This is a genomic window from Olleya sp. UBA1516 (assembly GCF_002323495.1).
Taxonomy (GTDB): domain Bacteria; phylum Bacteroidota; class Bacteroidia; order Flavobacteriales; family Flavobacteriaceae; genus Olleya.
The window spans coordinates 1,027-58,697 of record NZ_DCQO01000020.1 but is presented as its reverse complement, the minus strand read 5'-3'; the positions used below and the strand labels follow the sequence as shown (position 1 = coordinate 58,697).

The 57,671-nt window shown below is 31.2% G+C and carries 54 protein-coding genes and 1 other RNA gene (1 of these 55 running past the window's edge); 33 read left to right on the top strand and 22 right to left on the bottom strand.

Annotated features, from left to right (window positions below):
* Window positions 1-515, bottom strand: the 5' end (the start) of a protein-coding gene (locus tag B2989_RS12610; RefSeq protein ID WP_292948989.1) for a T9SS type A sorting domain-containing protein. It extends 1,282 nt beyond the left edge of the window; only the first 515 of its 1,797 coding nucleotides appear in the window; the start codon lies at window positions 513-515; its stop codon lies beyond the left edge, outside the window.
* A gap of 209 nt (window positions 516-724) precedes the next feature.
* On the opposite strand from B2989_RS12610, the gene B2989_RS12605 reads away from it, so the two are divergent.
* Both B2989_RS12605 and B2989_RS12600 read left to right on the top strand, forming a co-directional pair.
* Window positions 725-934, top strand: coding sequence for a hypothetical protein (locus tag B2989_RS12605; protein ID WP_292948986.1), 210 nt, complete (start codon window positions 725-727; stop codon window positions 932-934).
* The gene (locus B2989_RS12600) at window positions 934-1,494 is read left to right on the top strand and encodes a Smr/MutS family protein (protein WP_292948983.1); all 561 of its coding nucleotides are present in this window, start codon (window positions 934-936) and stop codon (window positions 1,492-1,494) included. Before B2989_RS12605 ends, B2989_RS12600 begins: the two co-directional genes overlap by 1 nt.
* On the opposite strand, the gene B2989_RS12595 is transcribed toward B2989_RS12600, so the two are convergent.
* Window positions 1,491-2,447 (bottom strand): hypothetical protein, encoded by a 957-nt coding sequence (locus tag B2989_RS12595; protein WP_292948980.1) that lies wholly within the window; start codon window positions 2,445-2,447, stop codon window positions 1,491-1,493. The two genes, B2989_RS12600 and B2989_RS12595, sit on opposite strands and share 4 nt — an antisense overlap.
* A gap of 112 nt (window positions 2,448-2,559) precedes the next feature.
* Between B2989_RS12595 and B2989_RS12590 the strand changes: the two genes are divergently transcribed.
* A complete protein-coding gene (locus B2989_RS12590) occupies window positions 2,560-3,699 on the top strand; it encodes a cysteine desulfurase family protein (RefSeq protein WP_292948977.1) in 1,140 nt (379 codons plus the stop codon).
* Window positions 3,700-3,737: 38 nt separating this feature from the next.
* Window positions 3,738-4,529: an alpha/beta fold hydrolase gene (locus tag B2989_RS12585; protein ID WP_292948974.1), complete on the top strand. Its 792-nt coding sequence runs from the start codon at window positions 3,738-3,740 to the stop codon at window positions 4,527-4,529.
* Between the two features lie 51 nt (window positions 4,530-4,580).
* Here B2989_RS12585 and B2989_RS12580 read toward each other — a convergent pair whose 3' ends face one another.
* From B2989_RS12580 to B2989_RS12560, 5 genes are all read right to left on the bottom strand, one after another.
* Window positions 4,581-4,967 (bottom strand): DUF2306 domain-containing protein, encoded by a 387-nt coding sequence (locus B2989_RS12580; protein WP_292948971.1) that lies wholly within the window; start codon window positions 4,965-4,967, stop codon window positions 4,581-4,583.
* Between the two features lie 98 nt (window positions 4,968-5,065).
* On the bottom strand, window positions 5,066-6,751 hold the full coding sequence (locus B2989_RS12575; RefSeq protein WP_292948968.1) for a hypothetical protein: 1,686 nt from the start codon (window positions 6,749-6,751) through the stop codon (window positions 5,066-5,068).
* An 11-nt stretch (window positions 6,752-6,762) separates the two neighbouring features.
* Window positions 6,763-7,662, bottom strand: a complete 900-nt coding sequence (locus B2989_RS12570) for a hypothetical protein (RefSeq protein ID WP_292948965.1) — start codon at window positions 7,660-7,662, stop codon at window positions 6,763-6,765.
* A 1-nt stretch (window position 7,663) separates the two neighbouring features.
* On the bottom strand, window positions 7,664-10,129 hold the full coding sequence (locus B2989_RS12565; RefSeq protein ID WP_292948962.1) for a TonB-dependent receptor: 2,466 nt from the start codon (window positions 10,127-10,129) through the stop codon (window positions 7,664-7,666).
* Window positions 10,130-10,140: 11 nt separating this feature from the next.
* The gene (locus tag B2989_RS12560) at window positions 10,141-11,829 is read right to left on the bottom strand and encodes a M23 family metallopeptidase (RefSeq protein WP_292948959.1); all 1,689 of its coding nucleotides are present in this window, start codon (window positions 11,827-11,829) and stop codon (window positions 10,141-10,143) included.
* A gap of 175 nt (window positions 11,830-12,004) precedes the next feature.
* Here B2989_RS12560 and B2989_RS12555 point away from each other — a divergent pair, with 175 nt between their 5' ends.
* The 4 genes from B2989_RS12555 (at window position 12,005) to rny (ending at window position 14,413) form a co-directional block, all read left to right on the top strand.
* Window positions 12,005-12,295, top strand: coding sequence for a hypothetical protein (locus B2989_RS12555; protein WP_145001515.1), 291 nt, complete (start codon window positions 12,005-12,007; stop codon window positions 12,293-12,295).
* A gap of 15 nt (window positions 12,296-12,310) precedes the next feature.
* Window positions 12,311-12,604, top strand: a complete 294-nt coding sequence (locus tag B2989_RS12550; protein WP_145001516.1) for a cell division protein ZapA — start codon at window positions 12,311-12,313, stop codon at window positions 12,602-12,604.
* Window positions 12,605-12,663: 59 nt separating this feature from the next.
* A non-coding RNA gene (gene ssrS, locus B2989_RS12545) (6S RNA) lies at window positions 12,664-12,790 on the top strand.
* A gap of 51 nt (window positions 12,791-12,841) precedes the next feature.
* On the top strand, window positions 12,842-14,413 hold the full coding sequence (gene rny, locus B2989_RS12540; protein ID WP_145001517.1) for a ribonuclease Y: 1,572 nt from the start codon (window positions 12,842-12,844) through the stop codon (window positions 14,411-14,413).
* Between the two features lie 30 nt (window positions 14,414-14,443).
* Here rny and B2989_RS12535 read toward each other — a convergent pair whose 3' ends face one another.
* From B2989_RS12535 to xerA, 3 genes are all read right to left on the bottom strand, one after another.
* The gene (locus tag B2989_RS12535; RefSeq protein WP_292948952.1) at window positions 14,444-15,583 is read right to left on the bottom strand and encodes a sensor histidine kinase; all 1,140 of its coding nucleotides are present in this window, start codon (window positions 15,581-15,583) and stop codon (window positions 14,444-14,446) included.
* A 165-nt stretch (window positions 15,584-15,748) separates the two neighbouring features.
* Window positions 15,749-16,882, bottom strand: coding sequence for a sensor histidine kinase (locus tag B2989_RS12530; RefSeq protein WP_292948948.1), 1,134 nt, complete (start codon window positions 16,880-16,882; stop codon window positions 15,749-15,751).
* 114 nt (window positions 16,883-16,996) lie between these two features.
* Window positions 16,997-17,893, bottom strand: coding sequence for a site-specific tyrosine recombinase/integron integrase (gene xerA / locus B2989_RS12525; RefSeq protein ID WP_292949498.1), 897 nt, complete (start codon window positions 17,891-17,893; stop codon window positions 16,997-16,999).
* 187 nt (window positions 17,894-18,080) lie between these two features.
* On the opposite strand from xerA, the gene B2989_RS12520 reads away from it, so the two are divergent.
* The 4 genes from B2989_RS12520 to B2989_RS12505 all read left to right on the top strand — a co-directional run bounded on the left by B2989_RS12520 (window position 18,081) and on the right by B2989_RS12505 (window position 21,081).
* The gene (locus B2989_RS12520; RefSeq protein WP_292948945.1) at window positions 18,081-18,701 is read left to right on the top strand and encodes a porin family protein; all 621 of its coding nucleotides are present in this window, start codon (window positions 18,081-18,083) and stop codon (window positions 18,699-18,701) included.
* A 453-nt stretch (window positions 18,702-19,154) separates the two neighbouring features.
* On the top strand, window positions 19,155-19,745 hold the full coding sequence (locus B2989_RS12515; protein WP_145001522.1) for an outer membrane beta-barrel protein: 591 nt from the start codon (window positions 19,155-19,157) through the stop codon (window positions 19,743-19,745).
* A gap of 80 nt (window positions 19,746-19,825) precedes the next feature.
* On the top strand, window positions 19,826-20,242 hold the full coding sequence (gene aroQ, locus B2989_RS12510; RefSeq protein WP_292948940.1) for a type II 3-dehydroquinate dehydratase: 417 nt from the start codon (window positions 19,826-19,828) through the stop codon (window positions 20,240-20,242).
* 200 nt (window positions 20,243-20,442) lie between these two features.
* On the top strand, window positions 20,443-21,081 hold the full coding sequence (locus B2989_RS12505) for a porin family protein (RefSeq protein WP_292948937.1): 639 nt from the start codon (window positions 20,443-20,445) through the stop codon (window positions 21,079-21,081).
* A gap of 90 nt (window positions 21,082-21,171) precedes the next feature.
* Here the strand turns inward: B2989_RS12505 and lpdA are convergent, their stop codons facing one another.
* Window positions 21,172-22,548, bottom strand: coding sequence for a dihydrolipoyl dehydrogenase (gene lpdA, locus B2989_RS12500; protein WP_145001524.1), 1,377 nt, complete (start codon window positions 22,546-22,548; stop codon window positions 21,172-21,174).
* 118 nt (window positions 22,549-22,666) lie between these two features.
* Between lpdA and B2989_RS12495 the strand changes: the two genes are divergently transcribed.
* Window positions 22,667-23,956 carry an NAD(P)/FAD-dependent oxidoreductase gene (locus tag B2989_RS12495; protein ID WP_292948932.1) on the top strand — a complete coding sequence of 430 codons (1,290 nt, stop codon included), beginning with the start codon at window positions 22,667-22,669 and terminating at the stop codon, window positions 23,954-23,956.
* On the opposite strand, the gene B2989_RS12490 is transcribed toward B2989_RS12495, so the two are convergent.
* From B2989_RS12490 to msrB (B2989_RS12480), 3 genes are read right to left on the bottom strand one after another with little or no spacing between them, the layout of a single operon-like run.
* Window positions 23,946-24,473, bottom strand: a complete 528-nt coding sequence (locus B2989_RS12490; RefSeq protein ID WP_292948930.1) for a DUF1572 family protein — start codon at window positions 24,471-24,473, stop codon at window positions 23,946-23,948. The two genes, B2989_RS12495 and B2989_RS12490, sit on opposite strands and share 11 nt — an antisense overlap.
* Window positions 24,466-24,861, bottom strand: coding sequence for a peptide-methionine (R)-S-oxide reductase MsrB (gene msrB / locus B2989_RS12485; protein WP_292948928.1), 396 nt, complete (start codon window positions 24,859-24,861; stop codon window positions 24,466-24,468). Before msrB (B2989_RS12485) ends, B2989_RS12490 begins: the two co-directional genes overlap by 8 nt.
* Entirely contained in the window at window positions 24,854-25,339 is a 486-nt protein-coding gene (gene msrB / locus B2989_RS12480; RefSeq protein WP_292948926.1) for a peptide-methionine (R)-S-oxide reductase MsrB, read from the bottom strand. The genes msrB (B2989_RS12485) and msrB (B2989_RS12480) overlap by 8 nt, the downstream gene beginning before the upstream one ends.
* Before the next feature lie 135 nt (window positions 25,340-25,474).
* Here msrB (B2989_RS12480) and B2989_RS12475 point away from each other — a divergent pair, with 135 nt between their 5' ends.
* The 7 genes from B2989_RS12475 (at window position 25,475) to B2989_RS12445 (ending at window position 35,873) form a co-directional block, all read left to right on the top strand.
* A complete protein-coding gene (locus B2989_RS12475; protein ID WP_292948924.1) occupies window positions 25,475-26,884 on the top strand; it encodes a glycogen synthase in 1,410 nt (469 codons plus the stop codon).
* Window positions 26,885-26,886: 2 nt separating this feature from the next.
* Window positions 26,887-28,152 (top strand): glucose-1-phosphate adenylyltransferase, encoded by a 1,266-nt coding sequence (locus B2989_RS12470; RefSeq protein ID WP_292948922.1) that lies wholly within the window; start codon window positions 26,887-26,889, stop codon window positions 28,150-28,152.
* Window positions 28,153-28,155: 3 nt separating this feature from the next.
* Complete coding sequence (gene glgB, locus B2989_RS12465) at window positions 28,156-30,066, top strand: 1,4-alpha-glucan branching protein GlgB (protein ID WP_292948920.1); 1,911 nt, start codon at window positions 28,156-28,158, stop codon at window positions 30,064-30,066.
* A 185-nt stretch (window positions 30,067-30,251) separates the two neighbouring features.
* Window positions 30,252-32,657 (top strand): glycoside hydrolase family 31 protein, encoded by a 2,406-nt coding sequence (locus B2989_RS12460; RefSeq protein ID WP_292948917.1) that lies wholly within the window; start codon window positions 30,252-30,254, stop codon window positions 32,655-32,657.
* A gap of 129 nt (window positions 32,658-32,786) precedes the next feature.
* Window positions 32,787-33,620: a M48 family metallopeptidase gene (locus B2989_RS12455; protein ID WP_292948915.1), complete on the top strand. Its 834-nt coding sequence runs from the start codon at window positions 32,787-32,789 to the stop codon at window positions 33,618-33,620.
* An 85-nt stretch (window positions 33,621-33,705) separates the two neighbouring features.
* Window positions 33,706-35,010 carry an MFS transporter gene (locus tag B2989_RS12450; protein WP_145001534.1) on the top strand — a complete coding sequence of 435 codons (1,305 nt, stop codon included), beginning with the start codon at window positions 33,706-33,708 and terminating at the stop codon, window positions 35,008-35,010.
* Between the two features lie 32 nt (window positions 35,011-35,042).
* On the top strand, window positions 35,043-35,873 hold the full coding sequence (locus B2989_RS12445; RefSeq protein ID WP_292948913.1) for a hypothetical protein: 831 nt from the start codon (window positions 35,043-35,045) through the stop codon (window positions 35,871-35,873).
* A gap of 73 nt (window positions 35,874-35,946) precedes the next feature.
* On the opposite strand, the gene B2989_RS12440 is transcribed toward B2989_RS12445, so the two are convergent.
* From B2989_RS12440 to B2989_RS12425, 4 genes are read right to left on the bottom strand one after another with little or no spacing between them, the layout of a single operon-like run.
* The gene (locus B2989_RS12440) at window positions 35,947-36,681 is read right to left on the bottom strand and encodes a head GIN domain-containing protein (protein ID WP_145001536.1); all 735 of its coding nucleotides are present in this window, start codon (window positions 36,679-36,681) and stop codon (window positions 35,947-35,949) included.
* Between the two features lie 22 nt (window positions 36,682-36,703).
* Complete coding sequence (locus tag B2989_RS12435) at window positions 36,704-37,786, bottom strand: hypothetical protein (protein ID WP_292948911.1); 1,083 nt, start codon at window positions 37,784-37,786, stop codon at window positions 36,704-36,706.
* Window positions 37,770-38,315 (bottom strand): hypothetical protein, encoded by a 546-nt coding sequence (locus B2989_RS12430; RefSeq protein ID WP_292948909.1) that lies wholly within the window; start codon window positions 38,313-38,315, stop codon window positions 37,770-37,772. Before B2989_RS12430 ends, B2989_RS12435 begins: the two co-directional genes overlap by 17 nt.
* A gap of 5 nt (window positions 38,316-38,320) precedes the next feature.
* Window positions 38,321-38,875: an RNA polymerase sigma factor gene (locus tag B2989_RS12425; RefSeq protein WP_145001539.1), complete on the bottom strand. Its 555-nt coding sequence runs from the start codon at window positions 38,873-38,875 to the stop codon at window positions 38,321-38,323.
* Window positions 38,876-39,168: 293 nt separating this feature from the next.
* On the opposite strand from B2989_RS12425, the gene lon reads away from it, so the two are divergent.
* The 5 genes from lon to cmk all read left to right on the top strand — a co-directional run bounded on the left by lon (window position 39,169) and on the right by cmk (window position 45,026).
* The gene (lon, locus tag B2989_RS12420) at window positions 39,169-41,616 is read left to right on the top strand and encodes an endopeptidase La (RefSeq protein WP_292948906.1); all 2,448 of its coding nucleotides are present in this window, start codon (window positions 39,169-39,171) and stop codon (window positions 41,614-41,616) included.
* Complete coding sequence (locus tag B2989_RS12415) at window positions 41,600-42,121, top strand: LysM peptidoglycan-binding domain-containing protein (protein WP_292948904.1); 522 nt, start codon at window positions 41,600-41,602, stop codon at window positions 42,119-42,121. Before lon ends, B2989_RS12415 begins: the two co-directional genes overlap by 17 nt.
* Before the next feature lie 44 nt (window positions 42,122-42,165).
* Complete coding sequence (locus tag B2989_RS12410) at window positions 42,166-43,143, top strand: LysM peptidoglycan-binding domain-containing protein (RefSeq protein WP_292948902.1); 978 nt, start codon at window positions 42,166-42,168, stop codon at window positions 43,141-43,143.
* 55 nt (window positions 43,144-43,198) lie between these two features.
* On the top strand, window positions 43,199-44,221 hold the full coding sequence (gene porQ / locus B2989_RS12405; protein WP_145001543.1) for a type IX secretion system protein PorQ: 1,023 nt from the start codon (window positions 43,199-43,201) through the stop codon (window positions 44,219-44,221).
* A 106-nt stretch (window positions 44,222-44,327) separates the two neighbouring features.
* Window positions 44,328-45,026 (top strand): (d)CMP kinase, encoded by a 699-nt coding sequence (gene cmk / locus B2989_RS12400; protein ID WP_292948899.1) that lies wholly within the window; start codon window positions 44,328-44,330, stop codon window positions 45,024-45,026.
* Window positions 45,027-45,099: 73 nt separating this feature from the next.
* Here cmk and B2989_RS12395 read toward each other — a convergent pair whose 3' ends face one another.
* On the bottom strand, window positions 45,100-45,480 hold the full coding sequence (locus B2989_RS12395; RefSeq protein ID WP_145001545.1) for a LysM peptidoglycan-binding domain-containing protein: 381 nt from the start codon (window positions 45,478-45,480) through the stop codon (window positions 45,100-45,102).
* 384 nt (window positions 45,481-45,864) lie between these two features.
* Here B2989_RS12395 and rpsA point away from each other — a divergent pair, with 384 nt between their 5' ends.
* From rpsA to B2989_RS12355, 8 genes are all read left to right on the top strand, one after another.
* The gene (rpsA, locus tag B2989_RS12390; protein WP_145001546.1) at window positions 45,865-47,697 is read left to right on the top strand and encodes a 30S ribosomal protein S1; all 1,833 of its coding nucleotides are present in this window, start codon (window positions 45,865-45,867) and stop codon (window positions 47,695-47,697) included.
* 421 nt (window positions 47,698-48,118) lie between these two features.
* The gene (locus B2989_RS12385) at window positions 48,119-48,850 is read left to right on the top strand and encodes a T9SS type A sorting domain-containing protein (RefSeq protein ID WP_292948893.1); all 732 of its coding nucleotides are present in this window, start codon (window positions 48,119-48,121) and stop codon (window positions 48,848-48,850) included.
* Between the two features lie 129 nt (window positions 48,851-48,979).
* Complete coding sequence (pyrR, locus tag B2989_RS12380) at window positions 48,980-49,519, top strand: bifunctional pyr operon transcriptional regulator/uracil phosphoribosyltransferase PyrR (protein WP_292948890.1); 540 nt, start codon at window positions 48,980-48,982, stop codon at window positions 49,517-49,519.
* Window positions 49,520-49,523: 4 nt separating this feature from the next.
* A complete protein-coding gene (locus tag B2989_RS12375; protein WP_292948887.1) occupies window positions 49,524-50,453 on the top strand; it encodes an aspartate carbamoyltransferase catalytic subunit in 930 nt (309 codons plus the stop codon).
* Between the two features lie 2 nt (window positions 50,454-50,455).
* Window positions 50,456-50,788, top strand: coding sequence for a ribonuclease Z (locus tag B2989_RS12370; protein ID WP_145001550.1), 333 nt, complete (start codon window positions 50,456-50,458; stop codon window positions 50,786-50,788).
* A 57-nt stretch (window positions 50,789-50,845) separates the two neighbouring features.
* Complete coding sequence (locus tag B2989_RS12365; RefSeq protein WP_292948883.1) at window positions 50,846-51,751, top strand: ribonuclease Z; 906 nt, start codon at window positions 50,846-50,848, stop codon at window positions 51,749-51,751.
* A 140-nt stretch (window positions 51,752-51,891) separates the two neighbouring features.
* A complete protein-coding gene (pdxH, locus tag B2989_RS12360; RefSeq protein ID WP_292948880.1) occupies window positions 51,892-52,539 on the top strand; it encodes a pyridoxamine 5'-phosphate oxidase in 648 nt (215 codons plus the stop codon).
* Between the two features lie 160 nt (window positions 52,540-52,699).
* Window positions 52,700-53,191 carry a CAP domain-containing protein gene (locus B2989_RS12355; protein ID WP_292948877.1) on the top strand — a complete coding sequence of 164 codons (492 nt, stop codon included), beginning with the start codon at window positions 52,700-52,702 and terminating at the stop codon, window positions 53,189-53,191.
* A gap of 464 nt (window positions 53,192-53,655) precedes the next feature.
* Here the strand turns inward: B2989_RS12355 and B2989_RS12350 are convergent, their stop codons facing one another.
* From B2989_RS12350 to B2989_RS12340, 3 genes are all read right to left on the bottom strand, one after another.
* The gene (locus B2989_RS12350) at window positions 53,656-55,596 is read right to left on the bottom strand and encodes an OmpA family protein (protein ID WP_292948873.1); all 1,941 of its coding nucleotides are present in this window, start codon (window positions 55,594-55,596) and stop codon (window positions 53,656-53,658) included.
* Window positions 55,597-55,603: 7 nt separating this feature from the next.
* Window positions 55,604-56,551, bottom strand: coding sequence for a PorP/SprF family type IX secretion system membrane protein (locus B2989_RS12345; protein WP_292948870.1), 948 nt, complete (start codon window positions 56,549-56,551; stop codon window positions 55,604-55,606).
* A 9-nt stretch (window positions 56,552-56,560) separates the two neighbouring features.
* Window positions 56,561-57,671: gliding motility-associated C-terminal domain-containing protein (locus B2989_RS12340; RefSeq protein WP_292948867.1), on the bottom strand; the 1,111-nt coding region annotated here is incomplete at its 5' end.

Below are 57,671 nucleotides of genomic sequence, written 5' to 3'. Positions count from 1 at the left end.
CCATATCCAGCATTTACAGTTCCTGATTGACCTACAAAATCCCAATCGCTATAGGCAGCTCCTGGATTATATTTCCAAAGCCAATAACTTTCTATATTTAAAGGACTACTTGTACCATTATAACCAGAGGTGTTGTAACCTGCTAAGTTACTGTTGGTTAAATCTACAATGTCAAAAATGTTTTGATTGGGTATAAAAGGAGTGTTTCCAGTGCTATTTGTAGCAACATTTCCGACAGGAGAGGACCAATAATTATAAGCGTAATTATTTACAGTACCTTCTTGATAAACACTAAGTCTACCTAAGCCAGAATTACCAGTATTACCAGCACCTTGTATTATTTGTGCTTCATTACGTAAATATAGGTTGGAGTTTACTTCTTTTAAATTAATATCATCTTCGACATAAATTACTACGTCATTTCCAAAAATGTACGAATCGTTTCTAACCGTAAGCTGCGCAAAGGATTGTTGGCCGAATAAAGTTAGTATTAATAGGTAGAAAGTAGGTTTCATATTCTATTTTTTGACAAAGCTAAAGATTTAAGTTAAACTATTGTTATATTATAGATTAATTTAACATTGTTATTTGTTCATTATCAGGTTTTTAAAGGTGTAGTTTTTTTCTGTCTTTTTTAATAAATCAGTTAGTTTTTAGACTGTTTTTTTATATCAAGAAATAAATAAAAGTTTAAATTTGCGACATATAACTTGAATACTAAACTATGTTTAAATCGCCTAAAATATATTACTTTTTAATTGTAATTGGTGCTGTAGTAGCGATATATGCTAATGCCAACGAGGAACAAAATATTCTGGTGTTAATTGTTGGAATTATTGTTTTGATGTTTGGTCTTTTTAAAGTTCAAGCTACCATACCTAGTAAAAGGGAAAAAGAATCGTTTGTTGAAACGGAACCAAGTGACGAAAAATAATGAAATTTAAAATAGGAGATACAGTAGATGTTTTGGATGATGTTTTATCTGGAATTGTAACCTTAATTAAAGGAGATGTTATTACTATTGAAACCAATGAAGGTTTTGATTTAGATTTTAATGCATCAGAGTTAGTGAAAATTAAATCATCTACGTTGAGAGATAATATTTTTGACTCGGCTTCCATTAACGAAGTTTTATCTGAAAAAACTGAGAAAAAGCGTCACTCTACCACAAAAGTTAAAGCTAAAGAGCGTTATCAACCTACCATGGAAGTAGATTTGCATTTGCACCATTTAGTGGATAATGAAAGAGGCATGACTAGCTACGATAAACTGTCAATACAGTTAGATACTGCAAGACAACAATTAGAATTTGCAATAAGAAAACGCATCCAAAAAATCGTTTTTATTCATGGCGTTGGAGAAGGTGTTTTAAAAATGGAATTAGAAACCCTATTTAGCAGATACGATAACGTAAAGTACTACGAAGCCGATTATAAAAAGTATGGTTTAGGTGCGACAGAAGTATATATCTTACAAAACCCAAATACAAATTAAATAAATGGTGGTGTTAAGGTTCTTGTAGTTGATAAAGATGAGTCCTCTAAAGTTCCAAAAACAGTTTCTTCATATAATATTGTAGGAAACTCAACCCCTTCTAAAATTAAAGTTATAGTAAATGTTTGTGTTATAGTATGACTTCTAAATGATGTTGGTGCATTATCGTTGGTGTAATCAGGATTTAAATAATCTGCAACTGTGCTACTACCTGAAACATCATTAGTTGGATTATTATCAAAAGAATTAATTTCTTCATTTCTAGTCGGTACACCATCACCATCATCATCATTATCTAAATAGTTAGGGATGCTATCTCCATTAGGTAAATCTAAATCTGTATTTGTAGCACTTAAATTTAATTCGGCTAACGTCATACCTTCAACATAATTAACCCCTTCGCTAATTGTTAAGACGTTGTCTCCATCATCATCTGCATCTAAAAAGTTAGGTAAACCGTCACCATCTGTATCATCATCATAAAGGTTTCCGTTACCATTTAAATCTTCTAATGCTGCAGGAATACCATCATTATCATCCTCTAATAATTCCATTGTAAAATGGGCACTACCACTACTAGCTGTAAACTCTTCAGTTATTTGTATCCCACTTGGAGGCACATCGTTACAAAAAAAGTTGGAGGGATTGCTAGTATAACTTCTAAATTTAAACAAATTAGCAATACTAAAATCAGTAGTTTGTTCAGCTACTAAATTAAGTAACAAAGCATTGTCTGGATCGGCTTCGGTTTCAATTAAATCTGCAATTGTAAAACCAGGTTCTGTAAGTTGTATGGATAAGGTTTCGTTAGGATCCGTTTTTACTTTGTAAAGTACTAAATCACCACAAGTTTGAAAGGTGTCTCCAAATTCTAACTCAGTAGTTATAATATCTCCATCATCACATGATAAAAAGCTTAAAAACAAGGTAAATAAAACAGAAATTTTACGCATTATAATTTAATTTTGAAAGACAAAAATAATAGAATTGTCAAACTTATAACGCTGCTTAAGGCAATTAATTTTATTTAAACTATTTTTGTGCCCATTAATAGCAAAATTCTCAATGAAACCAGTATATTTTGATAGTGCTGCCACAACGCAGTTAAGACCAGAAATAATAGAAAAAATGACGCAAGTCATGCAACAATGTTATGGTAATGCTTCCTCGACACATAGTTTTGGACGTTCTGCCAAAGCAATGATTGAGCAAGCTAGAAAGACGGTTGCTAAATATTTAAATGTGTCTGCATCAGAGATTGTTTTTACATCAGGAGGTACAGAAGCAGATAATTTAGCCTTATTAAGTGCTGTTAGAGATTTAGGTGTTAAAAAAATTGTTACTTCTAGGATTGAGCATCACGCAGTGTTGTATACAGTACAACAATTGGAAAAAGAATATGGTATTAGCGTTGATTATGTAGATTTAGATAATCATGGTCATGTGGATTATAAGCATCTAGAAAGTTTATTACAATCATCCCATAAGACTTTAGTTAGTCTTATGCACGTTAATAACGAGGTTGGTAATATACTAGATATGGATAAAGTTAGTAAATTATGTAAAGCTAATAATGCCATGTTCCATAGTGATACTGTACAATCTGTTGGTCATTACAAGTTAGATTTACAAGAGTTAGCAATAGATTTTATGGCAGTTAGTGGACATAAGTTTCATGGACCAAAAGGTGTTGGTTTTGCATTTGTAAGAAAAAACTCTGGATTAAAACCTTTAATTTTTGGAGGAGAGCAGGAACGTGGTTATCGTGCAGGTACAGAAGCTGTACACAATATTGTTGGTTTAGAAGAAGCTTTAAAATTGTCTTATGAGAATTTAGAAGAAGAAAGAGCCTATATTACTGACCTAAAAAAATACTTTATTGAAAAGTTAGTTTTAAACTTTTCTGGAGTATCATTTAACGGAAGTAGTGCGGATTTTGATAAAAGCACTTATACTGTTTTAAACGTTTGTTTACCAATAGCTCCAGAAAAAGGACCAATATTATTGTTTCAACTAGATTTAAAAGGTATTGCCTGTTCTAAAGGTAGTGCCTGTCAAAGTGGAAGTGCAAAAGGTAGTCATGTATTATCACAGATTTTATGTGATGAGGACATGCAAAAACCTTCAATAAGATTCTCTTTTAGTAAATACAATACAAAAGAAGAAATAGATTATGTTATTGAGGTGTTAAAAGAATTTATTTAAGAATAATTATATTGTATTTTTACAATTCAAAAAAATAATTGCTAAACTACTCAACATATTTACATTCTCATTCTAATGAATGGGTCACTTTTGTTCATGGAGCAGGAGGAAGCAGCTCTATATGGTATAAGCAAATACGAGATTTTAAAGCCGAATTTAATGTGCTTATTCTGGATTTACGAGGTCATGGTAATAGTAAGCCTAAGTTAAAAGATGCATTTAATACTAAATATACTTTTGATTCTATTACTAGTGATATTGTTGAAGTTATAGATTTTTTAAAAATTGAAAGCTCGCATTTTGTTGGTATATCTTTAGGGACAATATTGATTAGAAACATAGCCGAAAAGCATCCTGCTAGAGTTAAAAGTATGATTATGGGTGGTGCCATAATGAAACTTGATTTTAGATCTCAAATACTTATTAAAGTAGGTGTTATCTTTAAAAGTGTAGTGCCATATATGTACTTATATAGACTGTTTGCTTTTATTATTATGCCAAGAAAAAATCATAAAAAGTCAAGATTACTTTTTGTTAACGAAGCAAAAAAACTATACCAAAAGGAATTTGTCAGGTGGTTTAAATTAACCTCTGAGTTAAATCCATTATTACGCTTTTTTAGAGCAAAGGATATTAAAATACCAACGCTTTATGTTATGGGAGCAGAGGATCATTTGTTTTTACCTTCAATAAAAAATATTGTAAGTAAACACTCGACGTCTATTTTGTATGTTGTGGAAAAATGTGGTCATGTGGTAAATGTCGAGCAACCTTTACTATTTAATAAAACAAGTTTAGATTTTATCAAAAATAGGGTAGAAGCTATTTAATTGTTTGCAAGCTTCATTTGTAACAAGCATTGTTAATACTTCTTCTTAATTTTATCCAAATAATAAGCTATGCATATAGCGACCAGGCATAAACGTAAACGTTCCAGCAATAAGTATTGCACCTACATATAGTCCTATCATTTTAAATTTATGACGTTTAACATTTCCTTTTTTAATGGCTATATAAGCTGTTGGAACAGTGTAAATTGTTAAAAAACTAAACAGGTGTATCCATCCAAAATGGTTTAAAAATCTTGAACCAACAAAAGCAGGCATAAACAAAGTTATAATAGCTGTAAATAGCATTAGTAGCATGTAGATTCTGCCTATTATTTTATGAGTGTTAGTTCCTTTTTTTAAAATAAAACTAACTGTTCCTAAAACAAAAGCTGGAAGTATAGTTGAAAGATGAAGATACATTAGGGTAGTGTAAGACATGGTTTTTGGTTTTGTATATCTCAAATGTACTACCAATACTATTTGTAGAATAATAGTACTTACTCAATTGTAACTTTTTAAGGCTAGACTGTAATTTGTTATTTAAAACTAATACTATCAAGCATTAACAAAGCATCTGCTTTGTGTTTTTTAAAGCTATTATTTAATGCGGAGTATTTGTAATGATAATAATTTTCGTTGTTTTTAAAAAACACTTCAATGACTTGATGTGTTTCAGTTTTATACTCATGGAAATAAGTAATTCCTAAATGGTTATTTGTTTCTTTTAAGGTCGAGTTATAAATATTTACTTCACGCTTATAGTCTTTAATTTGCTTATCGACAAAAGCCTTAAAGGAAATGGGTTTTGTATTTAAGTTATATTGAAAAACAGACACAATGGTTTTAAAATGATTGTCATTTGGTTGTATTGGAGTATAACCAACATAACCATGGTGAAACACCTCGAACCAATCTTTTGGTTTAGTAATCGTAAAGTTTTGATTAGCTTTAAATATATCAATTATGGATAGGTTTGATGCGTCAGTTGTTTGATTACTAGTTTGACCAGAAACTTCTTTGGCTAATTTAAAAACCATATCTGGACTGTATTCACCATAGTTAACTATATATCTACCGTCAGATTTAATGATGACAAAACTACCATAAGGAATTTGGTATTTAAAAAACAGGTTTTTAAAAACAGAAGCGTCGTCTTTAATCCAATTTATATTTTTTTTATTGCGGTATTTAATGTTTTTATCATCTTTATAGACCCAAAATTGATTGCAATCGATAATTGTATTAAGTTGTTTTTGATAATAAGGTTTATATATATAAGCTCTGCTTTCGCTACTTAAATCTTTATTTGGAGCATCACCAGAGTTATAATTTATAACAATATAATCTTTAAAGGTATTTTGGGTTTTTGAGATTTTGTTAATATAGTTTTTAACCGAGTCTAGTTGGTGTTTTTTTAATATACCATAACGTCTTGTAGGATGTATCATCTTATAAAAAATGCTATCGCTTTCAAAATTTAATTCAAAATTTCTGTTTCCTTTATTTGAATTATATAATAGACTATCAAATTTTGATGGTTCTATTTTTTGTTTAAAGTCATAAGTGTAATGTTCTACTTTTTTAATGTCTTTTTTTATTTCTTCAGCGATTTGATAAACCATATCTTTATTATGCTCTCCATGTAATGATATAAAAGTTCCATCCGATTTGATAATCACAAAACTTCCGTAGGGAATTTGGTAATAAAAAAACAAGTTTTTAATAACACCTAAATCATCTTTTATCCAGAGTTTTTTATCTTCATAATATTTAATATCTTTTTTTTCCTTATAAATAGAAAACTGATTACAATTTAAAAGTTTTTTGATTTTTTTGATATACCCTTTATCTACGACATAACTTTTAGTGTCAGAATTAAACGATTCATAAGGCTCGTTTCCAGAAAAGTAGTTAATAACAATATAATCTTTAAAGACGTTTTTTTTATTAGTTAGATAGTTTAAATACCCTTTTAAGGAATCTAAAACTATGGGATCTAATACATCAAATTGTTTTCTGGGATGTAGCATTTTAACAATACTAGTATCATTTTTAGTTGTGTAAGAAAGATTTTGTAATGTATTATATTTAAATCGTGAATTTTCAAATTCGTCTTTAGTTATTTCTTTTTCTAAATTAAATGTATAGTAATGTGTGTTTTTATCCTGAGCTAAACTGTAACTAGAGACTAGTATTGATAAAAGTAGTAATACGGTTTTCATGGTATCTATTTTTAATTTCTTTTTAAAACGGTTTCACTCTGTTCTTTTAAAATAAAAGTATCACCATTAAATTTAAATAGGCATTTACATTCTTTTTCTAAGTTAAGATTCTCATCCAAAACCGCAATGTTTTCCTCGTTATTTTGTTCGCAAAAACATTCAGGACCACTTAAATCATCTGTTTGATAATGTACAGTTATGGTTTGATTGTTATTGTCATAATCTAGTATAGTATCGTACGATCTAGAATCTGTTGTGTATTCAAAATCTACTGTAAATACATCGTTTTCAAGATGCAAAAGGGTTATGTAATTATAAAAACACATGCCACATGTTTTGACACTTCCTTGTAACAAATATTTTACCTGAGTGTTAGTGGTTAGTGTCTGTATGTTATCATAGCCATCAGGTTTAAATAGAGCGCTATCACCTTCATCTGTGTAAGTATCGTAAACTTTTTGGTATTCGGTGTTTTGTTTATAATAAATAACAGATATTCTGGATTGATAAGAGCCTCCAGATTTGGCATAAAATACTAGGTTGTGAAGCTTGTTATCTTCACTTTTTAGGTAACTAATATTGTTATATAATTTGTCTGTTAAATCAAAATCTTCAGTGGATTTCAAAATAAAAATAACGTTAATTAAGGTTAATATTTTATGCTGAATAGTTTCAATAGCAGCATAGGGTTGCAAGGAATCGTTTATAGCATCATCTGTGTTTTCAAAGGACTTAATATCAGTTTTGGATAGTTTTAAATCTTTAAATGAATACAAATCGCCATGAGGCGAAAGGGTTTCATAAATTTTTAATTGTTCGTTTAATTGGTCAATTGTTTGTTGTGCTAATTTGTTTTGAGAAATACAAAAGGAGCTACAAAGCCAAATGATTAAAACGAAGCAACTTTTCATTTTAAAAACGCATCGTGGTTCTTACATTAAAAACACGTGGTGTTAAATAGTTTGGTATAGCGTATTGACGTTTGCTATACACATCCCTTACCCAAGTATTAGTGATGGAATTTTGAACATTAAAGACATTAAAAATTTCAAATCCAAACGACAAATCTTTAAATGGTTTTTTCCAACCACTATCAAATTGCTTGTCTTTATCTACTAGCACAAACTGAAAACCAATATCTGCACGTTTGTAGTCTGGTAATCTATTTTGAAACACATAAGGATCTGCATAACTTGGCGATCCACCTGGTAATCCTGTATTATAAACTAAGTTTAAATACATTTTCATGCTAGGTATATTTGGTACATAGTCCTGAAACAATGCAGCAAATTTAAGACGCTGATCGGTAGGTCTAGCAATATAACCTCTGTCGTTAATATTCTCTTCTGTTTTTAGATATCCAAAACTAAACCAACTTTCCGTACCAGGAACAAACTCGCCATTTAGTCTTAAATCTAATCCATAAGCATAGGCTTCAGCATTATTTGTAGCACGATATCTAATACGCACGTTTTCTAACGTATATGGATTAACGTCTGTAAGTTTTTTATAATACGCCTCACTAGTTAATTTAAAGGGTCTGTCCCACATTTTAAAGCTGTAATCGTTACCTAATACTAAATGTACAGATTTTTGAGCTTTAACGTTAGGTTGTACAACTCCGTTTTGATCACGTAACTCTCTGTAAAAAGGAGGCTGATAGTACAAACCACCACTTAGTCTAAATAACATGTCTTTGTCCCAATTTGGTTTTATTGCAAATTGCGCACGAGGACTAAAAACAGATTGTGATACGTCTTGATTGGTCCCTTGGTCTCTAACAGTCCAACTATGACTTCTAACACCAGCGTTGTACCAAACATCATGTTCTCCAATGGTGGATCTTTTACTCCATTGCACATAAGCTTGTAATCTACTTATGGTTGTATTGTTTCTGGCTCTAACATTTTGGTAAGCTTCTAATGGACCTTCATATGGCGTGTAGGGTTGGTCATTAAAAGCGTCAGAACTTGGTGGATTTATAGAAAATCCTGCCGAATCGATTACTTCCCATTCTACTAATCGATCTCTAATATCTTCATTAGTATACTTGATAGAAAATTTAAATTCGTTTTCATTTTTAGTATAAGTACCTTTAGCTTCAACATTAGTAATTAATGCATCTAAATCGTTACGACCATGATTTAATTGGCTACCAATACCTTCTGCAAATTCTACTTCACCTAAATTTTCGTCACCAATATTACTATTAACTTCTCCTAAAGCATATTGCGCTAAAATGTCAAAATATTCTTCTTCAGTAGTATGATAAGTAGAGGTTACTAAGGCTACAGATAAATCGTCATTTACATCGTAATTAGCACTTAAAGCACCAAAAAGCGTTTGGTATCTATCCTTTTCTTGACCTTGATATTGCACAATTAAGGCTTGAGGATTATCTAAGGTCCCAAAGTTAGTTTGTCTAGTTAATGGAATATAATTGTATTTATTAAGTGATGCATTACCTAAAAAGCTAACTTCTAACTTGTCTGTAAATTGGTAAGTTAAATAACTTTGTACGTCTGCAAAGGTTGGATTAAAATTAGTTTCGGTTTCTTTAGCATTTACCAATAAGCTATTATCTCTGTAACGTAATCCAACGATACTTGTAAATTTTGAATCTTTGCTAACGTTTTCTAAAGCGACACTTGCACCTAATAAACTGGCGTTAATTGCTACTGTGTTGTCTGTTGGTTTACGATAAGTAATATCTAGTACAGACGATAATTTGTCTCCATATTTAGCTTGGAATCCACCTGCCGAAAAATCTACATTTTGTACTAAATCCGAGTTAACAAAACTTAAGCCTTCTTGTTGTCCAGATCTTATTAAAAAAGGTCTATACACTTCAATTCCGTTTACATAAATTAAGTTTTCGTCATAATTCCCACCTCTAACCGAGTATTGTGTGCTTAGCTCATTATTACTACTAACACCTGGTAATGTTTTAAGTAAATTTTCTACACCTGCTTGAGCACCAGGTATTTTTTTTAAGGTGGCTGGATCAATATTTACAATACCTTCCACATCCTTTCGTCTTTTTCCACTAATAACGACCGTTTCTATTTGCTCTACATTTTCTTTTAAAACGGGATTAAACTCTAATGTTTCACCATTTTTTAAATTGAAGGTGGCAATGATATTTTTATGCGAAACATGAGAAAATATAATTTTCACATTTTTATTTGCAGGAATTTTAATTTCGAAAAAACCATTGTCATTGGTTTGCACTCCATTGTCATCACTTTTAATATTAACAGCATCAATAGGCTGATTAAATTCGTTTAAAATGACGCCTTTTATAGTTCCTGTTTGCGCTAAACAAAATAAAGGGAATAAAAAAGCTAGTAGTCTAATGGTATAGTTAGGTTTGTCCAAGGGTAGGTGTGTTATTTTCTAAAAAAGCTTGCTTCAAATGTACTGCTATTTCCTACATTATCTGTTACAATAATTTTTAAATTGTTTTTAGTGTCTGTAACGACTTTATCATTAAAATCGTATGTTAAGGTTTTCTTTTTGTAATCATATTCCATTAAAATCCACTGACCATTTAAGGTTGCTCTATAGTTGGATATACCTGTATGTTTGTCGTCAATTTTAACTTTTAAAAAACGGTATTTACTTAACCATTGACCATCTTTAAAACTAATAGGTGTTATTGTTGGATTAACAGTATCTCTAGCTAAACAGTAAGTTCCTAAATTTTTAGTTCTAGTAAAAAGGGTGTTATCTTTTCTTTGGGTAGAGGAGTAGCTTAAAAAATTATTCCATCCAACTAATCTGGCAATGTAAACTTGTTTTAAATCTTCAGGGTTGTAATTACTTACATCGTAGCTTATGGTAAAATATTTTTTAGACGCTAGGTTGTTTTCGTGTAATTTTAAAGTATCACCATTAACTCTAAAATCTATAAAAAAATCGTCATAAAAGGTCTCCCTAGGAAATTCTACTTTTATATTTTGGTTTTCTAAAACGTTTGCTTCACCTGATTTGATGTAATATGGAGACGTAAAGTTTTTAGAAACATCATTTGGTTGTTTATCCTCACCTTTGATATTTATATCAATATTAGTTTCGTTGCCTTCAAAATCTGAGATTTTAACTTTATAAACGTTAGAAACAGTATCGTAAATAACTAAATACCCATCGTCAATCTTGTCTTTGTATAAGCTTAACGGGTTATTGGTGTCTAAAAATAATTTTTGAAGACGCTCTTTTTCATCTTTATAATGTGTGTAATCTATTAATCTATTTAGATGCTTAGTTTCGTCAAAAGAAAATTTTCTAAAATCAATTGTAAAATTTTGTGCTCCATTATAAAAGGTTTCAATTTTGTAAACACCATTTTTATTAGCAGCTAAATCTTGTTGATCTATGGTGTTAACAGCAAAGCCTATTTTTCCGTAAGCAGTTAAATCTTCTACTTTATAATCTCCATTTTTTTGAGGAATTACACGCAGTTTTTGTTTTAAATTACTACCATTAACATGTGATAAATCATTTATTGGATAAGCATACATGCTTTTTACGATTGGCTTTTTACTGTCTTTAACTTTTAATCCAAATAGTAAAGGATTAATAGGTCGTTCTTGATTATCTCTAATTTCAAAATGAAGGTGTGGTCCACCAGAACCACCTGTATTTCCGGAATAAGCAAAGACTTCGCCTTTAGTTACTATTAGATCGTTCATGTCAGGAAATAATTCTATTTCAAAACTTTCCTTTTCATATTGATGCTTTTTTACATAGGCTTCAACCTTGTCTGAAAAACGTTGTAAATGTCCATGGACAGTAACATAACCATTAGGATGTGTAATATAAATAGCTTTACCGTAACCGTAATGCGAAATTTTAATTCTGCTTATATAACCACTAGCAGCAGCATAGACACTTAAACCTTCTCGTTGTTTAGTTTTAATATCTAATCCAGAATGAAAATGATTGCTTCTAAGCTCAGCAAATGTCCCTGATAAAACCAACTCTATATCCAAAGGAGACCTAAAGTAATCCTGTGGATAAATGTTTTGTGCAATAGACGATGTTGTTAAAAAAACGAGTAATAAAAGTATGTGTCGCATAAATAAATGGTTACTGCTAAAATATAAATTAGGTTTTAATTACCAAAGTAAAATCAAAGACTAAGCCATTTAATTGATAATGAGTTAAATTTAAGATATAATAAAAATTTATGAAAAATTAATTGCAAAGTGTTAAGGTTTGATTAACTTTGTAAGATAAGTATAGTATTAGTTAATGAGTAAGATTGAAACCATTGTTGATGCGCTAGAAAATAAAATTAGAAAGGTCTTATCAAGGCAACAAGTTTTAAAACTAGAAAACGCAAAGCTTAAAGAAGCTTTAGAACAATCACAATCTAAGATAGTTGCTAAGGATTTAGAATTAAAGAGTTGGCAAGAAAAGTATGACACTTTAAAAATGGCTAATACCATACTAGGCAGTGACAACGATAAACGAGAAACAAAGCTCAAAATAAACACATTAATTAGAGAGATTGACCATTGTATAAGCCAACTTTCTAGTTAATATTATATAGTTTTTATGGCAGACACGCTTAAAATAAAGTTATCTATTGCAAATAGAGTCTACCCATTAACTATTGTACCTAGTCAAGAAGAAGGACTGCGTTTAGCAGCAAAGAAGATAGAGGCTATGATTACCAAATTTGAGCAAAGCTACTCTGTGCGAGATAAGCAAGATGTTTTAGCCATGTGCGCTTTACAATTTGCTAGTCAAGTAGAACAGAAAGCCTTAGATAAAAACCATGTGGAGGAGCATGTTCAGGATAAGTTAGAAGCTTTAAATGACATGTTGCAATCACATCTTAGTTTATAATACGTTCTTATAACATAACAATATTAGGTTACTGCCTACATTAATTATTTTTTTGATAAACTCAACGTTAATTCTTTAAAAAGGGTGAGTTTTAAGTTGTAAAAGCATGCTGCTAATAGTGATTTATCACTGTTTGGGCAGATCCTTGATCAGCTTGTTAGCCCTAAACTTGTTTTTAAGGAGTTTATACAAAACTAAATTAGTGTAGGCTTTTTTTATATACATAAACAATCAAAAATGGATAATACAATTTTAATTATAGCAGGTCTTGCTATTGGAGCCATAGTAGGTTTTATAATTGCTAAAGTGCTTGAAAAAAACAACGCTTCTAAACTTATTAAAGGCGCTAAAAAATCGGCAGCTAGCATTTTAAAAGAAGCAAATGTTGAAGGAGAAGGCATCAAAAAAGACAAAATACTTCAAGCAAAAGAAAAATTTTTAGAATTAAAAGCAGAACACGAAAAGGTTATCTTGTCGCGTGATAAAAAAATGGCTGATACAGAAAAACGTATCAGAGATAAAGAGTCTCAAGTATCTAGTGAGTTATCAAAAAACAAAAAACTAAATACAGATATAGAAGAAAAAGTAAAAGATTATAACCATAGACTTGATGTTTTAGAAAAAAAACAAGAAGAGTTAGATAGGCTACATAAAAGTCAAGTAGAGCAATTAGAAGTTATCTCTAGTTTATCTGCAGAAGAAGCTAAATCACAATTAGTAGAGTCTTTAAAAGGTGAAGCTAAAAGTGAAGCTATGTCTTACGTACAAGACAAGATGGAAGAAGCTAAATTGACTGCTCAACAAGACGCTAAAAAAATTATTATTAATACCATTCAACGTATAGGTACAGAAGAAGCTGTAGACAATTGCGTATCTGTATTTAACATTGAAAGCGACGATGTAAAAGGACGTATTATTGGTCGTGAAGGTCGTAATATTCGTGCAATTGAAGCTGCAACAGGAGTAGAGATTATTGTAGATGATACACCAGAAGCAATTATTTTATCATGTTTTGATTCGGTTAGAAGAGAAGTAGCCCGTTTATCATTACATAAATTAGTTACAGATGGTCGTATACATCCAGCACGTATTGAAGAAGTTGTTCAAAAAACAACTAAGCAAATAGAACAAGAAATTATTGAAGTAGGTAAGCGTACAGTTATCGATTTAGGTATTCACGGATTGCATCCAGAATTAATTAAAATGGTAGGTCGTATGAAATACCGTTCTTCGTACGGACAAAATTTATTACAACACTCGCGTGAAGTAGCTAAACTATGTGGTGTTATGGCAGCAGAATTAGGTTTAAATCCTAAATTAGCTAAACGTGCAGGTTTATTACATGATATTGGTAAAGTGCCAGATGCAGAAGCAGATATGGAAACACCACACGCTATTTTAGGTATGCAATGGGCAGAAAAATATGGCGAAAAAGAAGAGGTTTGTAATGCTATTGGAGCCCATCACGATGAAATAGAGATGAAATCTTTATTATCTCCTATAATCCAAGTTTGTGATGCTATATCAGGAGCAAGACCAGGAGCAAGACGTCAAGTTTTAGATAGTTATATCCAACGTTTAAAAGATTTAGAAGAAATAGCATTTGGATTTAATGGTGTTAAAAAAGCATACGCTATACAAGCTGGTAGAGAATTACGTGTAATTGTTGAAAGTGAAAAAGTAAGTGACCAAAATGCTGCAGACTTATCCTTTAGTATTTCTCAAAAAATACAAACTGATATGACTTATCCAGGACAAGTAAAAGTTACAGTAATCAGAGAAACTAGAGCAGTTAATATTGCTAAGTAGTTTTAATATAGTTTAAATAAAAAATCCAGCTTATAGCTGGATTTTTTTTTGCTTTGGTATAATAATATTAAATGTAGATCCTACATCTTTAGTACTGTTTATGGTTATTGTACCTCCAAAAGCTTCTAATTGGCTTTTAATTAAATATAAGCCAACACCTTCAGCATCTTTGTTTTTATGAAACGTTTTATATAATCCAAAGACCTCGTTACCATATCTATCTAAATCTAATCCTAAACCATTATCAGTAATAGTTAACTCCAAATTGTCTTTTGTGCAATTAGATGATATTGTTATTTCCGGTTTACGATCAGGATGTTTATACTTAATAGCATTAGTAATTAAGTTGTGCATAATACTTTGGAAGTAGGATGAACTAAAACAAATGTTGCAATCATGCTCGACATTATTGTACAGTATAGTACTACTTTCGGCTATAAGATATGATAAATCGTTTACTGCTAAATTTACCTCACGACCAACAGACATTACATTACCCTTTATGTGCTTTTTAGATTGTACGCTTACAATATGACGTAGGTTAAGTAATGTTTTAGATAACGCCTTAGACACTGTTCTTAGGTGTCTAAACATCTCTTGCTTTTCCGCTTCTGAGTCTGCTTCATCATGAAATGTGATAATGCTTTCAAAATTGCTAGCGTATTCTTTTAAATTATGAGAGACGATATGTGCAAAACTTTGCAGTCTATTTTTTTGTACTGTTATTAAATCTATAGACTTTTTTAAGGAGCGTTCCGTTTCTTTTTGTTTGGTAATATCAGTGTGTGTCCCAATTATTCTGACCGGTTTACCATTATCATCATACTCAATAATTTTACCTTGGTCCAAAATCCATCTATAGGTATTGTCTTTATGCAGTATTCTGTGGATGTTTTTATATTCTGGATTGTCTCCATTAATATGATTATTGAAGTCTTCATAGTAATCATCAATATCATCTCTATGCACACGCTTATCCCATTCTGAAGCTTCAGAGCTTATTTCGTCTTCATTAAAACCTATAATTTGTTTGGATTCTTTTGAGTAAAAAACTTTACTTGTTTTAGAATTCCAATCCCAAAGTCCTATACCTGAATTTTGTAAGGCAAATTTCCATTTCAACTCCTCAAAAGTTGAATCTTCATTTTTAGCATTTTCATTGATCTTCATTTTAAACAGTATTTGGCGTGCAAACAAATATCTAAAATTATGATTGGTTATAAGTTACTTAGTTGAAATAAATAATTATATCGATAAAATGCATTTTTTTTAGATTAAACACTAATATCATCGATTAAATGTGATTTTATTTTTTGTTTATGAAGATTATTCTTGTTAATTAGGTAGCGTTATAGTAAACGTGGTTCCTAAATTTACAGTACTTTCTACAGTGATTGTTCCACCAAAAGCTTCAATTTGATTTTTTACTAAATATAATCCCACACCTTCAGAGTCATGGTTTTTATGAAACGTCTTATATAATCCAAAGATATCCTTACCAAACTTTTTTAAATCTATACCACAGCCATTATCTGTAATTTGTATTTCAATAGACTGTTCCGTACATGTGCTACTAATATGTATTTCTGGATGACGTTGTGGATGTTTGTACTTTATAGCATTTAATACTAAGTTTTGTATAATACTGTGAAAATAAGAGGTGTTAAAATTTAAAAAACAGTCTGGAGTTGTATTATTATGTATTAGTGCGTGGTTTTCTGATATATGATAATTCAAGTCGGTTAAAACGGTATTAATTTCAGTATTAATACATAGCTTTTCAGTATCTGTTTTTTGCTTGGATTGTACAGTAACTATTTCGTTTAAATTACTTATAGTTTTAGATAAAGATTTAGATAATGTAATTAAATACTCCATCATTTGGTCTTTTTCAGACACAGTTTGCGCTTCTTTGTAAAAGTCTAAAAGGCTTTCAAAATTTCCTGCATGTTGTTTTAGATTATGAGTCACAATGTGAGCAAAGTTTTGCAGTTTACTATTTTGCTTAACTACTAAATCTAAAGTTTCCTGTACTTTTAATTCATTTAAAGCATATTTTGTAATATCTACATGTGTTCCAATAAATCTAGAGGCTTCTCCTTGCTTGTTTTTTTCGATAACTTTACCACGATCTAAAACCCATCTATAAGATCCATCTTTATGTTTTACCCTATGTTTGTTTTCGTAATAGGGTTTTATTCCATTAATGTGCTCTTGAAAATCCTTATGGTATTGTTCTTTATCTTCAGGATGTACACGATCATTCCAATCGTTTATATTTTTCCCAAAAGTATCGTCGTTTTCAAAGCCAATAATAGCTTTAGATGGTTTAGAGAAAAAAACTGCTTGACTAGATGCACAAAAATCCCAAATACCGACCTTAGATATTTCTAATGTAGATTCCCAGTTCTCGTTTCTAATTTGAAAAGAATTTTGATTGTTTAGATTACCCTTAATTAACTCTGACATAAAGTAGTGTTTATTAAATAGTTAGTTATATAGGGATTCAGTCAATTTGCTTTAATCAACAACACAAATATATGTTAAAATACTGATTTTTAGCAACATATTTATAATTTTTTTTTATTTCCTTGGGTGAAAATTATTTATCACAGTTGTTAAATGCGATCGGTCTAAATGTGTGTAAATCTCTGTAGTAGTAATGCTTTCATGACCAAGCATTAATTGTATTGCTCTTAAATCTGCACCATTTTCTAGTAAATGTGTTGCAAATGAATGTCTAAATGTATGCGGAGAAATAGTTTTATCCAACTTAATCTTTTTTGCTAAATCTTTTATTATCGTAAAAATCATAGCTCTAGTTAATTGTTTCCCTCTTCTATTTAAAAACAAAATATCTTGATGGTCAGGATTTATGGTTAAATTATTTCTAATTTGGTTTTTATAAATCAAAATATATTTTTGAGTATCCTCCAATATTGGCACAAAACGTTGCTTGTCACCTTTACCAGTAATTTTTAAAAACCCTTCATCAAAGAATAAATCTGATAGTTTTAAATTAGTAAGTTCACTAACACGTAAACCACAACTGTATAAAACCTCTAATATAGCTTTATTGCGTTGACCTTGTGGATGTGTTAAGTCAATTGCGCTAATTAAATTATTAATGTCATTCTCGCTTAACGTATCAGGCAATTTACGTCCAATTCTGGGCGAGTCTATGGTATCTAACGGATTATCTTTTCTGTAATCTTCAAAAATTAAATAATTAAAAAAGCCTTTTAAACCAGATATTAATCTAGACTGTGACCTTGGATTTAAATTTTTGGCAGCATCATAAATAAAGGCTTTTATTATAACGTTATCTATGGTAATAGGTGAGTGGCTAATTGTGTTAGCTTCTAAATATTTAATAAGTTTTTTTACGTCTAATAAATAACTATTAACAGAATTAACAGAAAGTCCTCTTTCTATTTTTAAATACATGGAATAATCCTCTAATGCTTGGTGCCATTTCATAGGGTTTAAAGGTATTAATTTAATAATCATGTTATATTAAAACATTCTTATTTTTGTAAGTGTTTGAATATTAATGATTAAAACTTTAAACCTTGCGTCAAGTGTTAATAGTGTGTTAAAATTATTTTTTGTTTTGTTAAAGAATTGCTAAATTGCCAAGGTATTAATCAAAACAAATTTTTAAATTATGAAAAAATTATTTACAATCGCAGCAGTTGCTGTATTAGGGATGACAAGTGTAAATGCACAAGACATCAATTTTGGTGCAAAAGCTGGTGTTAACTTTGCTACTGTAGGTGGTGATGTTGAAGATGTTGATGCACGCACATCTTTTCATGTTGGTGTTGTTGCAGAAATAATGATATCTGATAAATTTTCTGTTCAACCAGAATTAATGTATTCTTCTCAAGGTTTTGGATCTGAGTACTCTGATGAGATATTAGGAACAACAGTAAATTATGAAGAAACTTTGAAATTAGATTACATTAACCTTCCAGTTATGGCTAAGTATTATGTTACTGAAGGATTAAGTCTTGAAGCAGGTCCTCAAATAGGATTTTTAATGTCTGCTGATTATGAATTTGAAGCATCTGCTGGTGGTGACAGTGAGTCAGAATCTGAAGATGTTAAAGATGATTTTAAAAGTATTGATTTTGGATTTGGAGCTGGTTTGGGATATAAATTAGAGAATGGATTAAATTTTTCAGCTCGTTATACGCTAGGACTTGCTAATATCGCAGAAGATGCAGAAGAAGATTTTAGCATCCAAAATAATGTTTTCCAAGTATCAGTTGGATTTTTCTTCTAAGAAAACATAACATATATAATATATCAAACCGAAGCTTTATAGTTTCGGTTTTTTTTTGTTACATATTTAATATCCAAATTAATTATAAGTTTTGGCTTATATAAATGATTTTAAATCTTGTATTATGTATGTGATTTTAACACTTTTTTAATGATTATAATATATCTAATTAATTACTAATAATATTGTTCGTAAAATTGTTAATAAAGTGATTTTAATGCTGAATTAAGGCATATTTATTTAATAATAATTAGTAATTAAATTTAGGATAATCTTTCTGATAGCAAGGCTTAACATAAATTTTATCAAAATAAAACGTTAAAATTTATTTTTAATGATTTGATTTATAAACAGTTGTTAATAACCGTGTTTCTTTTGTGTTATTTTTCTTGTTTAAAGTCTTTATTGCTCCTAATTTTGTCGGCTCAAATAATTTAAAATTTAAATTTAATTATGAAAAAATTATTATTTACAGCTGCAATTGCAGTATTAGGATTTACAAGTGTTAACGCACAAGATGATGCTACTGTTGGTGGTTTCGAAAAAGGAGATGTTTTTATTTCTGGTTCTGTTGGTTTTGGTACTGAAACTACTGGAGATTTAGATTCAAACGTGTTTAACATTGCTCCAAAAGTAGGATACTTCGTATCTGAGAACATTGCAGCAGGTTTAAAAGTTGGTTATACTTCTTTATCGTCTGATAATGATGGGACTGATTTAGTAGACGCAAATGAATTTGCAGTTGGTGTATTTGGAAGATATTATTTCGCTCCAGCTAGCCAATTTTCTTTATTTACTGAGTTAGGTGTTGATTATACTTCAGGAGAAGATAAATTAGCAGATGCTAAGTATGACGGATTTGACATTGCTTTTGCTCCTGGTATTAGCTATTTCGTGTCTAAAAACTTCGCTATCGAAGCTTCTGTAGGTGTTTTAGGATACTCTACAACTGAGCCTGATTTTGATGGTGCTGAGTCTACTGATACTTTTAACGTAGGATTAAACTTAAGCGATATTAACTTTGGAGTTGTTTACAAATTCTAAGTTTTTTAAACTTTATTATAAAAAGACCGAAGCTTAATCGCTTCGGTTTTTTTATGCCATAACTTTTGTATTTTTACCTTATGAAAAAACTAATTATACTAAATGGACCTAATCTTAATCTATTAGGTAAACGCGAACCAAATATATATGGGAGTCTATCTTTTACCGAATTTTTGGATCAAATTCAATCTAAATATCCATCTGCAACTATACAGCATTTTCAATCTAATATTGAAGGCGAATTAATTGATAAGTTGCAAGAGGTTGGTTTTAGTTATGATGGCATCATTTTAAATGCAGCAGCTTATACCCATACTTCAATTGGTATTGGTGATGCTGTGAAAGCTATTGAGACTCCTGTGGTCGAAGTGCATATTTCTAACACCTTTGGTAGGGAAGAGTTTAGACATCAATCCTACGTGTCTCCAAATGCAAAAGGGATTATTCTTGGTTTTGGACTACAAAGTTATGAATTAGCCATTCAAAGTTTTTTATAATATAAAGCGCATTAATAATTTAGGTTTTACTTAACTTTTAAAAGCATAACTCTTAAAATAAATTTAATTTTTTAGTATAAAATAAGGTTTCTATTAAAAACTGTTAAATACAGCCCTATTGCTGTTAAACGTTGTTAACAGAACATCTGTACTTAGATTCAGTTCGTAATTTTGATGTATTAACCTAAAAAAATATACAAATGAAAAAATTAATTTTAAGTACAGCACTATTTATTTCGGGATTAGCATTAGTAAATGCACAATCAGATTCAAGAGAAGTCCAATTAGGTATAAAAGGTGGATTAAACTCATCAACAATTAGTGGAGATGATTTAGGTGATTTAGATTCTAGAACTAGCTTTAATGCAGGTTTAGTTGCAGAAATCCCATTAACTGAAAGATTATCATTCCAGCCAGAGGTATTGTATTCTGGTCAAGGATTTGATGTTAGAGAGATTGACCAAGATAATATAGTGGATACTGACGAAAATATTGAGTATCAATTAGACTACATTCAAGTACCATTATTACTAAAAGCATATATTGTTAAAGGGCTTAGTGTAGAGGCAGGACCACAATTTGGATTTAAGATCCACGAAGAGTTTGATTACCAACCAAACAGCGATGGTGGAGATATCGAAATTGATTCTGATGACTCATACGTAAAAGACTTTGATACAAGTATCGCCTTAGGTGCAGCTTATAAGTTTGATAATGGCTTTTTCTTAAGTGGACGTTATAACTTAGGTGTGACAGATATTTTTGAAGATGGTACACCATTTGAAGGTGTCGATGCAAAAAATAACGTTTGGCAGTTTGGTATTGGATTTATGTTTTAATTCTATACAACCAATATAAATAAAAAAAGTTCCAGATAATTCTGGAACTTTTTTTATGCTTTAAAATGTTTAAAATAAATTTTAAAACTTTTATAAATGTATTACTTCGTCATAAGCATCTGCAACAGCTTCCATAACCGCTTCACTCATAGTTGGGTGTGGATGTACAGCTTTTAATACTTCATGTCCTGTAGTTTCTAATTTACGTCCTAAAACAGCTTCAGCAATCATATCAGTAACTCCTGCACCAATCATATGGCAACCTAACCACTCACCATACTTAGCATCAAAAATCACTTTTACAAATCCATCTTTAGCTCCAGAAGCACTAGCTTTACCAGATGCTGAGAAAGGGAATTTTCCAACTTTAATATCGTAACCTTGATCCTTAGCTTGCTTTTCGGTTAAACCAACACTTGCAATTTCTGGACTTGCATAAGTACAACCAGGTATATTACCATAGTCTAAAGCTTCTACATGCATACCAGCAATTTTTTCGACACATAAAATTCCTTCAGCAGAAGCAACGTGTGCTAAAGCTTGACCAGGAGTTACATCTCCAATTGCATAATACCCAGGAATATTTGTTTGGTAGTAATCGTTAACTAATATTTTATCTCTGTCAACTGCAATACCTACATCTTCTAATCCAATATTTTCTATATTAGTTTTAATACCAACAGCACTTAAAATAATGTCAGCTTCTAAAACTTGTTCTCCTTTAGCAGTTTTAACTGTTGCTTTAACACCTTCTCCAGACGTATCAACTTTAGTAACTTCTGCAGATGTCATTACGTTTATACCACTCTTTTTAAACGACTTTTCTAATTGCTTAGACACGTCAATATCTTCAACAGGTACAATGTTTGGTAAGTATTCTACAACAGTAACTTCAGTTCCCATAGAGTTGTAGAAGTATGCAAACTCAACACCAATTGCACCAGATCCAACAACAATCATCTTTTTAGGTTGTGTTGGTAATGTCATTGCTTCTCTATAACCAATCACTTTTTTACCATCTTGTGGTAAACTTGGTAACTCTCTAGAGCGTGCTCCAGTAGCAATTACAATATGATCAGCACTGTAAACGGTTCCGTCTACTTCAACTTTTTTTCCTGGTTTTAGTGTGCCAAAACCATTGATTACCTCAATTTTGTTTTTTTTCATTAAAAACTGAACACCTTTACTCATGCCTTCAGCAACACCACGACTACGTTTAACAACAGCATTAAAATCTTTATCATAATCTGTTACAGATAAACCATAATCACTTGCGTGCTTTAAGTATTCAAAAACCTGAGCAGATTTTAGTAACGCTTTAGTTGGAATACAACCCCAATTTAAACATACACCACCAAGACTTTCTTTTTCAATTATAGCGGTTTTAAGGCCTAATTGTGAAGCGCGAATTGCGGTTACATAACCTCCAGGTCCACTTCCAAGAACAATTACATCGTATTTACTCATTCTATTATTTTTTGTAGTTTTAAGAAGTTACGAAGTTACAAAACCAAATTTGAATAAAGAATTTAGATTCTTAAAAAATTATAACTTTATATTACCTTTGTCATGCAAGTTTTTTTATATGAATATACCTAAATCTAGTTTTCCTCGAATTATAATAATTGGTGGTGGTTTTGCTGGCATTGCGTTAGCTAAAAAATTATCTAAACAAGAAGTACAAGTTGTCCTTTTAGATAAGCACAATTATCATACATTTCAGCCATTGCTTTATCAAGTCTCAACAGGAGGATTAGAGCCAGACTCCATTGCGTATCCTATTAGAAAGGTTTTAGGAGATTTTCCTAACTTTTTCTTTAGGTTAGCAGATGTTTCTGAAATTAATACAGAAAAAAATAAAGTTATTTCTAATATTGGAGAACTTAAATATGACTATTTAGTAGTAGCATCAGGCTCTAAAACCAATTATTTTGGTAATACATCTATCGAAGCCAATAGTATGGAAATGAAAACCGTACCACAATCTTTAAATCTTAGAAGTCTTATTCTTGAAAATTTTGAAGAGGCACTTTTAACTTCGGATTTAAATGAAAGAATAGCTTTAATGAATTTTGTTATCGTTGGTGCAGGTCCAACAGGAGTAGAGTTAGCAGGTGCTTTAGCCGAAATTAAAAAAGGAATTTTACCTAAGGATTATCCAGACTTGGACACACGATTGGCGCAAATTAATTTAATCCAATCTGGCGATAAGATTTTAAAAGAAATGAGTCCTCAAGCGTCTCAAAAAGCTGAAGATTTTTTAGAAAAACTAGGCGTTCATGTTTGGAAAAATGTAAGAGTAACTGGTTATGATGGTAAAACAGTTACTACAAATAGTGATTTAACATTTGATGCAGCAACAGTTGTTTGGGCAGCAGGAGTTAAAGGAGCTGCTATAAAAGGATTAGATTCAGACCAGTTTGTGTCTAGAGGTAACAGGATTATGGTTAATGAGTTTAATCAAGTTAAAGGCTTAAATAATGTTTTTGCGGTTGGAGATGTTGCACAAATGGAAACAGAAAATACGCCTCATGGTCATCCAATGATGGCACAACCAGCAATACAACAAGGTAGGTTGTTAGGTGATAATTTACTTAAAATGTTAGAAAACAAACCAATGAAACCTTTTATATACAAAGATAAAGGCTCTATGGCTACAGTAGGACGAAATAAGGCTGTTGTAGATTTGCCAAACTTTAAATTTCAGGGTGTTTTTGCTTGGTTTGTTTGGATGTTTGTTCACCTATTTTTTTTAATAGGTTTTAGAAACCGAATGATTGTTTTTATTAATTGGGTGTACAACTACATTAGGTTTGATCGTGAAGCACGTTTAATAATTAGGCCTTTTAAAAAAGAGATAAAGTCTAATTCTTAGTCTTATTAAATTTAGAGTCATTAAATGCTTTAGAAGTACCTTTTGGTATGGATAAAGATTGCCAATCTTCATTTTTAATTATAATGCCAATGTAGGCTATTTGACCAATATGGTATGAATAGTGACCTAGTTGCCTAAAAATAGCGTCAGAGACTGTTTGGCTTTCGTTTCTTATATAAACAATACGCTCTAAATCGTTATTTTTTAATGGAGTAATAGCATCGTAAAGACATTGCCAACCTTTTTCCCAATCAGCAATTAATTCAGCTTTATTCGCATAAGTAGCTTCAAATTCTTGTTCACGTTGTCGCCATTTTTTTTCGCCATCTTCAGTTAAAAAATTGGTCCATCTGCTTAGCATATTTCCGACCATATGTTTTACAATTATGGATACGCTATTGGAGTTGTCGTGAGATTGCCAATTCATTTCATTAAATGATAACTGCTGAAGGGTTTTGTCTCCAGCAGTTTTATAATAATCAAATTGTTTGATTAGGCTTGTAATGTAATTATTCATTTTTAAAATCTACACTTGCCGAGTTGATACAAAATCGTGTTCCAGTTTCAGTTGGTCCATCATTAAATACGTGACCTAAATGACCACCACAATTAGAGCAAACTACCTCTGTTCTAATCATCCCATGAGACTTATCTAATATGTTAGTAACGCTACCTGGAATAGCTTCGTCAAAGCTAGGCCAACCGCAGTTAGACTCAAACTTACTATTACTTTCAAAAAGTTGTTGGTTACAGGCAGCACAAGCATAGGCTCCATTTTCAAAATGAAGGTTATATTTTCCAGTATGTGGCATTTCTGTACCTTTTTTGCGTAAAATACGGTATTGTTCATCCGTTAACTCATTACGCCATTCTTGTTCTGATTTTGTGACTTTATAATTACTCATTATCTGGTTTAAAATTTAATGCAACTCCGTTAATACAATGTCTTTCTCCTGTTGTTTCCTTAGGACCATCATTAAAAACGTGACCTAAATGTCCGCCACAAGTTGCGCAATGTTCTTCATCTCTAGTATAACCAATTTTGGTATCTGTACCAAATGCTACATTTCCTTTAATTTCTTGATCAAAACTCGGCCATCCTGTTCCGGAATCAAATTTGTTTTCACTTTTAAATAAAGGTGTATCACATGCAGCGCAATGGTAAGTTCCTGATCTATGCTCTTTATTTAAAGCACTAGAAAAGGGACGTTCTGTTCCTGCTTGTCGTAAAACATAATACTCAGCATCAGATAATTCTGCTTTCCACTCGGTATCTGTTTTAGTGATTTCAAAATTTTCTTTTTCTTTTTCTTTTGTGTCTTGCGCGTTGCCTTTACAATTAAATAAGGCACATGCAAATACTAATAATGCAATTTTTTTCATATTTTCTTCTTTTTTTTAAAGATATCCTAAAATCTTAAAATAGAATTAATACAGTCGTAATTTTAATTTAAAAATAACATTTTACTGTTTGTGATTTTAAGTGTAACTTTTCAACGTCTAATAAAAATGTAATACATGAAAATATTTCATATAAGTGCAGAATGTTATCCTATAGCTAAAGTTGGAGGTTTGGCAGATGTTGTTGGAGCGTTACCAAAATATCAAAATAATCTAGGAGCAACATCTAATGTTGTTATGCCTTTTTATGATAATGCTTTCACTCAAAAAAATAATTTTAAGTCAATTTATGAAAGTAAATTAGACTTTAATGGTCATAAAATAAGTTACAATATTTTAAAAACTAAAGCTGCAGTTTTAGATTTTGAGGTTTATTTTGTGGATATCCCAAATCTTTTGCACAAAAATTATGTGTATTCTGCAGATGATACAGATCGCTTTTTAGCCTTTCAGATCGCGACATTAGATTGGATATTAACATTAAAAGATTTACCAGAAATTATTCATTGTCATGATCACCACACTGGATTAATACCTTTTATGTGTCAGGAGAGTTTTAAATATAAAAATTTAAATACAATTCCGGTAATTACTACCATCCACAATGCACAATACCAAGGTTGGTTTGGCTATGATAAATTACATTTAATACCAGAATTTGAGTCTACAAAAACAGGATTGTTAGATTGGGACAATTGTATTAATCCTTTGGCAGCAGCAATAAAATGTGCTTGGCGTGTAACCACTGTATCGCCTAGTTATATGGACGAGTTAAAACAAGAGGCCAATGGACTACAAGATTTGTTACAACATGAAAGTAATAAATGTATAGGTATATTAAACGGAATAGATACAGCAGTTTGGAATCCCGAAACAGACCATTATATAGATCATAAGTATAATATAAAAACATTAGAAGCTGGTAAATTAGCTAATAAATTAGCGTTGTGTAAAACCTTTAATTTAGATGAAAGCAAACCGTTAATTACATTTATTGGACGATTGGTGTATGAAAAAGGTGCAGACGTTTTTCCTTTGGCAATAAAAAAAGCATTGGAAGACGAAAATTGTAGTGTTTTGGTTTTAGGCTCTGGACAGGACGAAGCAGAACAGGCTTTGCTTCAGTTAAAAGAAAATAATACAGGTCTGTACAATGTATTTATTGGCTATGACGAAAAACTGTCTCATAATATTTACGCAGGAGCAGACTTTTTACTAATGCCATCAAGGGTTGAACCTTGTGGATTAAACCAATTATACGCTTTGCGTTACGGAACAATTCCTGTAGTGAGAAGTATTGGAGGTTTAAAAGATACTGTTGTAGATATAGACAAAAACGAGGGTTTTGGAATTAGTCATCAAGAAGTCTCAGTAGCGCAAATTTATAAAGCCATTACCCGAAGTGTTGATTTATATAATAAAACAACTATCTTTAAATCAATAAGAAAGCATATTATGACCATTGATCATTCATGGGATGTTTCTGCAAAAGCATATATTAATTTATACCAATCTTTAAAAAAATAACTATGATTAATAATAAAGTGTTATCTATAATTTTAGGAGGAGGACAAGGATCCAGATTATATCCATTAACTGCAACTAGATCTAAACCTGCAGTACCTATTGCTGGAAAGTATAGATTGGTAGATATTCCTATTTCTAATTGTATAAACTCAGACATCAAACGCATGTTTGTATTAACACAGTTTAACTCGGCATCCTTAAATCGTCATATTAAAAACACCTATCATTTTAGTTTTTTTAGTTCGGCTTTTGTAGATGTTTTAGCAGCCGAGCAAACACCAGGTAACGAAGGTTGGTTTCAGGGTACAGCAGATGCGGTTAGACAAAGCATGCATCATTTTTTAAGTCATGATTTTGAGTATGCGTTAATCTTGTCTGGAGACCAATTGTATCAAATGGATTTTAACGAGATGATTGATGCACACATTAAAGCTAAAGCAAAAATATCTATAGCAACTATTCCTGTAAATGCTAAGGATGCAACGTCATTTGGGATTTTAAAAACAGATGATAAAAACGTAATTACTTCTTTTATAGAAAAACCTGAGGCATCATTGTTACCAGAATGGACATCAACCGTTAGTCCAGAAATGGAAAGTCAAGGTAAAAACCACCTAGCATCAATGGGAATCTATATTTTTAATAGAGATTTATTGGTAGAGCTAATGAGTAATCCAGATACAAATGACTTTGGAAAGGAAATCATTCCGCAATCCATTGCAAAGCATAAAACACTTAGTTATCAATTTGAAGGGTATTGGACAGATATAGGAAACATAGATTCATTTTTTGAAGCTAACTTAGGCTTGACGGATGATATACCTAAATTTAATTTATACGATAAAGATCAAAGCGTCTATACACGTGCTAGGATATTACCAACATCTAAAATATCAGGAACCGCTTTAGATAGAACAGTTATTGCAGAAGGTTGTATTGTGCATGCTGCTAAAATTGAAAAATCAGTCATTGGTATTAGATCTAGAATAGGTAAAGAAACCACCATTATTAATACCTACATGATGGGTTGTGATTCCTATGAATCTTTAGAGGAGATAGAGTCTAATAAGATTAATATTTTAATGGGAATAGGAGAGCGTTGTTTTATAAAAAACACCATTATTGATAAAAATATAAGAATAGGAGATGATGTTAGAATTAATGGCGGAAAGCATTTAGAAAATAAAGAAACGGATACCTATGTTATTAAAGATGGTATTGTTGTTATTAAAAAAGGAGCTGTAATACCTAATGGATTTGTAATATAGCTTATGGCAGAAGTCACTGTGTTTAGTCTTTTTACGGACTTTGATATTAATCTTTTTAAAGCTGGAAAACATTATCGATTATACGAGAAATTTGGATCTCATATAACTACGGTTAATAATGTTGAAGGCACCTATTTTGCTGTTTGGGCACCAAGCGCGACACAAGTGTCTGTAGTAGGTGACTTTAATGCATGGACAGAAGGTGACCATCTTTTAAATGTACGATGGGATAAAAGCGGAATCTGGGAAGGGTTTATACCAAACATTGGTAAAGGCAGTTTGTACAAGTATAAAATACAAAATAGTACTAATGGTAGCGTGACAGAAAAAGCAGATCCTTATGCTAGACGTTGCGAACATAATCCAAGTACAGCCTCTATAGTTTGGGAAGATAATTATACTTGGAAAGATAAAAAATGGATGGCCTCCAGAAAGCAAAAAAATGCTTTAGATGCGCCTTATTCTGTTTACGAAGTACATTTAGGATCTTGGAAAAAGCAGGTTGAAGACAATCGCTTTTTATCATATGTAGAGTTGGCAGACGACCTAGTAAATTACGTCAAGGAAATGAATTTTACGCACGTCGAGCTGATGCCAATAATGGAATTTCCGTACGATCCAAGTTGGGGTTATCAAATCACAGGATATTTTGCACCAACATCACGATTTGGTTATCCAGAAGAGTTTAAACTTTTGGTAGACACATTACACCAAAATGATATCGGAATTATACTGGATTGGGTACCTTCTCATTTTCCAGAAGATGCACATGGATTAGGACTATTTGATGGCTCATGTTTGTATGAGCATCCTGATAAGCGTAAAGGGTATCATCAGGATTGGAAAAGCTTAATATTTAATTATGGTCGTAACGAGGTTAAATCATTTTTAATAAGCAATGCTTTATTTTGGTTAGATCAATACCATGCAGATGGTTTACGTGTGGATGCTGTAGCGTCTATGTTGTTTTTGGATTATAGTAGAGAAGATGGTGAGTGGGAACCTAATATCCATGGAGGAAGAGAAAACTTAGAAGCCATAGCTTTTATACAAGATTTAAATAAAGCAATTTACGGAAACTATCCAGATGTACAGTCTATTGCAGAAGAGTCTACTGCGTTTCCAGGAGTCTCAAAACCTGTTTTTTTAGATGGTTTAGGATTTGGTATGAAATGGATGATGGGTTGGATGCATGATACCTTACAATATTTTTCAAAAGAACCAATTTATAGAAAACACCATCAAAATGATATAACCTTTTCATTAACCTACGCATTTACAGAAAACTTTATGCTGCCTTTAAGTCATGATGAAGTGGTGTATGGTAAAAAATCTATTTTAGGAAGAATGCCAGGAGATGAGTGGCAACGTTTTGCTAATGTTAGATTGTTATACAGTTATATGTTTGCTCATCCAGGCACAAAATTATTGTTTCAAGGTGTAGAAATAGGTCAAAGTGAAGAATGGAATTTTGAAACTAGTCTTGATTGGCATTTATTGGATTATCCATCGCATAAAGGGTTAAATCAGTTTATAAAAGAGCTTAATACGTTTTATAAAACAGAACCAGCACTTTATCAAAAACAATTTTCAAGTGATGGTTTTGAGTGGATTGATTACGGAGATTCAGAACATTCTGTAATAGTGTTTATGCGTAAAGGAAATAAGCCTAAAGACAATATTATTGTAGCTTGTAATATGACACCAGTACCTCTAAATAATTACAGAATTGGACTACCTAAAAAAGGACAATTAATAGAAGTATTTAATAGCGATAATAAGCAATACTTTGGAACAGGAGATTTTCAAAATAAGCCAATAGTTAGCCAATTAAAACTATGGCATTCTAGAAAAAATTCAGTTGAAATTACAATACCTCCTTTAGGTATGATAGCCTTAAAATATCAACCTTAAAAAAAAGAATATTACGATTATATAATATATGTAATTCTCATTTTTACTGTTTGATAATTAAGGTTTTAATAAATTTAATTATCGAAAACGTTATAGTTAATAATTTGTAACAATATCTAATAGCAAAGCTTTTGTAACAGGTTTATTTTGCGTTTTTTTACTATAAATAATTAGGACATTCAATTATGATTGTAAATACAGAATTAGAACAAAAAGGAAACTTATTTCCTTCACAAATAATAAAATTTAAAAAAGATGTAGACACATTATATTTCTATACAGAAAATAACGTAGTGCTTCAATTAACAGTCTTAAGGGATAGTGTCCTAAGATTTAGATACACAACAACAGGAACGTTTGATAACGATTTTTCTTATGCTATAACCAAATACGCAAGTACAGGTTATAATAAGTTAGAAATTGTAGAAAATGATGAGTTTTACATTATAATCACTTCTAAATTGAGATGTGAAGTCTCTAAAAAAGATGCCAGAGTCTCTATTTATGATGCTATAACAGACGAGCTTATTAACCAAGATGAAATAGGTTTTCATTGGGAAGAAAGCTATGAGTTTGGTGGTAACATCGTTAAAATGAGTAAAACCGTTAATGAACGTGAAAGTTACTTTGGTTTAGGTGATAAGCCTGACCATTTAAATTTAAAAGGAAAACGATTTCAAAACTGGGTAACCGACTCTTATGCTTTTGGTAAAGAAACAGATCCTATTTATAAAGCAATTCCATTTTTTACAGGTTTACACCATGGTAAAGCTTACGGAATCTTTTTTGATAATACCTTTAGATCGTATTTTGATTTTGGTCAAGAACGACGTAACGTAACCAGTTTTTGGGCTCAAGGAGGTGAGATGAATTACTATTTTATTTATGGCCCAAAAATGCAGGATGTTGTTGAGAATTACACAGACTTGACAGGAAAACCACATCAATTACCACCATTATGGGCTTTAGGGTTTCATCAATGTAAATGGAGTTATTATCCTGAAGCAGAGGTTAAAGCGGTAACCTCAAAATTTAGAGAGCTTCAAATACCATGTGATGCTATTTATTTAGATATAGATTATATGGATGGTTTTAGATGTTTCACTTGGAATAAAGACCACTTTCCAGACCCAAAACGCATGGTTAAAGAGTTGTTAGATGATGGCTTTAAAACCGTAGCTATTATTGATCCAGGAATTAAAATAGACAACGAATATTCAGTTTTTAAAGAAGCTTTAGACAAGGATTATTTTTGTAAACGTGCTGATGGTCCATACATGAAAGGTAAAGTTTGGCCAGGAGAATGTTATTTTCCAGACTTTACAAAACCAGAAGTTAGAGATTGGTGGTCAGGATTATTTAAAGAATTAGTTGAAGACATAGGTATACAAGGCGTTTGGAATGATATGAATGAGCCTGCTGTAATGGAAGTGCCAAATAAAACATTTCCGGATGATGTGCGTCATGATTATGATGGTAATCCGTGTAGTCACAGAAAAGCACACAATGTTTATGGTATGCAAATGGCTAGAGCTACTTATCATGGAATGAAAAAGTTTAACTATCCTAAACGTCCGTTTGTAATAACTAGAGCAGCTTATTCTGGTACCCAACGATACACGTCTACTTGGACAGGAGATAATGTGGCTACTTGGGAACATCTTTGGATAGCAAATGTACAAGCACAACGTATGGCAATGTCAGGATTTAGTTTTGCAGGAAGTGATATCGGAGGTTTTGCCGAACAGCCTCAAGGCGAATTGTTTACACGTTGGATTCAATTAGGAATTTTTCATCCATTTTGTCGTGTGCATTCTTCTGGAGATCATGGAGATCAAGAACCTTGGGCTTTTGATGAAGACGTGACAGATGTTGTTAGAAAATTTATTGAAATTAGATATCAACTTTTACCTTATTTATATACCGCTTTTTGGAACTTGGTAGAGCATGGTACACCTATATTAAAGTCTCTAGTCATGTACGATCAAGAGGATAATCAAACACACTATAGAACAGATGAGTTTGTTTATGGAGATCAAATTTTAGTTTGCCCAATACAAGAACCTAATGCTAAAGGTCGCAGAATGTACATACCTAGAGGTAGCTGGTATAACTTTTGGACCGATGAGTTAGTAGAAGGAGGAAAAGAAAAATGGGTTGATGCAGAAATAGATAGTATGCCTATTTTTATAAAAGAAGGTGCAATCGTACCTAAATTTCCAGTTCAGCAATATGTAGACCAAACAATAATTGAAGAGTTATCATTAGACGTGTACTTTAAGTTAGGTAAAGAGTCGTCACAGTTATTTGATGATGCTCATGATGGTTATGATTATACTAAGGGACGTTATAGTTTCAGGACATTTAAATTAACAGGTAAGTCTCAGGAATTAATTATTCAACAGCATAAAGAAGGGAAGTATGAAGCGACTTATAAGACTTTCAAATTAAATATTCACGCATTACCATTTGAAATTAATGAGATTCAAATAGATAATGAAACTGTAGCTATTGATCAAATTAAAGACAGCGAAATAGTGTCTATGGTTATTGATAAAAACTTTTCTGAAATTCATTTAATAGGAAAATAAATACAAGAAATATACTGTTTAAAGACTATACGTGACTTTAATCGATGTTTTGTTAGCAAATAAAAATACCGTTTGTTAAAATATGGCTAAGTTTTTGTAGATTTATAAAAAGAATAAATTATAATCAATATGAAATTAAAAAATAGCGTAGCGCTTGCTTTAACATTAGTAATGTTTTTGTCATGTTCTACTAATCCATTTACAGGAAAAAAAACATTAGCTTTTGTGTCTAATGCAGAATTGTTTCCAACAGCTTTCGCGCAATATAACCAAGTGTTAACAGAAAGTAAAGTAGAAACAGGAACAACAAGAGCAGAGATGATTAAGCGTGTTGGTCAACGTATATCTGTCGCAGCAGAACGTTGGTTAAATGCTAATGGACAACAAGGTTATTTAAATGATTATAAGTGGGAATACAATTTAATTGAAGAAGATGTTGTAAATGCTTGGTGTATGCCAGGAGGAAAAATTGTGTTTTATACCGGAATTTTACCAGTAGCAGAAAACGAATCTGCAATTGCTGCAATTATGGGTCATGAAGTAGCGCATGCTTTAGCAAATCACGGACAACAACGTATGAGTGCTGGAATGATACAACAAGGCTTAGGAGTTGTTGGTAATGTAGCTTTGGCAAATGATGAAAAAACTTTAGGAATCTTTAATCAATCTTATGGTATTGTTTCTAACGTAGGAGGTATGTTACCTTTTAGTAGAAGTCACGAAACTGAAGCGGATAGAATTGGTTTATACCTTACAGCTATTGCTGGTTACAATCCAGATGAAGCAGCTAATTTATGGAGACGTATGGCACAAGCAAGTGGAGGAGAAGCACCACCAGAATTTTTAAGTACGCATCCAGCAAATCAAACACGTATTGATAATTTAACAGCTTTATCTCCTTCAGCTAAAGCAGAAGCACAAAAATTTGGTGTAACTAGTTTTAGACCTTTAGGTAAATACTAGTTTTTTAAAAATATTTAATTACTTTCGAAGCTGCTCTTTATAAGAGCAGCTTTTGTATTTTTAAGCACTAACTAATTACTATTTAATGGCACATCTTAAAAAAGGAAGTAAAAAACTGCTTAATGCTTGGGCATTTTATGATTGGGCAAATTCAGTGTATACCTTAACTATAGCATCGTCAATATTTCCAATATTTTACTCAGCGCTTTTTGTCTCTCAAGTAGAAAAAACGGTTCCTGCTTTTGGAATGGTTTTTAAAAGCACAGCATTAATAACATATGTAACAGCTTTTACATTTTTAGTAGTAGCTTTTACATCTCCTATATTATCTGGTATTGCAGACTACGTAGGTAACAAGAAAAATTTCATGAAGTTTTTTTGTTATTTAGGAGGTTTAGGTTGTATTGGTTTATACTGGTTTAGTATAGAGTCCATTCATATTAGTTTGTTGTTTTATTTTATGGGTTTAATTGGTTATTGGGGAAGTTTGGTGTTTTACAATTCTTACTTACCAGATATTGCATTTCCAGAACAACAAGACAGTATAAGTGCTAAAGGTTTTAGCTTAGGTTACGTTGGAAGCGTTTTGTTATTACTAGTAAATCTAGCTATGGTAATGACACAAGAGACAGGTGAGGCTAAATTGCAAATGATGCGCTATTCTTTTGTTATGGTTGGTGTATGGTGGATTGGGTTTAGTCAATATTCATTTTATATATTACCAAAAGGAGTTAAAACAGGTGAAAAGGTAACAAGAGCGATAGTACTTAATGGTTTAAAAGAATTAAAATTAGTATGGATTCAACTAAAACAAAACTTAAGATTAAAACGCTACTTAGCAGCCTTTTTTGTGTTTAGTATGGCAGTACAAACCATTATGTTAGTCGCTGTGTATTTTGGAGAAGAAGAAATTGCTTGGGGAAACTCTGATGCTAAAACACAAGGATTAATAGTTAGTATTTTAGTAATACAATTGGTAGCTATATTAGGTGCTTTTTTAACGTCAAAAGCATCCGAAAAATTCGGTAACATTAAAACGCTTATAATCGTTAATTTTATATGGATGGCGTTATGTTTTTATGCTTATTTTATGGTTACACCTTTTCAATTTTACATAGCAGCTGGTTGTGTAGGATTGGTAATGGGAGGCGTGCAAAGTTTAGCACGATCTACATACTCTAAATTTTTACCAGAAACAGAGGATACTACATCGTATTTTAGTTTTTTTGATGTTGCAGAAAAAATTGGTATTGTTATAGGAATGGTGATTTTTGCAACTATAGATCAATTAACAGGTAGTATGCGAAATGCTATATTGTTTTTGTTTGTATTCTTTTTAGTAGGTATCTTTTTGCTGTTTAGAGTGCCAAAACAAGGTGAGTTAAATTAATTTTATTATGTTTATAATCTAAAATATTAAAAATGAAAAAAATATTACTACCATTATTATCTTTAGCTTTTGTGTTTTTAAGTTGTGAAAACGAACCATTAGAGGGTTTTGAATTAGATGCTGCAGGTGGTAGCACAGGAGGCGGAAGTGTTGGAGGAGGTGAAGTTATTATAGGAGAACCTGGAGGAGAGACTACAGGCGACTATTGGCCTATGGCAGAAGGTAACAAATGGACTTACGACTACAGTGTGGATGGTGTTGCTGAAGAAGATTCTGTAATGGAAATTTCTAATCAAGAGGACTATTTAGGTTTTCCTTCATATTTATATAGCTCATTTTTTCAAAATTCTACAAGTACAGATGGATCAACAACTGGAGATGTAGAGTTAAACTCATATTCTAGTAAAAATGGTGGAGATTATCACTTTAGTGTAGCAAGTACTAATATTAATGTTGGTGGTTTTATTGAGATTTCTCAGTCAGCTTATGGATTTATAATGTTAAAAGACTATTTAAATGTAGGCGAAAGTTGGACTAATACATATACAATTACAACAACTACTGAAGTTTTGATTGAAGATTTACCTGAAGTGCCTACTACTAATTTAAACGTAATTTATACTAGCCAAATCATGGAAAAAGATAGTACTGTTGAGGTCAATGGTACAAGTTATAGTCCAGTAATTAAAGTTAAAGCGACAACTACCTACCAATTAGCAGGAACTCCTGATAGCTCTGCTGAGTATTTTTACTACTTTGCTAAAGATGTTGGGTTAATCAAATATGAAGGAAGTGTTTATGATGCAGACGATAATATTACCTCAAATGTTTTAGGAGAATTAAACGATGTTATTTTAAACTAAGATTTTTATTTAAATAAAAAAAGCCACAATTCTAAAACTAGAATTGTGGCTTTTTTAATAGCTAAGTTTTGTATTAATTACTAATATCTCCAGATCCAGTAACTTTTTTGTCTACTTTACTTGGACTACCTTTATATTCAATATCTCCAGAGCCTGTTACTCTTGCTTTGATAGCTTCTTTAGCATAAACAACAACATCACCAGATCCAGTTACTTTAGCTTCTGTAAAGTCAGCCATTAAGCGTCCACCATGAAAATCTCCAGAGCCTGTCACACTTGCATTTAAATTAGTTGTTTGACCAGTTAATGTCAAATCTCCAGAACCTGTGACATTTGCATCAACGTTAGTTGATTGTATATCTAAAGTAATATCTCCAGAACCTGATACTTTAGCTTCAAAATTTTTAGAAACTATGGTTGCATTAGACGTAACATCACCAGAGCCTGAAAGTGATACTTTGTCAATATCTTTAAACGGAATGGTGATCTTGATAGTTTTATTTCCGCTAGGTTTTAAATTAATATTATTTTCTGTTTTAACTATTAATCCGTTACCTTCAACTTCGGTTAAAATATAATCTAAAAGGTTTTCTTCACCTTCAATAGTAATTGTACCTTCTTCACCTTCAACTAATTCAAATTCCATCCAACCTGCAAGTCTAATTGCATCATAATCTGATGTTGTTCTAGTTATTGTAGTAAGGTTTCCGTTTCCTTTAATTGTTTTTCCTTTTCCCCATTGCGCATTACAAGATGTAAATACTAAAAGTGTTAAGGTTAATGCTAATGTTTGTTTAAATGTTTTCATGATGATTGATTTTGTTAAATTATTATTTTTTATCAAAGGTTACGCTTCCGTACTCTGAGTTTATTTTTATTAGGTTCCCTGAATTACTCTTATTGTGATATCCAGAATAGTATTTATCAGAATGCTTGATACTTTTGGTGTTAATCTCAAAGTCATCTTCGCCAGTCAAACTTCCGTATTCTAATTTTATATCAAAATCAAAAGCGTATTCTGGATCAATACCTATTTTTATACCAACATAATCAGATTCAATATTTATATCTCCAGCATTTTTTGTCATTTTTCCAATTTTAATAGAACCGTAATCTGCATTTAAAGTCACGTTTTTATACACGTCACCTAATACTACTGTAAGGTAGTCTCCATTACCAGAAATGCTATTTAATTTATTAACACGTAAGCTTCCGTAATCACAGTTATAATTTACGTTTTCGGCTATTTCTATTAACGACTTTGTATAGTCCGCAACAATGGTTAAGTCTTTAGTTTTTGCAACTGTAAATCCACTATAGTCAGCATTAATTTTTCCACTTTTGATATATTCAAAGTAACTATTGTTGGTGTAATCAAAATTGATAACATTATTATCTGCTAACAACTCTTTGGTTGTAATTTTACCATAATCACAACTTATTTCTGCATGACCTTCAAGTGTTCCTAAAGTTATATTACCATAATCGTTACTTAAGTCTACATGGTTTGTAATGGGCATTTTAACAACGTAATTTATTTTCATATTAACATCGTTGTTATTAGACCAATTCCACCAAGAGCTTTTCTTCTTTTTGCCAATTAAAGTCTCGGCAGAAACGTAATTGGATGTACCAGAAAATTCGACATCAATTTCATCTAATCTAGATTGTACTTCATCCAAGTCATTACCGTTGGTAGTTATTTTGACTTCTATAGCAATAGTATTACCTGTCCAAGTTACAATATCCAAGTTACCATATTTATTATCTATTTTCAAGGTTGCGTTTTTGGTAACAGTATATTCTTTTTTCAGAGTTTTTTGCTTAGTATGCTTACCATCTAAATCACCATTATTAGATAGGGAAACTATAGGTATTAAAAGGCAAAGGGATAATTTATATAGTAGTTTCATAATTGTTTTGTTTTAATGTTTTAAGCGCTTCAATTTGTAAAAGTGTGCTTTGTAACACGTCTATTCTGTTTTGAAAGTTGGTAATCATCGCATAAATGACACGTTGGTCCTCGCCACTTTCTGTTAGGTTTAATTTTAAGTTTTTGTATTCTAATTCAAGCCTATCTAACCTTAATAAAGCATCATTTACTAGTTTTTGTGTCTCAGGGCTTTTTTCTGTTTTAAGTTTGTTTAACTCAAAAGCAATAGTATTAGAAAAAAAGTTTTGCGTTTCTGCTAATTCTGGAGAGATACTGGCTAAATCCTTTTGGGTAGTATCTGGTTTAATATTAAGTACAATACTTAAAATTAACACAACAGATGCTGCTACTGCCAATAAAGGCTTCCAATAATTAGTTTTACGACTAGCTAATTTAGTTTCTGTTTTATTTAGTTTGTCAATAAAACGCTGTTGATGTCCCAAATTAGGGACTTCAATATCAAATTGACTATCTAAATTTTCAAATAATTGTTCTATATTATCTTTCATCACAATTAATTTAATTGTTCTAATTTTTTTCTTAAACTCTCTTTTGCTCTAGAGACTGTTGTTCTGCAATTAGCATAACTAATTTGCATGACTTCACTAATTTCTTCGTAATCATAACCCTCAATAAGATTTAAGGTTAATGCAATTCTGTAATTAGATTTTAGAGTATTTAAAGTGTCTAAAATTTGTTTTGCTTTAACAGAAGTAAACTCGATTGTTGTATCAACGCCTTGATGGTCTTCAATTTTATATAATACATCGTCCAGAGCTACGTCTTCATTTTTTTTATTTTTATTAAAAGCATGTATGCTATTATTAACAACAATACGTTTTAACCAAGCACTAAATGTGCTTATTTCTTTAAGTGTATTCAGCTTAGTAAATGCAGTCAAAAATGATTCTTGCATAATGTCTTCAGCTTCAAAACTATTATTCACAATTCTAAATGACGTATTATACATTGCCTTGTAATACCTGTTGTAAATCTCCAATTGTGCTAATTGGTTACCAGATAGGCAAAGCATTATAAGCGCTTCAATATTGTGTTTGGTTAGTGTCAAAAAATGGTTTGTTTTATATAAAGAGGAAAGTTAAAACACTTTGTTACACTTTTTTTAAAAAAAATATTTTTATTTTTTATTATTGATTATAACAAGATAGTATTAAACTTTTTGCGATTTAGAGTAGCATCTTAAAGTATGGCACATTAATTGAAATTTTATAATTGAAAATATGCTGTTACTTATTGTTAACTATAAGTTTATCAGTGTAATAGTAAAAATTTAATTTGTAATTTTAAAACACAATAGCTTAAATGAAACGATTACAGTGACATTTTGGCTTACATATATCTATGAAAAAATCTAACTTTATATCGCTTGACAGTTTGTCATTACAAGATTTTGATGAAAATTCAGAATTAATCCCTTTAATGACGCCAGAAGATGAAGAAAAAATAGCAAAAGAGGAATTGCCAGAAACACTTCCAATTTTGTCATTACGTAACACAGTATTGTTTCCAGGTGTTGTAATACCTATTACTGCAGGACGCGATAAATCTATTAAATTAATTAACGACGCTAATAAAGGCGGTAAGGTCATTGGTGTTGTTTCTCAAATAGATGAAGATGTAGAAGACCCTAAGGCAGAGGATTTACATCAAATTGGTACTGTAGCTAGAATTTTAAAAGTTTTAAAAATGCCTGATGGTAACACAACAGTTATTATACAAGGTAAAAAACGATTTGAGATTGATACTGTTATAACAGAAGAGCCTTACATTAAAGCAACTGTTAAGGAGGTACCACAAGCAAAACCTGCAGCAAAAAACAAAGAGTTTGCAGCAATAATTGAATCTATTAAAGAGTTAGCTGTACAAATCATCAAGGATAGTCCAAATATACCAACAGAGGCGACGTTTGCTATTAAAAATATAGAAAGTGATTCGTTTTTAATCAATTTTGTATCGTCTAACATGAATTTGGATGTAGATGAAAAACAGGCGCTTCTAGAAATGAATCACCTGAAGGATCGTGCTCTAGAAACATTACGTTATATGAACGTCGAGTTTCAAAAGCTAGAACTTAAAAATGACATTCAATCTAAAGTACAAAGTGATTTAAATCAACAACAACGTGAATACTTTTTAAATCAGCAACTAAAAACGATTCAAGAAGAGCTTGGTGGTGGTAATGCTGAGGAGATTGAAGACATGAAAAAGCGTGCTAAATCTAAAAAATGGGATGAAAAAGTCGGAAAACATTTTGATAAAGAGTTAGCAAAAATGCAACGTATGAATCCTCAGGTTGCTGAGTATTCTATACAACGCAATTATTTGGACCTATTTTTAGATTTACCATGGAGTAAGTTTAGTAAAGATAAATTTGATTTAAAGCGTGCCGAAAAAATATTAAATCGTGATCATTATGGTTTAGATGATGTCAAACAACGTATCATCGAGCACTTAGCAGTGTTAAAATTACGTAATGACATGAAGTCGCCAATCTTATGTTTATATGGTCCTCCAGGAGTTGGTAAAACATCATTGGGTAAATCTGTAGCAGAAGCACTAGGTCGCGAATATGTGCGTATGAGTTTAGGTGGTTTGCGTGACGAAGCAGAAATACGTGGACATCGTAAGACTTATATTGGAGCTATGCCAGGACGAATTTTGCAAAGTCTTAAAAAAGCAGGTACCTCTAATCCAGTTTTTGTACTAGACGAAATTGATAAATTATCCAACTCTCATCAAGGAGATCCGTCTTCTGCATTATTAGAAGTTTTAGATCCAGAACAAAATGCCGAGTTCCATGATAACTTCTTAGAGATGGGTTACGACTTATCTAAAGTTATGTTTATAGCAACTACTAATAGTTTAAATACTATTCAGCCTGCTTTAAGAGACCGTATGGAAATTATCAATGTTACAGGTTATACAATTGAGGAAAAGGTAGAAATTGCTAAAAGACACCTATTACCAAAACAATTAAAGGAACACGGTTTAGAAGATAAACACATTAAAATAGGTAAACCGCAACTAGAAAAAATAGTAGAAGGTTATACTAGAGAATCTGGTGTACGTGGTTTAGAAAAGCAAATTGCAAAAATGGTGCGTTATGCAGCTAAAAATATTGCAATGGAAGAAGAATATAATATCAAGATTTCTAACGATGATATAGTAGAAATATTAGGTGGTCCAAAATTAGAACGTGATAAATACGAAAACAATAATGTTGCTGGTGTTGTTACAGGTTTAGCTTGGACAAGAGTAGGTGGAGATATTTTATTTATTGAATCTATTTTATCTAAAGGAAAAGGTGCATTAAATATTACCGGAAACTTAGGTAAGGTAATGAAGGAATCGTCTACCATTGCTATGGAGTTTATCAAGGCTCACGCTGAAGAGTTAAATATTAACCCTGAGGTATTTGAAAAATATAATGTGCACATCCACGTACCAGAAGGAGCAACACCTAAAGATGGACCAAGCGCAGGAGTTACCATGCTAACGTCATTAGTCTCTTTATTTACACAACGTAAAGTAAAGAAAAGCTTAGCAATGACTGGTGAGATTACATTGCGTGGTAAAGTATTACCAGTTGGAGGTATTAAAGAAAAAATACTAGCTGCTAAGCGTGCAAGAATAAAAGAGATTTTATTATGTGAAGACAATAGAAGAGATATAGAAGAAATTAAACCAGAATATTTAAAAGGTCTAACGTTTCACTATGTGTCAGATATGTTGGATGTTATTAAAATTGCAGTGACAAATCAAAAGGTAAGTAATGCTAAAAAATTATAAGACATCAAGTCTTTTTAAAAGGTTGTTCTTTATTGTAGTTATACTAAATTCAGCAATAGCTTCAGCTCAAGATCAAAACTTGGTTAATGTTATACTGGATGGTAAACCTGCAGTTTTAAACACCAAAACTGGAATTACCCAGTTTGTTGATGATAATTCAGACAATCATCAAGAGGTAGTAAATGGTGATACGGATTTAGTAACAACTCATATTGTAGAACAAGGAGATACACTATACGCCATATCTAATAAATATGGCGTAAGTATTTCACATATTAAAGCAATTAATAACTTAAGTACTAACCTGATATCAATAAATCAAAGGTTAAAAATAGGTTATGCTAATTCAGCTAAAGTAAAAGTTAGTAATGTGTGGATTGTAAAAAAAGGCGATACATTGTATAGTATTTCTCAAAAAACAGAAGTGCCAATTTCAAAAATTCAAAGCCTTAATAATATAAAGGATAATATAATAATTGTAGGAAAAACACTATTTTTAAGATAGTTTGAATCAATAGTTTATATTTGTTAAAATTAATTTAATTTATAATGAAAAAATTACTATTTATTCTAACCTTATTAACTGTTACTATTGGTTTTTCTCAAGACATTGAAGAAGAGTTTTTACCTATTGAAGTAGAAGGTAAGGAAGCCTTTATGTCTACTAAGACAGGTGAGTATGTGTTTAGATCACATGCAGACACAAATCCTGAAGAATTGACAACGACTTCAAGTGGTGTTGTTTATAAGGATATATCCTATCATACAGTTGTAAAAGGAGAGACATTATCTGCAATTTCTAAAAAGCACAATTTAAGTGTAGATCAAATTGTAAATGATAATAAGTTAGCAAATAATGCATTAAGCTTAGGACAAAAGGTTAAAATTGTAAAACGTATTTTAGTACCATCCAGTAGTCCTGTAATAAGTTATGTAGGCGAAGAGCGAATAATAGCTAGATTGCCAGTAGGAGAATCTCCTGCAACATTACCACCACCTCCAGTACCAACACAAACCAATAAAGTAGCAATGCCTGCTCCAAAAAACACCAGCTATTCTAAGCCTAACATAGTGCCTTTAGTTGTGGAAGAAGATGTGATAATACAAGAAGAAGATTCTGCAGAAGTAATTGCAGCAAAAAAACAATTAGAAGAAGCTAAAAAACAATTAGAGTTAGCTAGACAAAAAGCTATTTTAAAAGAAGAAGCTAACGTTAAATTAGAAGAAACTAAATCGGTTTTTAAAGATGAAGAGCTCGTTACTGAAAATGAAAACACTAAACTTGAAACAGAGGAAGTTGTTTTGGAAGATAAAGTAGAGGCAACCATTGATACCGAAGTGTTAGATAATAATACTTTAAATACTACTGAAGAAGCTGATAAAACACCTGAATATCATGTTGTTGTAAAAGGAGATAACTTGTATAATTTATCTAAAAGGTATAATACAACGGTTGAAAACTTAAGTAAGTTAAATGATATTCAATTCAACAATTTAAAGATTGGACAAAGGTTAAAATTGAAGTAAAAAAATAAATCTACAATAACTACGTTTTAATGTAGATTTATTTACTTTGCAAACTATGTTTAAGAAAAAGATTGTCCCACTTTTAATTTTATTTTCTAGTACTATTTGCTTTGCGCAATTAGGTGGACAATCAACATATCAATTTTTAAATTTAGTCTCATCACCACGTCAAGCAGCATTAGGAGGAAAGGTCTTAACTAATATAGATTACGACGTCACTCAAGGTTTGTACAACCCAAGTGCAATAAATCCAGAAATGGATAATCAATTTTCTTTAAATTTCAGTAACTATTTGGGTGGTATTACTTATGGTACTGCTGCTTATGCTTACACTTGGGACAGACGCACACAAACATTACATGCTGGAATGACCTATATTAATTATGGTGATTTTGATGGTTATGATGAAAATGGAGTTGCAACAGGTACATTTACTGGTACAGAAGCAGCTTTGTCGTTAGGATACGCTTTACAAATAGGGTATTCAGATTTTTATTTTGGCGGAAATATAAAATTTATCACATCAAGTTTAGAACAATACAGCTCTTTTGGTATAGCTACAGATTTAGGTTTAATGTATGTTGACGAAAAATTAGAGTTTCAAGCAGCATTAGTAGTCAGAAACTTAGGTACACAAATCACAACTTACGCAGGACAACGCGAAAGTTTGCCATTAGATATTACATTAGGATTGTCTCAGACGTTAGAAAATGTCCCATTGCGTTGGCACTTAACTTTTGAAAACTTACAACAGTGGCCAATTGGAGAAGCTAATCCTGCTAGAGTTACTACAGATTTAGAAGGTAATCAAACACAAGAAAAAGTAGGGTTTATTAATAATGTCATGCGTCACACTATTATAGGAGCCGAGTTATTTCCTGATAAAGGCTTTAATATAAGATTAGGTTATAATTTTAGACGTGCAGAAGAACTTAGAATTGTAGACCAACGTAATTTTTCTGGATTGTCTGCAGGTTTTGGTCTTAAAATTAATAAGTTACGTTTTAGTTATACACATGCTAAATATACAGCAGCAAGTAACGCAAATTTCTTTGGGTTAAATATAGATTTACAGTAAGTCTAAATAATAAGTTTTTCTAGGCTGTAACTATAAATCATTACTTTAATCATCTTTAAATGTTCAAAAATTAATGTTTATTTTTGAATTCTAAAAATAAAAATAAGTGCAAAAAATCACCATAGCAATAGACGGTTTTTCATCAACTGGTAAAAGTACAGTAGCTAAGCAATTGGCCAAACATTTAGGATATGTGTATGTAGATACAGGAGCTATGTATAGAGCAGTAACTTTATTTACCATGCAAAATGGATGGATTGATAAAAATCATTTTGACGTCTTAAGTCTAGTTTCTAATTTGGATAAAGTAACTATAAGTTTTAAGTTTAATTCAGAATTAGGTTTTGCAGAGGTGTATTTAAATGGTGTAAATATTGAGCGCGAAATTAGAACATTAGAAGTTTCCAGTTTTGTTAGTCAAGTATCTACTATTCCAGAAGTAAGATATCAGTTAGTGAAGCAGCAACAAAAAATGGGTAAGGATAAAGGTGTTGTTATGGATGGTCGCGATATTGGTACAGTTGTGTTTCCGTATGCAGAGTTAAAATTATTTATGACAGCATCTGCGGACAAACGTGCAACAAGACGTTATAACGAGTTAATTAATAGAGGAGACGATGTACAATATAACGACGTGTTACGTAATGTGCAAGAGCGTGATTATATAGACTCTAATAGAGAGGATTCACCTTTAGTTAAAGCAGATGATGCTATAGAAATTGACAACTCTGATTTATCGTTAACAGAGCAATTTGACACGATATTAAATTTAGTTACGCAAACACTAGATAAAATAGAATCTTAAATTTTAATCATAAAAAAAGCGAATTGTTAGCTTTCGCTGAAACAATTCGCTTACATAGTTTGCTATTAAACTCCTACAAATTTGGAATTTTTAACTCTTGATCTGGGTGGATTACATCAGGATTATTTAATATATCCTTGTTAGCTTCAAAAATAGCAGTATACTTTCCTGCATTACCATAATAATGTTTAGCAATTTTTCCTAAAGTATCACCACCTTTTACAGTGTGTCTTGCGTAAACAGACTCGTCAGCAACTTCGATATTTGCTAAAATGTCAGTAGGACTATCTCCACCAGCAGCTTTAATAGCGTCCCACATTAGATTTTTTTCATATTGTGTAGCAGCTGTTCCTTTAACTTTTAATACACCATTCTCCTCAGTAACGTTTCCGTTAGCGATGTTTAATTTTTCTCCTAAATCAAGTACACTTTGATATTTTGCTTTTACAGCCATAATTAATTTGTTTTTAAATGTTATTCTTTCTTAAAGATAGTAATTATATTAAGACATTTCTTAAGGAAAATAGTATTTCAAATATTCTTAGTTAAAGTGTATTAAATATCCGATAAAGTGAAATTTTTGATAGAAAATTATAATTTATAGAGTATTGATAGTCAGCTAATTATTATTTTTATAATAGTATTTGGCAATATTGTCAAAAAGTAGTATTTTTGCACACCTTTTTAGCGCACTCAAGAAAGATGAAAAGGAATCAAACAATTTTATTTATAACACTTCTGTGTGTTAGCGCCTAAATCTTCTAAACATAACAGAATACAAAACATAGTGTATTTATATTTCAGCGAAAGCGAAACGTACACTATTAAAATTTTTTAAATGGCTGAAAAAGCAAAACAAGCGGAAGTAGAAGCTCAAGTAGCAGACACAAAAAATGCTCCAGTAGTATCTGAAGCACAAGCAAACCCTGAAAAATTCTTAGCAGAATTTAACTGGCACAACTACCAAGAAGGTATTGATGAGGTTGAAGATTCTCAATTAAAAGAATTTGAAAAATTAGTATCAGAAAATTTCGTAGATACTTTAGATGATGAGGTTGTTGAAGGAACAGTAGTACACATGACAGATCGTGATGCTATTATTGATATCAACGCTAAGTCTGAAGGAGTTATTTCTTTAAACGAATTTAGATACAATCCAGACTTAAAAGTAGGAGACAAAGTAGAAGTATTAATTGATGTACGTGAAGACGCAACAGGACAATTAGTATTATCTCACAGAAAAGCTCGTGTAATTAAGGCTTGGGACAGAGTAATCAAAGCTAACGAAACTGGAGAAATCGTTAACGGTTTTGTTAAATGTCGTACTAAAGGTGGTATGATTGTAGATGTTTTTGGTATCGAAGCATTCTTACCAGGATCTCAAATTGACGTTAAGCCAATTAGAGATTACGATCAGTACGTAAACAAAACTATGGAATTTAAAGTTGTTAAAATCAACCACGAATTTAAAAACGTAGTAGTGTCTCATAAAGCTTTAATTGAAGCTGATATTGAAGAGCAGAAGAAAGAAATCATTGGTCAACTAGAAAAAGGACAAGTATTAGAAGGTGTTGTTAAAAACATTACTTCTTATGGTGTGTTTATTGATCTTGGTGGTGTTGATGGTTTAGTTCACATTACAGATTTATCTTGGTCTCGTATCAACCATCCAAATGAGATTGTTGAGTTAGATCAAAAATTAAATGTTGTAATCTTAGACTTTGATGAAGATAAGTCTAGAATCCAATTAGGTCTTAAGCAATTATCTAAACACCCATGGGATGCTTTAGGAGAAAATGTTGCTGTAGGTGATAAAGTTAAAGGTAAAGTTGTTGTAATCGCTGATTATGGTGCATTTATCGAAGTTGCAGAAGGTGTTGAAGGTTTAGTACACGTGTCAGAAATGTCATGGTCTACTCACTTACGTTCTGCTAACGACTTTGTAAAAGTTGGAGACGAAATTGATGCGGTTATCTTAACTTTAGATAGAGAAGATCGTAAAATGTCATTAGGTATCAAGCAATTATCTGCAGATCCTTGGACTGACATTACAACTAAATACCCAGTAGGTTCTAAGCACACAGGTATTGTACGTAACTTTACTAACTTTGGAGTTTTTGTTGAATTAGAAGAAGGTATTGATGGATTAATTTACATCTCTGACTTATCTTGGACTAAGAAAATCAAACACCCATCTGAGTTCTGTAACGTAGGAGACAAATTAGATGTAGTAGTATTAGAGTTAGATGTTGAAGGACGTAAATTATCTTTAGGTCATAAACAAACAACTGAGAATCCTTGGGATAAATATGAAACTGAATTTGCTTTAGATACAACTCATACTGCAGAAATTGCTGATGTTGTAGATAAAGGAGCTACAATTGAATTTAACGAAGATATCGTTGCTTTTGTACCATCTCGTCACCTTGAAAAAGAAGACGGTAAGATGTTGAAAAAAGGTGATACTGCTGAATTTAAAATCATTGAATTTAATAAAGAATTCAAACGTGTTGTAGCATCTCATACTGCTATCTTTAAAGCTGAAGAAATGGCTAACGTAAAAGCTGCTGTTAAGAAAGCTGCTGATCAAGCTGCCGAGTCTAAACCAACTTTAGGTGATGCAAACGAAGCTTTACAAGCATTAAAAGATAAAATGGACGGGAAAAAATAATTTCCTCTTTTTATTATAAATTTAAAAGCCTCTCAGAAATGAGAGGCTTTTTTTATTGTATCAATCCCTAGCAATTTATACTGCTAATTACGAGGTTTTAATTAGTTATAGCCTTATTAACTAGTTGCATCTATTATATATAAGTTGAGTAATATAATTTCCTTTTTCATTTAAAATCAGCAATTTATACTGTAAGAATATTATGTCAGAAATTATCATATTATGGCTATAGTTGTTAAAATTACGGTCATTTCATCGATAACATTTTGATAAACAGCATAATTTATTTAATTTAATGTTGAATCAAATTTTTCGTATTGCAATACATTGATTTATTTTTTAAGTGTTTTTAGTTTCCCTAAACTGATTGTTAGCTTAATATTAATTTAAATCTTTTTATTATGAAAAATTATTACTATTAGTGTTAGTAGTAGGATTTATTACTGCACATGCGCAAACAGGAAATACTGAGGCTGAAGCCATTCCTGTGAACGGTTCAAATCTAAGCGTTAATCTTATTAACTTTACTTCGGCAACAGCATCATCAGTACCTTATAGTTGTTCTGGACCTTTTAATGAGGACGTTTTTTATAAGCATCCCATTAATTCAGGTGCTAATAAGTTAACTATAGGTATGTTTAGTTTGGGGTTAAGTGTTTTATCTCAATTTGATTACCAAATACTATTAGCTCCAGGAGGAGATACGTCTAATTTACAAGAAGTAGTTTGTAGCAATTACAATGTTTTAATACTTGCTAACGGAAGTTTTACTTTTGTAATTGATAATTTTGATCCAAACGATGTGTATTACCTAAGGGTCAACACACCTCAAGGTCTTTTAGCACCTTTATTATCAAGTTTATTATCTACAACCACAGTAACGATGTATAGCGAATATGATGCTACTTTAAGTATAGCTACAGAAGAGGTTAAAGAGTATAAAATTATTAATAAACCAAACCATTTACAGATAGTAACAGATAAAGATTTTGAATCTTATCAAATATACAGTTTAGATGGTAAGCAGGTAAAAACAGTTAATAGTCTAGATCAACTAGATACAATAGATATTTCTACATTAAATACAGGAGTATATGTTTTACTGTTGGAGGATAATACTTCAAAATATCACCACAAATTTATAAAAAGTTAGAGGCTATATATTTTAAATTTATAAAAGGAGTTTTAGAAATAAGACTCCTTTTTTATGCTAAAACAAAAAACAACTTTCTTGTTATCATAATTTACTTTACATTTGTTTACCAAACCCGTTTGGAACACTATGAGTCAAAAAGTGCTACTTAATGCAACAGAAGTCAATATCATCTTACATAGATTGGCTTGCCAACTCATTGAAAAACATAACGATTTTTCTAATACTGTATTAATAGGTATTCAGCCTAGAGGTAAATATCTTGCAAATAGGATAGCTTCTTTATTAAAAGAAGAATATAAAATCAAAAATCTGCAATTAGGTCATTTGGATATTACATTTTATAGAGATGATTTTAGAAGAAGTGATAAACCTTTGGAAGCAAGTACCACAGAAATTAATGTACAAGTAGAAGATAAAAAAATTGTGTTTATTGATGATGTATTATACACAGGTCGTAGTATTAGATCAGCTTTAACAGCAATACAATCGTTTGGTAGACCTAAAGAGATTGAATTGCTAACACTTATTGATAGACGTTTTAGCAGACACTTACCAATACAACCAGATTACAGAGGTAGACAGGTAGATGCCATTAATAATGAAAAAGTCAAAGTTAATTGGGTTGAAAATGAAGGAGAAGACACAGTATATCTAATAAATAATTAAAGTTATGAGCGAATTAAGTGTCAATCACTTATTAGGAATTAAATATCTTAACAAACAAGATATTGAGCTTATTTTTAAAACAGCAGACCACTTTAAAGAAGTGATTAATCGTCCGATTAAAAAAGTACCTTCGCTTCGTGATATTACAATAGCCAATTTATTTTTTGAAAATTCTACAAGAACTAAATTGTCTTTTGAGTTAGCAGAAAAACGTTTATCTGCAGATGTGATAAATTTTTCAGCCTCGCAATCATCAGTCAAAAAAGGAGAAACATTAATAGATACTGTAAACAACATATTATCCATGAAAGTGGATATGGTAGTTATGCGTCATCCTAATCCAGGAGCAGGCGTTTTTTTATCTAAACACGTTAATGCAAGTATCATAAATGCAGGAGATGGAGCGCATGAGCATCCTACACAAGCCTTATTAGATAGTTATTCTATTAGAGAGCGATTGGGTAGTGTAAAAGGTAAAAACGTCGTTATAGTTGGTGACATATTACACAGTCGTGTGGCATTATCTAATATTTACGCTTTAAAACTGCAAGGTGCCAATGTAATGGTGTGTGGTCCTAAAACATTACTACCAAAGCATATTGATAAATTAGGCGTAAAAGTAGAGACAGATTTACGCAAAGCTCTTAATTGGTGTGATGTAGCCAATATGTTACGTGTGCAAAACGAAAGAATGGATATTAGTTATTTTCCATCTACTAGAGAGTATACACAACAATTTGGTGTCAACAAAGCATTATTGGATAGCTTAGATAAAGAGATAACTATTATGCATCCTGGACCAATAAATCGAGGAGTGGAGATTACCAGCGACGTCGCAGACTCAAAACAAGCCATAATTTTAGATCAAGTGCAAAACGGAGTTGCTGTTAGAATGGCAGTAATATACCTTTTAGCATCCAAAATAAAACAATAGTTATGATTATAGATCAAAATGAAAATTTAACTATTATAACCCAAGAAAATGCTTCGGTTATTGAATTAGTAAAAAAAATAGAAACCCTTTATCCAAAATTTAAAAACAATAATTTAATTATTAATTTAAATACTATCAAACCAATTTCTTTAGAAGAAATTATCGAGTTTTTAAGATTATCCAATCAACATCGCGCTGCAAAACATTCTTTTGTAATCGTAAACGAAGGAATCAATACTGACAAAACTCCAGAAGAAATTGTCATTGTTCCTACATTGCAAGAAGCTAAAGATATTATTGAAATGGAAGATATGGAACGCGATTTAGGGTTCTAATACGTGTGTTTTTCACTTTACTAAAAGTAATAAACTACCAATCAATAATTAAACATAATGAAATTAAATATCTTAGGTTGCTATAGTGCAACACCACGTACTTTTACCAATCCAACCGCTCAAGTTTTAGAAATAAACAATCATCTTTTTATGATAGATTGCGGAGAAGGTACACAAGTGCAGTTACGTAGGCATAAGATTAAATTTAATAGGATTAAGCATATTTTTATTTCGCATTTACATGGCGATCATTTTTTTGGTTTGATTGGATTAATTTCAACCTTTAGACTATTGGGACGCGAAGCAGACTTGCACATACACGCACCAAAAGGCTTAAAGGAAGTTATTACACTTCAAATGAAATTAGCCAACTCATGGACTAATTACAATCTTTATTTTCATGAATTAAATAGCAAGTCGTCTGAGTTAATTTTTGAAGATGATAAGGTCGAAGTTCATACAATTCCGTTAGATCATCGTGTTTATACTAATGGATTTCTTTTTAAAGAAAAAGTAGGAGATCGTAAATTAGATATGAATGCAGTATTAAATAATAATATTGATGTTGCCTATTACAGAAAGTTAAAGCAAGGCTTTGATGTTGTTAACGAAGATGGACATTTAATTAAAAACGATACCGTTACACTACCACCAAATAAAGCTAAAAGTTACGCATTTTGTAGTGATACAGCCTACAACGAAGCAATTATACCTATAATTGATAAGGTGGATGTGTTATACCACGAGTCCACTTTTTTAGATCAACATTTAAAGTTAGCTAAACCTACTAAGCACAGCACAGCAAAACAAGCAGCTAGTATCGCTAAACAAGCTAATGTTGGTCAATTAATACTAGGACATTACTCGACCAGGTACGAGGACTTAAATCAATTTAAAATAGAAGCTCAAACCATCTTTGATAATGTCATGTTAGGAGATGATGGTAAAGTTTTTGAATTTTAAAATTGGCTTTACTCCATTGTTTTAACCATCTAAACTTGTACTTAATTTTTAAATGTTTTGACATATTAAAAAATAAGTTGATGTCTTTACAAGCTAAAAAAAATAATTTAATCTCTTAAATTTACAGTAAAAATTCAGTTATGGAAAAAGACTTAAGTAATTATAGAAAATCTTACGAAAAAGGAGCACTATTATTAGAAGATACTCCGGAAAATCCGATTGAGCTTTTTAGATCTTGGTTTAATGAAGTCGATAATTTTTTTCCGCAAGATGAAACTAATGCCATGACTATATCTACCATTGGTACAGACGGTTTTCCTAAAAGTAGAGTAGTGTTACTTAAAAAATTCACTTATGAAGGTTTTATATTTTATACAAACTATGAGAGTGAAAAAGGTAAAGCTATCCAACATAACCCTAATGTTTGTCTTTCATTTTTTTGGCATGGAGCAGAACGTCAAATTATAATTAAAGGACAAACAGAAAAAATTGCTGCAAATTTAAGCGATGGTTATTTTGAGTCACGACCAAGAGGTAGTCAATTAGGAGCAATAGTATCTAAACAAAGTAGTGTAGTGGCTAGTAGGCAAGTGTTAGAGGATGATTTAAAAAGATTAGAGGAAGAATATCAAAATAAAGACATACAACGACCTGAATATTGGGGAGGTTATATAGTTAAGCCTGTTTCAATGGAGTTTTGGCAAGGTAGACCTAATAGATTGCATGATCGCGTAGTTTACACCTTAGATATGGATTTCAACTGGGTAAAAAATCGTTTATGTCCATAAAATAATCGCTGAAATACATATAAATTGTGTATTTCATCGACAAAACGCATAGTACTTCGTTAAAAAGCATGTTTTTCATCGATTTTAACATTTCTTTAACAGTTTAATAGACTAAGCTGTTATATTTTTGGAGTCCCAGATAACCTTAACTCCTTAAAAAATGAGAAGAATTACTAGCCTACTTATTGTTTTTTGCATTGCAATTTCTTTAACATCCTGTTCTACAGATACAATGGATGAAACTTTTGAAGACTCTAGCGTTTTAGTTATTCCTGATGCTAAACCTATTGAAATTGAAATTTTAGAATTAATTAATCAACACAGGATTAGTCTTGGTTTAAATACTCTAGACAATCTTAATATTATTAAGGGTCAAGCATTTTCTCATACTGATTATATGGTTAATATTAATGAAGTAAACCACGATAATTTTTATAGCAGAAAAAACTATTTAGTAAATAATGCAAACGCTTTAAAAGTTTCAGAAAACGTTGCTTATGGTTTTTCAAGTGCAAGTTCAGTAGTAAACGCTTGGTTGAATAGTGATGGACATAAAAGGACTATTGAAGGTGATTTTACAGATTTTGATATATCTGCAGAGTTAGATGAAAACAACAAATGGTACTTTACAAATATTTTTGTAAAGAAATAAAAACTAGTAAACATATATAAAAAGGCCTTTCTAAATTAGAAAGGCTTTTTTTATATATAGTGATTAGTAATTTTTAATTTAGTTAGTTTATTACAATAATCTTCTATGTCATCGCTTTTATAAAGTTAATGTACTTAGCTCAATAATACTTTTAATAATAGGCTTAAAAGTTCTACGCAGTAGCATGGGTTTTAACTATCATAGCTTTGTTTGTTTTCAAGATTAATTTTATTAATTAAAATGTGAGTCTAACTTTTTACTGAAATTTTATGTTTAGGTATATAATCAGAAACTGTTTACTACAAGACTTTTAATACTTAACTTTATTAAATTAATAATTAAAGAGTGTAATATATATTAAAATTTACTTGACGTTACTAAAAGGTGATAACCACGTATTTTAATTTAGAACTAATAATTAGTAACATAAAAAAAAGCCTTTCTAATTTAGAAAGGCTTTTTTTTTATTTATACTGATTGGTAATTATAAACTTAGATCGTCTATTAAACTCATGTTCTTCATCAGAGCATTTAACTCCGTTGGTACATTTGTTAAGTATTTGTGACTCTCCATAACCAATAGCACTTTGTATACGATCGTTTTCAATACCTCTAGAGTACAAGTAATCTCTTGTTGATTTAGCACGTCTATCTGATAGCTTAAGGTTATAAGCATCACGACCACGACTGTCTGTATGAGACTCTATTTTAATAATCATCCTTGGATGCTCTCTCATTACTGCAACAATATTTTCTAATTCGTATGCAGCATCAGATCTTATAAATGACTTATCATAATCAAAGTAAATAGGATTGATTACAATTTCATTATCGATAATTAATGGTTTTAAATATAAATCAATTTCAGTATTTTCTCCGTTAACTGGAGTTGTAGTAAATTCTTTGGTATCAGGTCTATACACAACACGTTCTGCCATAACAGTAAATGTTTTATCACAATCTACTTCTTTAAATTCATACTTACCATCGTTTTCTGTAAAATAAGTATCTAGGACTTTACCATTAGCATCCAATATCACAACTCTAACTTTATCTAAAGGTTCTTTAGTTAAATCGTCATAAGCAATTCCAGAAACAGTTTGATTACATTGGTATTTACCAAAAGCATAAATATCATCTCCACCTTGACCACCTTCTCGATTAGAAGACAAGTAACCTGTTTGAGTTTCGTTGTCAATAAAAAAACAGAAGTCATCGTATGGACTATTAAATGGTGCACCTAAGTTTTTAATGTAAACTTGAGTGGTATCATTTTTTTTAATTTTTAATAAGTTACTTTCAAAAATATCAAGTAAACCAAGGTTTAAGTTTGCATCACTAGAAAAATACAGTGTAGAATCCTTGGCTACAAATGGAAACTTTTCATTCCCTTCAGTATTTATTTCAGGACCTAAATTAACAGGTGTGCCATAGCTACCATCATTTTTAATTGCTACTTTATACAAATCAGTTTGTCCAAATCCACCATCCATATCAGACACAAAATATAGTGTTTTGTTATCCGGACTCAGCGCAGGAGCTCCACATGAATACGAATCTTTATTAAAAGGTAATTCGGTTACATTAGTCCAGGTACTTCCAGATAATGTTGCTTTGTATATTTTTAAAAAAGAAGTCCCTTCTTTAGAGTACTTTCTTTTTTCTTTTTTATTTACATTGTTTCTAGTAAAGTACATAGTTTTACCATCGTTAGTAATAGTTACTAACCCTTCATGGTCATCTTTTGTATTTACCGTAGCGTTTAGTTTTTTTGAATCGTTAAAAGATTTAATAGCATTTTCAATTTTTATATCAGCTTCAAAAATATTTAAGAAAGGTTCGTTATTCCAATCGTATAATTCATTTTCATCTGTGATAGAATCTTTAACCCAAGTAGAGTAGTAGTATAACTTATCTTTAAACTCATAACCTCCAAAATCTGAATATCTGGTATTAATAGGAAGGTTTTCAAGTTCGACATATACCTTCTCTGTATTAATTAATTGATTGTAGTTTTCAATATTAAAGTTGTCAATATTTTTAATACGATTATCCTTTTTGTTTTTATTATTAAACGTTCTTAAATAGTCGTTTGCTAATTCGTATTTTTTTTGACTTCTTAAAGTTTGTACATATTTATATATGTATTCAGTATCGATAGAAGGATATTTGTTTATGGCTTTATTATACCAAAATTCTGCTTTTTCAAGCTTACTAATATTGAAATAGCAGTCACCAATTCTTTTCAATATATGCTCTGTACTATCTTCTTTTTTTATTGCTTCCTTATATAGCTCTGCAGCTTTTTCGTAAGAAAAATCTCTAAAAAAGTTATCTGCAACTTTAGTTTGTGCAACAGCTTGTTGTACAAATAAAAATAAAACTAGATATGCGGTTATTTTCATTTTCATTTTAAAAATATCTTGGTGATTTAACACGTTTTGTAGGTTTAAAGACTTCAAACATTAGTAATATTTCATGCGTTCCTCCAGTGTATGGTCTTAGATCTGTTATATAATGCTCATAGGCATAACCAATTCTCATTTGAGGTGATACCTGAAAATCTGCCAACGCACCAATAGTTGATGTATCTCTATTATATCTATAACTTCCACCAATCCAAAACTTTTCGTCAAATAGTAAATGTGCACTTAGGTCAAATGATACAGGAGCACCATTTGTTAATTTAACTAATGCAGATGGTTTAAGTTTTGTAGATTCATTTAATTCAAATACATAACCAGCAGTCAAATAATATCCAACACGCTCTAAAGCGATGTAGTCTACTTCTGGATCTAAAGCACTTTCGTTATAATCTGTATTCAATATTCTTGGGGCAGATAAACCAACGTACCATTTGTTTTGATGTAAATAAGCACCAACACCAACATTTGGATTCCATCTGTTTGTAAAATTACTAAAGAAAGGGTCTATTGCTACAGTTGGATCATCTAGAAAACCTTCTTGATCTAGGTTATAATGAGTAAATCCAGCTTTTAAACCAAATGCCAATTTTGTTTTTTCTGAAAGCTCAATAGTGTAAGAAAAATCACCATAGGCATAAACAAAATTTTCGTAACCTAACTCGTCATTAATAATAGATAGTCCTAAACCTATTTTTTCATTTTTTAATGGCGCATGTACAGAAACCGTTGATGTTGTCGGAGCACCAGCTAATCCAACCCATTGACTTCTATGTAGACCAACCACACTAATAGTTTCTCTACTTCCAGCGTATGCTGGATTTATTGAAATAGTATTAAACATGTATTGCGAAAATTGGGGCAACTGTTGTGCTAATAGTTGTGCTGAACTACATATAAACACTAGAGCAATACTGAATATATTTATTTTTTTCATTTATAATCGTTATTTAGTTCCTAAATAAAGAGGACCAGCTAATGGTTTAATACCACTATCTTTTATATCTATTACGTAATAATATGTTCCGTTTGGTAACCTTCCTGCAGATCCTACTGAACCGCTTGGGCTTTGACCATTCCAATTGTTTTGGTAATCTCTAGATTCGTAAACAATATCTCCAAATCGGTTAAAGATTTTTATGTCGATAATAAATCCACATTCTTCAACACCACCTACAGTGAAAAATTCGTTATAAGCATCACCATTTGGTGTTACAGCTTTAGAAATCTTTAAATCATCTTCACCACATGGTAAAACGGTACAATCATCATGAATTGTTATTGTTAATTCGAAAGTATTTAAACAACCGTTATTTAAAGTTGTGTAAGTGAATACATAATCACCAAGCTCAACTTCTAATGGATCAAAAATACCATCTATTATTGTAACACCTTCAGTAACTGCAACCCATTCTATCGTATTATCCGAAACTTCTGGTAAATAATCGTATAAATCAATTAAACCATCTTCGATACATTTTTCACCTTCTAAAGGAGTTGTAAAGTTTTCTGTTATCACATTAATTGTATGAGTAATCACATTTTCATTTCCGCAATCATCAGTAGCAGTCCATGTCCAAATGATATCATAAATCTCTTCTTCGCCAGTAAATGTAGTTGTTTCGTTAAATTCAATTGTCACTGGGTTTAAAGAACAAGTGTCTTCAAAGTCTAATTGTGGTACCTCTGGTACATTAGAACATATTACACTACTTGGTAAATCTAATGTACTTAATAATGCTGGACCAGTTGTGTCTTCTAGAGTAAGTGTAGCAGTTAACTGAGATGTGTTACCACAATCATCAGCTACAGTATAAGTAACAGTAATTGTACCACTAGCACCACAAGTTGACACTAAGTTAGCAAAGTCGTAATCCGACGTTACAGTATTAGTTGGATCAACATCACAAGTATCAGTACCACAAGATTGAAGCGCAGTCATGTTTTCTGCATTCCAAGCATCAGCTATTGTTTGGTTATCTGTTCCACCACATTCGATAGTTTCATCAATCACAGTACAAGCAGTTAAGTCAGGACCAGTTGTGTCTTCTAGAGTA

Coding starts and splice junctions, on each gene's coding strand:
- B2989_RS12605 (WP_292948986.1), top strand. CDS start 725: ATGTTTAAATCGCCTAAAATATATTACTTTTTAATTGTAATTGGTGCT.
- B2989_RS12600 (WP_292948983.1), top strand. CDS start 934: ATGAAATTTAAAATAGGAGATACAGTAGATGTTTTGGATGATGTTTTA.
- B2989_RS12595 (WP_292948980.1), bottom strand. CDS start 2,447: ATGCGTAAAATTTCTGTTTTATTTACCTTGTTTTTAAGCTTTTTATCA.
- B2989_RS12590 (WP_292948977.1), top strand. CDS start 2,560: ATGAAACCAGTATATTTTGATAGTGCTGCCACAACGCAGTTAAGACCA.
- B2989_RS12580 (WP_292948971.1), bottom strand. CDS start 4,967: ATGTCTTACACTACCCTAATGTATCTTCATCTTTCAACTATACTTCCA.
- B2989_RS12575 (WP_292948968.1), bottom strand. CDS start 6,751: ATGAAAACCGTATTACTACTTTTATCAATACTAGTCTCTAGTTACAGT.
- B2989_RS12570 (WP_292948965.1), bottom strand. CDS start 7,662: ATGAAAAGTTGCTTCGTTTTAATCATTTGGCTTTGTAGCTCCTTTTGT.
- B2989_RS12560 (WP_292948959.1), bottom strand. CDS start 11,829: ATGCGACACATACTTTTATTACTCGTTTTTTTAACAACATCGTCTATT.
- B2989_RS12555 (WP_145001515.1), top strand. CDS start 12,005: ATGAGTAAGATTGAAACCATTGTTGATGCGCTAGAAAATAAAATTAGA.
- B2989_RS12550 (WP_145001516.1), top strand. CDS start 12,311: ATGGCAGACACGCTTAAAATAAAGTTATCTATTGCAAATAGAGTCTAC.
- rny (WP_145001517.1), top strand. CDS start 12,842: ATGGATAATACAATTTTAATTATAGCAGGTCTTGCTATTGGAGCCATA.
- B2989_RS12535 (WP_292948952.1), bottom strand. CDS start 15,583: ATGAAGATCAATGAAAATGCTAAAAATGAAGATTCAACTTTTGAGGAG.
- B2989_RS12530 (WP_292948948.1), bottom strand. CDS start 16,882: ATGTCAGAGTTAATTAAGGGTAATCTAAACAATCAAAATTCTTTTCAA.
- xerA (WP_292949498.1), bottom strand. CDS start 17,893: ATGAAATGGCACCAAGCATTAGAGGATTATTCCATGTATTTAAAAATA.
- B2989_RS12520 (WP_292948945.1), top strand. CDS start 18,081: ATGAAAAAATTATTTACAATCGCAGCAGTTGCTGTATTAGGGATGACA.
- B2989_RS12515 (WP_145001522.1), top strand. CDS start 19,155: ATGAAAAAATTATTATTTACAGCTGCAATTGCAGTATTAGGATTTACA.
- aroQ (WP_292948940.1), top strand. CDS start 19,826: ATGAAAAAACTAATTATACTAAATGGACCTAATCTTAATCTATTAGGT.
- B2989_RS12505 (WP_292948937.1), top strand. CDS start 20,443: ATGAAAAAATTAATTTTAAGTACAGCACTATTTATTTCGGGATTAGCA.
- lpdA (WP_145001524.1), bottom strand. CDS start 22,548: ATGAGTAAATACGATGTAATTGTTCTTGGAAGTGGACCTGGAGGTTAT.
- B2989_RS12495 (WP_292948932.1), top strand. CDS start 22,667: ATGAATATACCTAAATCTAGTTTTCCTCGAATTATAATAATTGGTGGT.
- B2989_RS12490 (WP_292948930.1), bottom strand. CDS start 24,473: ATGAATAATTACATTACAAGCCTAATCAAACAATTTGATTATTATAAA.
- msrB (WP_292948928.1), bottom strand. CDS start 24,861: ATGAGTAATTATAAAGTCACAAAATCAGAACAAGAATGGCGTAATGAG.
- msrB (WP_292948926.1), bottom strand. CDS start 25,339: ATGAAAAAAATTGCATTATTAGTATTTGCATGTGCCTTATTTAATTGT.
- B2989_RS12475 (WP_292948924.1), top strand. CDS start 25,475: ATGAAAATATTTCATATAAGTGCAGAATGTTATCCTATAGCTAAAGTT.
- B2989_RS12470 (WP_292948922.1), top strand. CDS start 26,887: ATGATTAATAATAAAGTGTTATCTATAATTTTAGGAGGAGGACAAGGA.
- glgB (WP_292948920.1), top strand. CDS start 28,156: ATGGCAGAAGTCACTGTGTTTAGTCTTTTTACGGACTTTGATATTAAT.
- B2989_RS12460 (WP_292948917.1), top strand. CDS start 30,252: ATGATTGTAAATACAGAATTAGAACAAAAAGGAAACTTATTTCCTTCA.
- B2989_RS12455 (WP_292948915.1), top strand. CDS start 32,787: ATGAAATTAAAAAATAGCGTAGCGCTTGCTTTAACATTAGTAATGTTT.
- B2989_RS12450 (WP_145001534.1), top strand. CDS start 33,706: ATGGCACATCTTAAAAAAGGAAGTAAAAAACTGCTTAATGCTTGGGCA.
- B2989_RS12445 (WP_292948913.1), top strand. CDS start 35,043: ATGAAAAAAATATTACTACCATTATTATCTTTAGCTTTTGTGTTTTTA.
- B2989_RS12440 (WP_145001536.1), bottom strand. CDS start 36,681: ATGAAAACATTTAAACAAACATTAGCATTAACCTTAACACTTTTAGTA.
- B2989_RS12435 (WP_292948911.1), bottom strand. CDS start 37,786: ATGAAACTACTATATAAATTATCCCTTTGCCTTTTAATACCTATAGTT.
- B2989_RS12430 (WP_292948909.1), bottom strand. CDS start 38,315: ATGAAAGATAATATAGAACAATTATTTGAAAATTTAGATAGTCAATTT.
- lon (WP_292948906.1), top strand. CDS start 39,169: ATGAAAAAATCTAACTTTATATCGCTTGACAGTTTGTCATTACAAGAT.
- B2989_RS12415 (WP_292948904.1), top strand. CDS start 41,600: ATGCTAAAAAATTATAAGACATCAAGTCTTTTTAAAAGGTTGTTCTTT.
- B2989_RS12410 (WP_292948902.1), top strand. CDS start 42,166: ATGAAAAAATTACTATTTATTCTAACCTTATTAACTGTTACTATTGGT.
- porQ (WP_145001543.1), top strand. CDS start 43,199: ATGTTTAAGAAAAAGATTGTCCCACTTTTAATTTTATTTTCTAGTACT.
- B2989_RS12395 (WP_145001545.1), bottom strand. CDS start 45,480: ATGGCTGTAAAAGCAAAATATCAAAGTGTACTTGATTTAGGAGAAAAA.
- rpsA (WP_145001546.1), top strand. CDS start 45,865: ATGGCTGAAAAAGCAAAACAAGCGGAAGTAGAAGCTCAAGTAGCAGAC.
- pyrR (WP_292948890.1), top strand. CDS start 48,980: ATGAGTCAAAAAGTGCTACTTAATGCAACAGAAGTCAATATCATCTTA.
- B2989_RS12375 (WP_292948887.1), top strand. CDS start 49,524: ATGAGCGAATTAAGTGTCAATCACTTATTAGGAATTAAATATCTTAAC.
- B2989_RS12370 (WP_145001550.1), top strand. CDS start 50,456: ATGATTATAGATCAAAATGAAAATTTAACTATTATAACCCAAGAAAAT.
- B2989_RS12365 (WP_292948883.1), top strand. CDS start 50,846: ATGAAATTAAATATCTTAGGTTGCTATAGTGCAACACCACGTACTTTT.
- pdxH (WP_292948880.1), top strand. CDS start 51,892: ATGGAAAAAGACTTAAGTAATTATAGAAAATCTTACGAAAAAGGAGCA.
- B2989_RS12355 (WP_292948877.1), top strand. CDS start 52,700: ATGAGAAGAATTACTAGCCTACTTATTGTTTTTTGCATTGCAATTTCT.
- B2989_RS12350 (WP_292948873.1), bottom strand. CDS start 55,596: ATGAAAATAACCGCATATCTAGTTTTATTTTTATTTGTACAACAAGCT.
- B2989_RS12345 (WP_292948870.1), bottom strand. CDS start 56,551: ATGAAAAAAATAAATATATTCAGTATTGCTCTAGTGTTTATATGTAGT.